A 56,892-nucleotide genomic window follows, 5' to 3' on the forward strand; every position below is an offset into this window, starting at 1 on the left:
GGCGCCAGGCGCAGCTTGAGGCGGCCGTCGACGCATTGGGTCCGAACGCCCGCGCGATCGTCGGGTCCATTACCGATCCCGCCGACCTCGACCGACTATACTCTACGGTGAAGGCCGAACGGGGCGGGCTCGACATCCTGTTCGCCAACGCTGGGACCGGCGCCTTCGCCGCGCTGGGCGAGATCACGCCCGAACACTACGACCAGACCTTCGACGTCAATGTGAAGGGCACGATCTTCACGGTGCAAAAGGCCTTGCCGCTGATGTCGGTCGGCGGCTCGATCATCCTGACCGGGTCCAGCACAGGCGTCATGGGCACCCCCGCCTTCAGCATCTACAGCGCCACGAAGGCGGCGATCCGCAACCTGGCGCGCAGTTGGGCGCTCGACCTGAAGGGGACCGGCATCCGCGTCAACGTCCTGTCCCCCGGACCGACCACGACCGAACTGGCGACAGAGGTCCTGGGCGAGGAGGGCCTCGCCGCCATCGGCGCCTCCACCGTGCTGGGCCGCATGGGCGATCCCTCGGAGACCGGCGCCGTCGCCGCCTTTCTGGCCTCGTCCGACAGCAGCTTCATGACCGGCGGCGAAGTCTTCGTCGACGGCGGCCTGGCCCAGGTCTGACGCCTCAGGTCCAAGCCGACGCATCGAGGGCTTCGATCATCGGATCGAGGCCCTCGATGCCCACCGCGCCGCCATCTGACCCAGCCCCCGATGACGCCCAGGATCTTGGTCATGCGGCTATTCCAGAAGACGCTTCGGCGTTTCGTCGATAGGCAGGCCACATGTCGCGCGCCTAGCGGACAGCTCCAGTCCGCTACGGGTGGGAAGCTGACGCTGATTTCAGGCGGCTTCGAAACCGGTGTGGTAGGTGACGTCGCCGACGGCGGGTTGGCCGCCTAGAACCAGCGACTGAAAATACTCAGGCGGAACGTGGCCATAGCGAAGAGCGTGGTCGCTGGAGAAACCAAAACGACCGTAATAAGGGGGATCGCCGAGGACGACGCAGCCCTTGGCGCCAAGGCTCGTGAGCTTGTCCAAGCCCGCCTTGATCAGGGCCGAACCGACACCGCCCCCTTGAAGGCCAGGAGAGACCGACACAGGCCCGAGGCCAAACCACCCGATGTCCTGCCCATCAATCAGCACAGGCGAGAAGCCGACATGGCCGATGACCGAACCCTCCAGTTCGGCGACGAGGGACACTGTCAGCGCCCATGCGTCTCTTAACGCGTCAACGATAGCGCCCTCGGTCTGGCTGCTGTGCTCGACCCCGACAAAGGCGGAGTCAGTCAGCGTCCTGATATAGGGTATGTCCTTGGAGGCTTCCGGGCGAATGATCATCGGGCTGATGTCGCGCACCCACCGTGATCCGGCAATCGGCAATGGCCGAGAGGAGCCTATTTCAGTCCTGAGCTTTGCCGCCGAAAGCGGACATTGGCCTCCAGGCCGGAAACCGGTCGCGGTCAGCTAAGGGTGGGAAGCCAACGTCAACCGGCGGGCCAAATCCCAACTTTCCCCAAAAGATCAACGAGGTCGTCCGGCCAGATTTGCTCAGTTGAAGCGGTGATCTCGTCCGATGACCACCAGCGATGGTCAGCCATCACCTCACGTTCAAAGTCTGTCCAATGGGCATCGGAGATTTCCGAAGTCGCCGCACGAACAAGGAAGTAGTGCTCGTCGCCCAATACGATCTCTCCATCCGGCATCTCGAATGTCACTTGCCGTCGATGCACTTCGGAACCGGGCTCAATGTCTCTGAGGCCGGTCTCCTCCATGAGCTCTCGTCGAGCGGCATCTTCGAAGGTTTCACCGACCTCCAACCCGCCGCCGGGGGTAGCCCAGAAGACCCGACCTGCGAGTGGTCCATTCTTGTGATCGAACCTGAACAATAGTAGCCGACCACCCGGATCGATGATGAGGAGCCGAGAAGAGGGACGTGTTCGCATGTCGCGGCTTTGCCAGAGTTCTGGCGGATGAGGAATGTCCGCAATGGGTCGATTTCAGTCCTAGGCTTCGCCGCCGAAAGCGGACATTGGTTTCCAGGCCGGGAAGCGGACGCGGTCGATGTAAGCTAAGGGTGGCTAGCGGACGCGGGCTTAACCAGACTAAGCGTTGCTAGTGGCGTCGCTGAAGATTCTTACGAAGTTTCCGCCCACGATCTTGTCGATGTCCAAAGCGACGTAACCTCTTCGGTCCAGAGCCTGGGCCAGCACCGTCATCCGATCCGGGCCATCCATGTCTGCGCAGGTCACGTGGCCGTTGAGGGGCTCGGCTCCGGGCCGCCCCATATTCCTGGCCTGATACTCGGCCAACCGGGCGACCTTGCTGGCTTGAGGGCTGTCGTCGCCCATTGCCGGTTGATCGCTGCCGAAGCCTGCAACTTCAACGCCGCCGATGTTCACCACGTGGTCGATGTGATCCACGACATCTTCGACGGAGGAGGTATCGCGGTCCGTGAGCCAGCGGCTCATCATGAAGACGCCGAAGAAGCCTCCTTTGTCCGCAAGAGCCCGGATCGCTTCGTCGGTCTTATTGCGCATACTGGAGTTCAGCGCGCGGCAACCCGCATGGGTGATGGCGATCGGTCCGTTGGATAGGCCAATTGCCTCGATGGTCGTTCGGTCGCTGCAGTGGGATAGGTCGATCAGCCCACCCAGACGACCCATCTCTTCCACGACCCGGGCACCGAGCAGTGACAAGCCGCCGTCGTGAGGCTCTATGAAACCGTCGCCCGCAGCGGTTCTCTCGTTGTGGGTCAACTGGAGAATTCTAAGCCCGGAAGCATGCATCGTCCTCAAATTTTCGAGGTTTTGATCGGAATATGAGATCACCGATGGCCCCAGGACCGATGCGTCTTGGCAGGCAATCACAACGCCCAACTTGTTGTCCGCACGAGCCTTTTGAAAGTCTTGGCCGTTGCGAATAAGGTGTAGAGCCGTACCCGCCTCGCCCACGCGAGCAGTCCACGCCGCCAGAGCTTCCGTAGCTTGGGGCAGCGCGCGGGGAAAAATTGTTAGATCCAGAACGAGAGCATCCATCTTGGCGGCTAGGACTTCAGGACCATCAACCGATCCTGCTCCTCCAATCGCCAACGCATCCACGACATACCGTCCTGAGAGCGAGGTCTGCGCAACCGCAGTGCCGAAGTTGAGCATCGCCGCGCCTCCGACAAGAGAGTACATCATTTCACGTCGGTTCATGCGGGAAGCCCTCCAAAGCCGAAGCTTTGAGATGGTTGTCCAGGGAACACGAGTTAAATTGCCGTAACGCGGACAGTTGAGAACGCCCTTGGTGGGACGGCCGCCAAACCTTCTGAATCGCCAAAAGCGCAGGCCCGAACATGTGCTATGGGTCGGTTTGCGAAGTTAGCGCTTGGCCCAAAAAGGGGACCCCACGCCTCTGCATCATCTGATGGGGCTCATTGGCGATCCTTTCCCCGCCGGGCGCGGCGCCTTTCGACAAGGACAGTGACCACCACGACGACCAGCCCGGATACGAGAAACAGAACGCCGACCCACGTGGAGTAGGACAGGACCTGAAGCCAGTCGGTTCCGGTCACAGGGTCTCTCCTATCCGCCGCGACCGATCCGATACGGCCCCGCCCGCGTCGCCAAGCTGCGACCTTTCCAGCTCAGGCGCACCAGCCCGTCGCTCACCATCTGATCGACCGCCGCGTGAACCTCCGGCATCGCCTCCCGCCAGTCCCCGTCCGGGCCAGCCAAAGCCCGCGCCACCTCGCTGGGGCAGACGGTCGCGCCCTCCGCACGGGCGGCCAACAACGCCAGCGTCGCCTCGCGCGCATCCACCCCGCTCGCCGCCGCCTACAGCGCCCCCTCGATCTCGCTCTGATAGCCGAACAAGCCCTGCGCCCCACCGGTGTGCAGGAACACGACCGTCTCGCCCCGGAACTGTCCCGCCCGCGCCAGGGCGATCAGCCCCTTCATCGCCTTGCCGGAATAGACCGGGTCCAGCACGATCCCGTCCAGACGCGCGGCCAGGGTCAGGGCGTCGATCACCCCCTGGTCGATCAGGCCGTAACCGTCGCCGACATAGTCGCAATCGGCGACCACCTGCTCGCGTTTCACCCGCCCCGGCTGGCCCAGCAGGGCGGCCGTTTCCTCGGCCAGTTTGAAGACGTTCGCCTCTTGCTTCTCCCTGGGCGCGCGCACCCCGATGCCCAGCACCGGAATGTCCGCCCCCATGACCGCCAGCCCGGCGACCAGGCCGGCATGGGTGCCCGCGCTGCCCGTCGCCGTCACGATCCGGTGGACCTCCAGGTCCATCTCGTCGGCCTGGACCACGATCTCGCGCGCGCAATCGACATAGCCCAAGGCTCCAATCGGGTTCGAACCGCCGCCGGGGATGACATAGGGTTTGCCGCCCCGCGCCCGCACGGCCTCCGCCGTCGTCTCCAACTCGGCGACCATGTCCGTCCCGCCCGGCACGGTGCGCAGGGTCGCCCCGAACAGTCGGTCCAGCAGCACGTTTCCGTTGCCGACATAGTCCGTCGCCTTGGACCCCGTTCGCTCTTCCAGAATGATCTCGCAGGCCAGGCCGTGCGCGGCCGCCGCCGCTGCGGTTTGCCGCACATGGTTCGACTGCACCGCCCCTTGCGTCACCAGCGTATCGGCGTCCTGCCCGAACGCCGCGCCCAGCAGGAACTCCAGCTTGCGCGTCTTGTTGCCCCCGCCCGCCAACCCCGTGCAGTCGTCGCGCTTGATCCACAGGTCCACGCCCAGCTCCTCGGACAGCCGAGGCAGCGGTTCCAGCGGCGTCGGCAGATGGGCCAGACGGATGCGGGCGAAACGGGCGAGATGCATGGGGGACGGCTCCTGTTCGCCCATTCAATACCCGCTTCCCTCTCCCGTCGGGAGAGGGCTTGAGCGCACGAGAGCGTCAGCGATCGTCCTGGCGCGAAAGGGTGAGGGGCACGGTGTATCCGACATGCGGAGCCAAAGCCGAACGCCAGGCGTTGCCGCCGCATGACCGCCGCCGCACCGCTTCTGGATCTGGGACGAGAGCGCGCCTACGTCCGCGACCTCGGCCGCGCCTTCGCGGGCGCTCTGGTCTTCAACATCCCGCTCCTGATGACGATGGAGATGTGGGAGCAGGGTGTGGTCATGGACCGCTGGCGCCTGCTGACCTTCATCGTCGCCGGCCTGCCCCTGCTCTATGGCCTGTCCTATTACGCGGGCTTTTCAAAGCGGCGCGGGCTAATCAACGACGCGCTGGACACCGCCGTCGCGCTGGCGGTCGGCTTCGTCACCGCCTCGGTCCTGCTGATCCTGTTCGGCGTGGTCGAGTGGGACGCCCCGCCGCGCGAGGCCCTGGGCATGGTCGCGCTTCAGGCCATCCCCGGCGCCATGGGCGCGCTCCTGGCCCGCCGTCAGCTCAGCGGAGAGGGCGGCGGCGACACCGACGAAGATCAGGCCTCCTATTTCGGTGAACTGTTCCTGATGACCGTCGGCGCCCTGTTCTTTGCGTTGAACATCGCCCCGACGGAGGAGATGATCCTGATCGCCTACAAGGCGACGCCCGTCCACATCCTGGCCCTGATCGCCGTGTCGATCCTGCTGCTGCACCTGATCGTCTTCAAGGCCGGCTTCGCTGGCCAGGAAGAGGCCGACCACCCGCTCAAGGCCTTCTTCCACTTCACCGTGCCGGGCTACGCCATCGCCCTGGCGGTCAGCCTGTTCGCCCTGTTCCTGTTCGGCCGGATCGAGGGCCATTCCGTTGCGGGAGTGGTCCAGACCATGATCGTCCTGGGCTTTCCCGCCTCGATCGGCGCCGCCGCCGCCCGCCTGTTGGTCTGAGGTCCATGCCGAGAAAACCCGCCTCGAAAGCCCCGCCGTCCGGTCATCCGTTGCTGCAATGGGCCATGGCCGCCCTGGGCGCCGTCATCACCTTGACCGCCATCGCCATCGTCGTGTGGGAGGCTGTGCAACCGACGGCCCCGCCCGCCCTCAGCGCCCGCATCGTCGCCGTCCAGTCCACGGCCGCCGGTCACGTCGCGACTGTCCGTGTACAGAACGATGGCGACGAAACCGCCGCCGCCGTCGATATCGAGGGCGTGCTGGGCGACCAGACGACGACCGCCAGCCTCGACTATGTGCCGGGCCACGGCCACGCCAAGGCCTACCTGCGTTTCGACGCCGATCCGCGCGCGGCGTCGGTTTCGGTCAAGGGCTGGTCGGCGCCCTAGGCCTGGGTTATGGTCCCTCGTTCTCCGGGGGGTCGCAAGCGAGCGGCTGAGATAGAGGTTTCTCCTCTGACCCGTCGAACCTGATCCGGGTCATGCCGGCGAAGGGATGGGAAACGCTTACGGGTCCGCGCGACAGGACCGTTCCGCCCGACGTCGGCAGACCTCAACCGTTTGAGGCCGCCATGAACATCCAAGTCACCCCGCCCGCCCTGCCCGAAGAGCCCAATGTCGAGCTGGCTCTGAAAGACGCGCGCGACGAAGTCATGCGCGAGACCGGAACCATCCCCACCGGCGAACGGGCCGGCAGCCGCAAGGTCTATGTCGCCGGCGAGCTCTATCCCGACATCCGCGTCCCCTTCCGCGAGGTCGCCGTCCACCCCAGCGCCAACGAGCCGCCGGTGACCATCTATGACAGTTCCGGCCCCTACACAGACCCGACCGTGACCATCGACATCAAGCGCGGCCTGCCCCTGGTCAAGTCTAGCTGGCAGCTGGATCGCGGCGACATCGCCCCTGTCGCCAATCCCCGCGAGGTCAAGCCCGAGGACAACGGCCACGCCAGCGGCAAGAACCTCGCCCCCCGCTTCGACGTCTCGAACCACAAGGTGTTCAAGGGCGTCGAGGGCCGCCCGACGACCCAGTACGAATACGCCAAGGCCGGGATCACCACCCCCGAGATGGAATATGTCGCCATCCGCGAGAACCTGCGCCGCGAACAGTCCGCGCCCTGCATCCGTGATGGCGAAGACTTCGGCGCCTCGATCCCCGACTTCGTGACGCCCGAGTTCGTCCGGCAAGAGATCGCCCGCGGCCGCGCCATCATCCCGCACAACATCAACCACCCCGAGGTCGAGCCGATGATCATCGGCCGCAACTTCCTGGTGAAGATCAATGCGAACATCGGCAACTCCGCCGTCCTGTCCAGCGTGGACGACGAGGTCGACAAACTGGTCTGGGCCACCCGCTGGGGCGCCGACAACGTCATGGACCTGTCGACCGGCCGCAACATCCACAACATCCGCGACTGGATCATCCGCAACTCGTCCGTCCCCATCGGCACCGTCCCCATCTATCAGGCGTTGGAGAAGGTGAACGGCATAGCCGAGGACCTGACGTGGGAGGTGTTCCGCGACACCCTGATCGAACAGGCGGAACAGGGCGTGGACTATTTCACCATCCACGCGGGCGTGCGCCTGCCCTTCGTGCCGATGACGGCCAAACGCGTCACCGGCATCGTCTCGCGCGGCGGCTCCATCATGGCCAAATGGTGCCTGTCCCACCACAAGGAGAGCTTCCTCTACGAGCATTTCGAGGACATCTGCGACATCATGCGCGCCTATGACGTCAGCTTCTCATTGGGCGACGGCCTGCGCCCCGGCTCCATCGCCGACGCCAATGACGAGGCCCAGTTCGCCGAGCTGCGCACCCTGGGCGAACTGACCAAGATCGCCTGGGCCAAGGGCTGCCAGGTCATGATCGAAGGCCCCGGCCATGTGCCGATGCACAAGATCAAGGCCAATATGGATGAGCAGCTGAAACACTGCCACGAGGCGCCCTTCTATACGCTTGGCCCGCTGACCACCGACATCGCCCCCGGCTATGACCACATCACATCGGCCATCGGCGCGGCCATGATCGGCTGGTTCGGCACGGCCATGCTCTGCTACGTCACGCCCAAGGAGCATCTGGGCCTGCCCGACCGTCAGGACGTCAAGGACGGCGTCATCACCTACAAGATCGCCGCCCACGCCGCCGACCTGGCCAAGGGCCACCCCGCCGCCCGCCTGCACGACGACGCCCTGTCGCGCGCCCGGTTCGAGTTCCGCTGGGAAGACCAGTTCAACTTAGGCCTCGACCCCGAAACCGCCCGCAAATACCACGACGCCACCCTGCCCAAGGAAGCCCACAAGACCGCCCACTTCTGCTCCATGTGCGGCCCCAAGTTCTGCAGCATGAAGATCAGCCAGGACATCCGCCGCGACGCCCAGGCCCAGAACGATGCGGGCGGTTCGCTGACGGAGGCGGAGGCCGGCATGGCCGAGATGAGCGCGAAGTTCCGGGCCGGGGGCGGGGTGGTGGAGGTGAAGGTGAAGGTGTGACTACTTATCTCCAACGTCGACCTTTTTGACCGAAGAGGCCTTCCGCAAGTGCGAATCCACATCTACGGTTGCAATCAAGCTGGATTGTTCAGATTTGTATTTTGGTTGCGAAACTGCGACCGCCTTCATTCTACGGTAGAAAGAGGCGCAGCCGCGATGGTCCGTATTTGCCGATCCCGGTTCGCCATGGGTTGATGCCCACGAGGTTGAATTCTGAACTCTCCAGCCCAAACTTTTTTGTTTCCGGCTCTGTCGCTGGCAAATATATCGAGTGTGCGGCAGCTAGCGCTGCTTCTTAATGTCGATTACGGCAAGACACTTTCATTTGCTCTGTACAGAGCAAATCAAACTTCTGCATACCGCGCTTTCTCAATTCCTAAGAGGGATGGAAGCGAGCGAATAATCACGGCTCCAAAACGGGCCAGAAAGTCTTTGCAGCAATCGTTATTACCACTCTTGGAGCAACTTTATGATCCCGCTCCATGCGTTCACGGGGCGGTAAAGGGAAGGTCAGTAAAAACAAATGCTGCGCCGCATGTTGCTCGACGCTATATATTGAACGTAGATATCGACGATTTTTTTCCAACTATACACTTCAAACGAGTAGTAGGAATTCTTTCATCTTCTCGTTATGGCGTTCACCCTACGGTCGCTACCGCAGTTGCCCAAATTTGTTGCCATCAAGGCCGGCTACCCACTGGAGCGCCTACGTCTCCGATTCTTGCCAACATGGTCTGTGGCAAGCTGGATTCGGCGTTACTGCGCTTAGCGAAAAAAAATAAGCTTCGATACACCAGATATTATGACGATATTACTTTATCGTCGTCCACATCAGGACATCTAACGGCAGCGACCGGCATTGACTTGAGCAGCGACCATATTGCACACGGCGCGGATAGACTGTCAGATGAATTCAAAGATATATTTACGAACAACGGATTTTCTATAAATTCGAAAAAGGTGTGGGGGACGACTCGGAAAGTTCGGCAGCAGGTTACAGGGTTAGTTGTAAATAAAAAGCATAACGTCCCTATTGCTTTTGTACGAAGCACTAGAGCTATGATTCATTCGATAGAGAAAATGGGGATCAAGTCGGCTCAAGAAAAATTTCTTAGGTCTAGAAAAGATAACGACTCTCTTGATTTAGAATCTCATATTTCGGGTCGATTAGCGTACATTGGCTATATCACGGACTACGGACTTAGATACACGACATTAGCCAAACGGTTTATGGCAGTGAGTCAAGGCACAAAACTACCCTTGCCTCTCTTAGAAAGAGAAAGGTCGGTCTATGTCGCCGTTAGTAAACCAGGAAATGAACAAGCTACCGCTTTTCATGTTGGGCATGGATTTTTTGTTACGGCCGCACACCTTGTGGATCCGAATAAAAAGCCTATTTTCATATTGGTACACTCGCCCGATTATTACGAGTCACCGATTGCCACTAAAATTGTTCACATAAATTATGCTACGGATGTGGCCCTGCTAAAAAATGTGGGAGCTGTCGCTGTAAACGACCGACCTGCAATCAAGCTTACTAGCCGCCAGTCATCCCGTGGCGATCAAGTTGAAGCATATGGCTTTGAAAATTATATACCCGGTAACAAGCTGGGTGTTGTAAAAACTGAAATCTCTTCAGTGCGCCAACTCGATGGTCAAACTCGCCATTCTGTTAGCGCTCCTTGGCCGCACGGCATGAGCGGAGGCCCTGTCTTTGATACCCAAGGCGTTTTTCTAGGAATCGTTTTCAGCGGACCTTTGTATGGTGAAAAAATTTCGCCATACGGCACTGCATTTACGCCTTCAAATCTCTTCGCTGCCGAGCTTGAGCAGTGGCTAATAGATCAAGCGAGTTGATAAGCGTACTGCGTCCGAAATGAACACGCTCTTCGACCGAGAAACCGTTCTGAAGGCCGGACGCGACGCCGCCCGGATCGCGCGCGAAGGCACGCGCGAGGAGCAGTCCGGCAAGTTCCTGCCGCCGCCCGGCTGGAAGGGGCATCTGGTCACCGCCGCCGACGCCCCGGCTGCGCCGAAGAAGAAGCGGGCCTGACTAATCCTCCCCCATCGGGGGAGGAGTAGTCAGGCCCGCTTCTTCTTCGGCGCAGCCGGGGCGTCGGCGGCGGTGACCAGATGCCCCTTCCAGCCGGGCGGCGGCAGGAACTTGCCGGACTGCTCCTCGCGCGTGCCTTCGCGCGCGATCCGGGCGGCGTCNGGCAGGGGGCATGTTGTATAGGAAGGACGCCTTTTCCCTCCCCCACCGGGAGAGGGAAAAGGCGTCCTTCCTATACAACATGCCCCCTGCCGCCCCGTTGAAATCCCTCGGCTTTCGGGAAATCGACGGCCTCTACCCTATCACGGTTCGGGACGGCCTTAGACTGGGGGCGCGTCCTGGGATCGGGCGTGGGCGACAGCCGGGGGACGGGATGGACGACGATCAGGCCTATGACGACGGCGAGGGCGGCGGGTTCGATGGGCCGCGAGACCCGCTTTACGATGCGGCCACGCAGCAGGGGCTGGATCAGATCCGCGTCCTGCGCGCGGCGGGTCTGGAACAGGCGTATCGCGACGCGCTTCACCTGGACTGCTCGGCCGAGGCCGAGGTGCGGTTCTGGCGCACGCACGGCCTACCGATGCATCTGTTGCGGCTGCCGGCGCTCGCTGCCTCCGACGCCGTCGCGCGCGACGCCGACCGGGTCCGCAATCGCGGTTATCGCCGCCTGTCGAAAGAGGCCTGGCAGGCGGCAGGCGAGGCCTATCTGGAGGGCGCCACGGCCGAGGAGGTCAGCGCACGTTACGGCATGGGGGTCAGCACCTTTCGCGCCCGCGCCAGGGACGAAGGCTGGCGGCGCGAGGATCAGGACGATCCCACGCCCCTGCCTATGGATGGGCCGTTCGACCTGCCGTTCGAGACGGCGCAGGGCCTGCCCGACTTTGCAGAGATGGCGGCCCACGCCCTGGTGCGGATGGGCCGGGCGGTCCAGGCCGGGCGCGCGATGGAGGCGGCGCGTTGGGTGCGGCTGCACGCCCATCTGACCCGCCTGGCGCGCGAGGCGGAGCCGCCTGCTCCCCCGTCCGCTGCAAGGCCCGAGCCCAAACCGAAAGAACCCGACATGGCCGAGCGCGCCACGGCCGTCGCCCAGGAGATCGGCGTCATCGCCCTGGAGGCCGCCGCCCTGACGCCCGGCGACTATGCCGGCCGCGACGCCCTGATGGCCCGGATGGACGCGCTGGACGACCTGAAACCGCCCCCGATTTCAGACGAATTGCACCATTCAGACGGTGTTTTTTCGCAAGGGGCGTCTGAAACCGACCCGCCGTGATTTTCTTTCGTCATCCTCCGGGCCGCGCAGCGGAACCGGGGGACCCAGCGGCGCCGTCAGGCGAAATCCATCCGCCTAACCGACCTCGGAACACCTGTTCCGCGACAGGTTCGCGCTCCCGCGCGCCTCCCCCGTTCCCGCTTGCGGGCCGGAGGATGACGAAGCGTCCCCCGGTCTGCGCCGCTGCGCGGCTTGCCGGAGGATGACGAAAGGGAGGCCTAAACCTCCGACGCCATCTTCCTCAGCGCCTCTTCGAACACCGACGCCGGCTGGCCGCCGCTGATCAGGTATTTGCCCTCCACCACCACGGCGGGGACCGAAGTGATGCCGCGCGAGCGCCACAGCTCCTCTGACGCCCGCACCGCCTGGGCGTAGCGGCCCGAGGCCAGCACCTCGCCCGCCTCGGCCCGGTCCAGCCCGGCGGCTTCGGCGGCGGTGGTCAGGACCCCGGCGTCGGTCAGGTTGCGGTTCTCGGTGAAGTGGGCGGTGAACAGCGCCTGTTTCAGGGCCTTCTGCTTGTCGGGCGCCGTCTCGTGCGCCCAGTGCAGCAGGCGGTGGGCGTCGAAGGTGTTCCAGATGCGGCTGTCGTCGGTCATCCGCATGTCGAAGCCGGCCTCGGCGGCCCGCTCGCGGATCATGGCGCGGTTGGCGGCGGACTGCTCGGGGCTCGCGCCGTATTTGCGGCCGATATGCTCGACGATGTTTTCGCCCTCGGGCGCGATCTGGGGGTTCAGCTCGAACGGCTGAAACGCGATGTCGGCGGCGATCCCCTCGCTCTTGAGGGCGTCCAGCGCCGTCTCCAGCCCGCCCAGGCCCACGACGCACCAGGGACAGACCACGTCGGAAACGAAGTCGATCTTCAGGGTCTTTGTCGGAACGGCTTGGGTCATGGCGGCGGCCTTCTGGAACAGCGTGTGTTGCGAAGGATATGGGAAGCATGACCACGAACGCCAGACCGTCTCCTCCCCACTTTGTGGGGAGGGGGACCCCGAAGGGGTGGTGGGGCTCTTTGACGTCCCATCGACACCGGGGATGCGGTGAGAACCCCTCCGTCACGGCGCGAAGACGCGCCGCGCCACCTCCCCGCTACGCAGGGAGGAGACAGCTATCCCATCAGATCCCTCGGCGGCCGTATCCGGCGCCAGCGCGCCTCCACGAAGGCGAAGGCGCCGAAGGCCATCAGCCCCGCCGCCGTCAGCCCCAGTATCCACGATCCGCCGGGCTGGGCCTCCAGCGCGTCCAGCGCCGCCGCCGTCGTCGTCACCTCGCCCGAGCGCGCATGCAGCCCCGCCAGCACCACGAACACGCCCAGCGGCAAATAGGCGAACCCCCGCGCCCCATACCCCGCCCGCGCCAGGGCCGTCGCGGTCCCGCAGAAGGCCTTGGGACAGGCCAGGGCGTCGTCGAAGTCGTCCCTGAAGGCTCTGACGATATTGCCGATCCCGACGCCCAGCACCACCAGCCCCGCCCCGATCAGCAGCGCCTCTCCGAACGGCAGGCCCAGCAGGATGGCCGCCTTCTCCTGGTTCTCGGCCACGCTCTCCGCCTGGGCCGAGGATGCGCTGGTCGCCTCGCCGAACTCGTCCAGATACTCGAACACCCCGGACGCCAGCACGCCGTAGAACAGGCCGCTGGCCGCCTGGCCCGCCCGCGTGGCCCAGCCCTTCAGGTCGGTCCCCTCATGGTCGGCGTCGAACACCGCCTGCAGCACCCGCCAGCCGACGAAGGCCCACAGGCCCAGGCCCAGCAGCACCAACCACACCTTGCCGAACGGCTGGGCCGCCAGCCAGCCCGCCGCGCCACTGGTCCCCACCGCCTCGCCGATCCGGTCGGTCGCCGCCAGCAGGGTCAGCGCCCCCGCCGACAGATAGACGAAGCCCCGGGCGCCATATCCGACCCGCGCCGCCCACTCGACCAGCGTCGCCAGAGGCGGCAGGCGCCGCAGGACCGGGGCGCGTCTAAGAAGGGTCTTGGCGGCGGTCATCGCATCCCCGGCGGCGAGAAGCTGCCTAACGCCTCTGCCACGGCAAAGGCTCCCGACACTGCGCTGTGTCGACATCCGACAGACAGGCCGGCGGCCTCAAGGCTAAGGTTCGTGGCCTGGGAGCCGTTCGCTTGCGCATCTACGAGTTTCATTTTTTCGACGAGGCCGACCGCCGCCCCCTGCTCGACTTCTTCGACGGGGCCGACGACGACATCGCCGTGGCCGCCGCTCGTAAACGCTTGGCCGACCACGCCTCCTGCATCGGGGTCGAGGTTCATGAGGCAGAGCGTCTCGTCGCTCGATTGGAACGCTCCGCAACCGACGCCGGCTGATCGGTTTCGTACATATCTCGGTAAAATCAGGGCTTTTCCCCAGAAACCGGAGGCGGATACAGCTACGCTGTGTCGGGTTTCGACAGACGCGCGAAGCAGATCGCCTTATGCGCGAACCCATGCGCAGCCTCCCGCCGGGCAACCGGTTGATCCACGACCTGAATGCCGAAGACCGCGACGCCCTGCTGGCGATCGCCGTCCCCGTCGAATTCGCCTTGGGGCATGTGTTCAACGAGCCGGACGACGCCATCGAACACCTGCATTTCATCGACAGCGGCTTCTGCTCGTCGGTGGCGGTTCTGGAGGACGGCCGCACGGTGGAGACGGTCATGATCGGGCGCGAGGGGGTGCTGGGCGTCGTCGCCTCGGTCGTGCCGCATCACGCCCACACCCGCAGCGTGGCCCAGGTCGCCGGCACGGCGCGGCGGGTGGACTCCGCCCGCTTTCGCGCTCTGTCGGCCCAGCGGGCGGGCGTGCGCGACGCCGTCGGCGACTATATGGCCCGGCTTCAGGGCGAGCTGGAACAGTCCACCGCCTGCAACGCCCTGCACCACGCGGGCCAGCGGTTCGCCAAATGGCTGCTGCGCTGTCACGACCGGGTCGAAGGCGACACGCTGAACCTGACGCAGGAGTATCTGGCCTCGATGCTGGGGTCGCAGCGCACGACCGTGAACGAGGCGGCCCAGGGGCTTCAGAAGGCCGGCGCCATCGCCTATTCGCGCGGCCGCATCACGGTGCTGGATCGCGCAGCGCTCGAACGCGCCGCCTGCGAATGCTACCGCCGGGGCGGCGACCCGCTTTAGTCCGCCTGGGCGGCCGGCAGTTCCAGCACCGCCTTCAGCCCGCCCATGTCGCTGTCCGCCAGGTTCAGCCGCCCGCCATAGGCGCGGGTCAGGTCGTCCACGATTGACAGGCCCAGGCCCGAGCCCGGCGCGCTCTCGTCCAGCCGCGCGCCACGCTGCATGACCGTGTCGCGTTGGTCGGCGGGCAGGCCCGGCCCGTCGTCCTCGACCACCAGGATCATCTGGCCCAGGCCGCTGCCGCCCGCCGAGACGCGGACGCGGCGCTTGGAGAATTTGGCCGCGTTCTCGATCAGATTGCCCAGGATCTCCTGCAGGTCCTGACGCTCGCCCAGGAAGGACAGGCTGTCGGGCGCGCGCCAGTCGATTTCGACGTTCTTGTCGCGGAACACCTGTTCGATCATGACCGCCAGCTCGTCCAGCACCTCGGCGACGGGCGTGGTCTCGCCCAGGCCGTGGGCGGCGCGGGCGGCGGCGCGGGCGCGGCGCAGGTGGTGATCGACCTGGCCCTGCATCACCTTCGTCTGGCGCCGCACCAGTTCGGGCAGGTCGCCCTGGGTCGTCCCCGCCTCGGCCAGCATGACCGAGATCGGCGTCTTCAGCGCATGGGCCAGGTTGCCGACGTGGGTGCGCTGGCGCTCCACCACCTCCTGGTTATGATCCAGCAGGCGGTTGACCTGTTCGGCCAAGGGCTGAATCTCCAGCGGATAGGACCGCCCGATCCGGGCCGACTTGCCCTTGCGCACGTCTGCGATCTCGTCGCGCAGGTCGAACAGGGGACGCAGGCCGATCCGAACCTGGATGAAGACCGCCGACACCAGGCCCAGGCCCAGGATCAGCATCGCTGTCCAGGTGACGCGGGCGAACTGGCGCGTGTCGGCGTCCACCTCGGACCGGTCGATGGCGGCGATGAAGATGACCGGATGTTCGTGGCGGGGAATGGACTTCATGCTGGCGGCGACGCGCAACGGCTCGCGCGTCTGGGCGTCGTCCTTGGGGCCGGTGGTGTTGAAGGTGATGACGTCGCCGAACGCCGCATCCAGCCGGTCGGGCAGGTCGGGCGGCAGCGCCAGGTCATAGCTCCACAGCGAGTTGGAGCGGGCCAGGCTGACCAGCCGCCCATCAGGCCGCACCTCCATGATCTGCCAGTATTTCCCCGACAGCAGCCGCAGGGTGCGGGCGTCCTGAATCTGGGGCACGACCTCGCCGGGCGGCGTGCGGCTGGCGGCGACCACGATCTCTTCCGTAGTCTCGTTCAGCATGGTGCCCAAGCGGCGCAGCGCCGATTCCTGGAAGGCCTGGGTCAGGACCAGGGCGGCGATCACCAGGGCGACCAGAATCCAGGCCGAGGCCAGCCAGATCAGCCGTCGGGTCAGCGAGCGGCCGGGCCGCCCGAACCAGCGTCCCCAATCTTTTCGGCTCGAAACCGCCTGCCCGGTCACGCCGCTTCGGATTCGCCCGCCAGAGGCGTCAGCCGGTATCCCAGGCCGCGCACGGTCTCGATCCGGTCGGAGCCGACCTTCTTGCGCACCCGCCCGATGAAGACTTCGATGGTGTTCGAATCCCGGTCGAAGTCCTGATCGTACAGGTGCTCGACCAGCTCCGTGCGGCTGATGACCCGGCCTTGGTGCATCATCATGTAATGCAGCAGCCGGTATTCCAGCGAGGTCAGGCGCAGGGGTTCGCCGTTGACGCTGGCCCGCGCCGCGCGTGGATCCAGCCGCAGGCCGCCACAGGCCAGGGTCGCCGAAGCGATGCCGGCCGAGCGGCGCAGCAGGGCCCGCAGGCGCGCCAGCAGCTCCTCGGTATGGAAGGGCTTGGTCAGATAGTCGTCGGCGCCGGCGTCGAAGCCCGCCACCTTGTCCGACCACGAGCCGCGCGCCGTCAGGATCAGGACCGGCGTCGCCTTGCCCTCGCGCCGCCAGCGCTCCAGCACCGACACCCCGTCGATCTTGGGCAGGCCCAGGTCCAGGACGATGACGTCATAGGGTTCGTTCTCGCCCAGATAATGGGCCTCCTCGCCGTCCGGGGCGTGGTCCACGGCATAGCCCGCGTCGCCCAGCGCCGCCTTCAGCTGACGCGACAGGTCGGCGTCGTCCTCGACCAGAAGCACGCGCATCAGTTCGGCCTGCGACGTTGATTGTTGTTGTCGTCCGATCCGCCCTGACGGGCCTGGCCGGTGCGGCCGTCGACCACGACCTCGCGCACGCGACCGTCGCGTTCGACCAGGACGGAGTAGTTGCCGTCGCGGCGCGGCTGGGTGTCGATGGGGCGGCCGCCGCCGGCCTCACCGCCGCGACGACGCGCCTCGTCCGGGCTGACGCGCGGGCCGCGATCCTGAGAGCGTGGATCCGGGTCGCGCGACTGGGCGACCGCTTGCGTCGTCATGACGGGAGCGAAGGCCAGGGTCAAAGCCAAGGCCAGGGCCGGTGGAGCGAGGATAAGACTGGCGGGTTTACGGGACATGGCGACCGATCTAGGCCCAATCATCTGAACGGGCGCTGAATACGTCGTATAGTTTAAAGCGACCTTCGCGCCAAACCGACGAACGCCGATCCTGTCATCCTTGTCATGCCGATGAACCGAACCTGATCGTCGCTGTTCAGAACCGGCTCAGTCGCCAGATGGTCAACTCTCCTCATCGCTGGTCACCCCGACCGGCAGAACATTTGAGGAGATCGCCATGCGCAAGCTCATCGTCCCCGCCCTCGTCCTGGCCGCCGCCTCGGTCGCCGCCCCGTCCTTCGCCCAATCCTATAACCGCCCTGCCCCGCCGCATCAGGGCACCCAGCACGCCGGCTATGGCGCGTGGCAGTCGATCAACGCTCGCCAGGCCAACCTGGACCGCCGCATCGACCAGGGCGTCCGCAACGGCCAGCTCAGCCGTCGCGAAGCCACCCGCCTGCGCGGCGAGTTCAACAGCCTGCTGCGCCTGGAAGCCAACTATCGCCGTGGCGGCCTGACCGCCTGGGAGCGGACCGATCTGGACCGTCGCTTCGACCGCCTGTCGGCCCAGGTCAGAAACGAGCGCCGCGATTACGACAACCGTCGCGGCTGAGGCGGCGGCCCATCGACGCCATGAGGGCGCGGCCGAAAGGCCGCGCTCTTTGCGTTTTCCGCCATGCTCTTCGTCCACCCGCAGGAAGATCAGGACGTCTGGGGCCCGCGCCAGTATCCGCGCGGCGGCATCAGGCACATATACGGCCTTCTGAATGACCGCCTGGACGCTTCAAACCGCAGCTTGAAAACAAGCGCCACAGTAGCATTCATAACAGATGTTATTTACCTGGAGTTGTTATTGAGTAATCATATATCCAGACCTTAGAGGAGCGTCTCGTGATCAACGCGCTGTCAGAGGGGCTTGGGCGAGCAGATCAGTCGGGAAGCCCAGCAGGCGCCAATAATCGCGACTGGATAATCCAGTCCGTAGAATCGATGCTCCGGCAGGCGCTGCCGACGCTTATTGTCGTTGGTCGTCAGACATCAACCTACTTCAATGAGGCATGCCGTCAGCTGGTCATGCCAAATTCCGCATTACAAGGCGGCGGCCTTGCGACTGTAGCGCCCTCTCTAGCGACCCAACTTTCCTCGGCGATGGAGGCGGCATGGGCCGGTTGCGCCGGCGTTACGGAAGACATCCAACTCCATGTCGATCGCTCAGAAGGCTCGCGTGAAACCTGGGTGACTGCAGCGGTGACGCCGGTCGGCAGGGACGACCAGATTCACGCAGTCCTTTGCGTGTTTCGCGACATCACGGAAGAGAAACGCCTAAGACAGCGCCTGGCAACCGCAGAGACGACCCTCGACGCGCTCACCACCTTGGCTCCGCTCTTCCTGTGGCGACTGGATACGCGAGGCGTCGTGCGCTGGATGAACGAACGATGCCAGACCTATTTTGGCGTCACTCTGGCGCAAGCCCGCGAAGAAGGCTGGATCGGCTGGCTTCACCCGTCCGAGCGTAGCCGGATCGTCGCCGACTGGGGCCGGGCTGTCACCTTGGCTACACCATTTGAAAGTCGCCATCGGCTGCTTGGCTCCGATGGGGTGTACAGATGGTTCGCCCTGCGCGCTCTGCCCCAGTTCAATGCGCAGGGCGACCTGGTGGAGTGGCACTCGGCAGCGCTTGAAGTCGTCGATGCCGCGCCGGAGGTAGAGCGCCATCGGCTGCTATGGACAGCGGATGCGGCCTCTTTCAGTCGCCACTTCTTGAACGTCGGTCCATCCTGTGGGTGGCCCGATAATTTGAGAGCGCCCCTATCTTGGGATGCTCAACTCGCAAGCGTTTCCGCAGATCAGCGATCGGCTTACCGCGATGCGATGGAAGGTTTGGCAGCTGGGCGATCAGTCGAAGTTCGCTACGAAATCCGCAATGCCGAAGGACAGCGCTTCGACGTTGAGGACACCGCCTTTCCTTTGGTGGAGACGGATGGATCAATCAATCGGTTCATCGGCGAATCGCGCGTGCGAAGGCAAGCCGCCGCCAAAGTTGTCATGATCGACCCGGCCCGCCGAGGTTGCAACCTGAGGAAGGTTCTTGAATCTCACGGACTGGAGGTCGAGGTCTGCGACAAGGCAAAGCGACGTGTGAGAGGCCGCAGCGACATCGGTCTAGTGATCTATTGTTCCAACTCGACGGTCGTGGACATCCTAGGCATGGCGGAGGCGGTGAGATCGGAACTCCCGGATATACCCATGGTCGTTCTTGGAGATCCATTGGCCTCTCCGCATGACATCATCACGCTTCACGAGGCGGGCGTTTTAGACGTTCTGTCTTATGCCTCGAACGACCAGGCTCAAGCTCTATCCGTCATGCCACACATAGATTTATTCCTTAATAACAACATATTAGAACTACCTAGTAGACCTACCAAGCAGGCCCTAAGCCGGCTTTCTCCGCGAGAGCTGGAAATCTTGGAACAGGCGGTCATCGGCGGTACGTCTAAGACGATCGGTCGTATGTTGGGCATCAGTCCTCGGACGGTCGATTACCATCGCGGAAAGGCGTTAGACAAACTGGGAGTGAAGGCGGTCACCCAGGCGGTAGACCTTTTCACCCCCCCTCCGGCCCTACTTCACCGTCGCTACTAAGCGTCAAAAGTAGGTCCCCTGCGCGAACGCCAAGGATTCGCAAACACGTCACGATTGTGTCCAAGCCCACATTAGCTTCCCTGATCGGGAGCCGCGTTCACGCCTCTCGATGCTGGGAGGATAAGAATGCATACTCGTTCGACCGCTGACCTTCTGCTGCCCTTCAGGGGCGCAACTTTGGCCACGCGTCTGCTTGTCGCCGCCGTCTACGCCTTGGGAGCCGTCCTGCCCCTTGGACTGTTTACGGTCCCCGCGCCGGCCCGCGCCCAGACAAGTATTGTGGATGTCTGCACGGGCGTCTCACTCCCACGATCTGCGGTGACGGACATTATACGCCCGGTGATCACGGGGATCGCCACCCCATTAGAGTCGTCGATCAACAGTCTGCTGAACATCTTGGTGCCGCGCCTCAATCTGAACGCCACCACGCTGCTCAATAATGCGGCTAGCGGCCAGGATATTCGCCTGGGCGTCCTCGATGTGAACGGCAATGTCGTCGATGCTCCGGACGCCTGCATCAACCAAGCCGATGCCTTCACCCTGGAGAATGAGCAGGGAATTTCGATCGGCGGCAACCGCATTACGGGTCTGGGATCGGGCGGCGCTGTCGCCATAGCCGGCGAACTGAATTCCATCGCCTTCGGCAACGGCGCCCTGACGGCCGCCACGGCAGTCGATGCGATCGCGCTCGGCCGCGAAGCAGAGATTCTTGGAGGGGCCTCGGGCTCCATCGCCTTGGGCGCCGACGCTTCGGTGTCGGTCGCCAACAGCCTGGCCCTCGGCGCCGACAGCGCAGCCCTGCGGGGCGCCTTGGCCAACTACGCCGCTGTTGGCCTTTCGACGCCGCAGACCTCCGTCGGCGAGGTGTCCTTCGGGGCGATCGGGGCAGAGCGGCAGTTGACGAACGTCGCCGCCGGCTCAGCCCTGACCGACGCGGTCAATGTTGGCCAACTCCAGGGCGTATCCACGAGCCTACAGGCTCTCGCCGATCTCGCCGTCACCTATGACGACGCGACGGCCGCCACCCTGACCCTGGGCGGAACCGGGGGCACAAGGATCACCAACCTGACGCCGGGCTTGCTGGCTCTTGGTTCCGCCGACGCCGTCAACGGCGCTCAGCTCTTCGGTCTGGGTTCCAGTCTTGCGGCGGAGATCGGTGGCAGCACCGCCTTCGATCCCGCCACCAGCACGATCGACATCGGCCTGACCTATGACGGCGTCATTTACGGCAGCGTTCAGGAAGCTTTGGACGCCATCTTCACCACGCCTGGCGGCGGGACGCCCTTCCTGTCCGTGAACTCCGCCCTTGGCGGCGCCTTGGCGGGCGGACTGAACTCGACCGCCGTGGGACCCGCCGCCTCGGCCAGCGCAGACAACAGCGTCGCCCTGGGCGCTTCGAGCACGGCTGACCGCGGCGCCTTGATCGGCTACGCCGCCTTGGGGCTGGACGCGGCCCAGACCTCGTCGGGCGAAGTTTCGATCGGCCTCGCGGGCGCTGAGCGTCAGTTGACGAACGTCGCCGCCGGCTCGGCGCTGACTGACGCCGTCAACGTCGGCCAGTTGCTCGGCGTCTCAGATGACCTTCAGGCCTTGGCCGACATCGCCGTCGCCTATGACGATCCGACAGCGGCCAACCTGACGCTCGCAGGCATCGGAGGCACAGTCATTTCCAATGTGGCGGCAGGCGACCTCAGCGCCGGATCCACCCAGGCCGTCAACGGCGACCAACTGTTCGCCACCAACACACAGGTCGGGATCAACACGACGGCCATCACCAACCTCGGCGCTGACCTTGGCGCCCTGTCGGATACGGCCGTCATGTACGACGACTTGCTGGCCGGCCGCGTCACCCTGGCGGGCGTTGACGGCACAGTCATCGGCAATGTCGCCGCCGGCGCCCTGACCGCGACCTCCACCGAGGCGATCAATGGTTCGCAGCTGTTCGCCACCAACACCCAGGTCGGCATCAACACGACCGCCATCACCAACCTCGGCGCTGACCTTGGCGCCCTGTCGGATACGGCCGTCATGTACGACGATCTGCTGGCCGGCCGTGTCACCCTGGCGGGCGTTGACGGCACAGTCATTGGCAATGTCGCCGCTGGCGCCCTGACCGCGACCTCGACCGAGGCCGTCAACGGATCGCAGCTGTTCGCCACCAACACCCAGGTCGGCGTCAACACGACCGCCATCACCAACCTCACCACCAACCTCGGCGCGCTTTCCGACACGGCCGTCATGTACGACGACCTGCTGGCTGGCCGCGTCACCCTGGCGGGCGTCGACGGCACGGTGATCGGCAATGTCGCCGCCGGCGCCCTGTCCTCCACCTCGACCGAGGCGATCAACGGCGCCCAACTGTTCGCGACCAACACCCAGGTCGGACTGAATACGGATGCCATCGCGGATATCGCCGCCGTCTCCGCACTGGCGGTCGTCTATGATGACCCGACCTTCGACACCCTGACCCTTGCCGGCGCCGCCGGCACCACGATCAGCAATGTCGCGGCGGGCGAGCTCAGCGCTGCCTCCACCGAGGCGGTCAACGGCGCCCAGCTGTTCGCGACCAATACCCAGGTCGCAGAGAACACCGCCGATATCGTCACCAACACCACCGCCATCACCACCATCACGAACAACCTGAACAATGGCGCAGTGGGCGTGGTGCAGTATTCGAACGCCGCCGATCCGACGACGCCGAACGGCGGGGTCGCCACCAATGACGTGACCCTGGTGGGCGCGCTGGCCGGTCCGGTGGGTCTGCACAATGTCGCCGCCGGCCTGATCGCTTCCGGGTCGAGCGACGCCGTCAACGGCGGCCAGGCCTTCGCCTTCGGACAAAGTGCAGCGGCCGGGTTCGGCGGCGGCACCGCGTTCAACCCTCTGACCAACACCCTGGATGTCGCCATCACCTATCAGGGCGTCCAGTACGCCAGCATCCAGGCCTTCCTGGACGCCCTGTCGGGCGCGCCGACGGGCGGGGGCTCCAGCGTCTATCTGGCCGTCAACTCCAACCTCGCCCCCGCGAACGCCCAAGGTCAGGACGCCGTCGCCGTCGGTCCCGAATCCCAGGCTGTCGCCGACAACAGCGTCGCCCTGGGCGCCGGCAGCGTCGCCGATCGCGCCGCCCAGACCGACTATGCGGCGCTGGGCGTCACGGGCCTTCAATCCTCGGCCGGTTCGGTCTCGTTCGGTTCCGCCGGCGCCGAACGCCAGCTCACCCATGTTGCAGCGGGCACGGCGGCGACCGACGCGGTCAACGTCGCCCAACTGCAGGGCGTGTCCGACCGGGTCGAAGCCATCGCGGGGACCGCTGTCTCCTACGACACGACGACCCGCGACACCCTGACCCTGGCCGGCGCCGGCGGCACCACCATCACCAATGTCGCGGCGGGCCAGGTCAACGCGACCTCGTCCGACGCCGTCAACGGGTCGCAACTGTTCGCCACCAACACCCAGGTCTCCCAGAACACGACGGCGATCACCAATCTGACCAACAACATCGCCAACGGCAGCCTCGGCCCCGTGCAATACAGCGACGGCGATGACCCCGAGACCCCGAACGGCGGCGTGCGCTCCGACGACCTCACCCTGGTCGGCGCCAGCGGCGGCGCGGTGGGCCTGCACAATGTCGCCAACGGCCGTATCGCCGCCGGGTCGACCGACGCCGTCAACGGCGGCCAGATCTACGAACTGGCCTTCGCCGCGACCAATGCAGTCCAGTACGACACAGACGCCAATGGCGGACGCACCAACAGCATCACCTTCCAGGGCGGCGACACCTCGGCCCCTGTGACGCTAAACAATGTCGCGGCGGGCACGGTCAGCGCCACTTCCACCGAGGCGGTCAATGGCTCGCAGCTGTTCCAGACCAATCAGGCCGTCGCGACGGCCCAGACCACGGCCGACAGCGCCCTGGCCCTGGGTCAGAACTCGCTTCAGTACGCCGACCAGGGCCAGACCCGCGTGGTCCTGGGCCGCAGCAGCGGACCGGCGGTCACCGTCAGCAATGTCGCCGCCGGGGTCGCAGACACCGACGCCGTCAACGTCCTGCAACTGCGCGAGAGCATGAACGAGGCGATCCAGCAGTCGAACACCTATACCGACATGCGGCTGGCGGCGGTCAACTACAATGTCCAGGAAGTGCGCAAGCTGGCCTTCGCTGGCACAGCGGGCGCCCTGGCGGCGGCCGGGATGCCCCAGATCGCCGAGCGCGGCAAATCGATGTTCGCGGTGGGCTATGGCACCTACGAGGGCCAGTCGGCCATGGCGATGGGCTTCTCCCGCGCCTTGGGCGACGGCTCTATGGTCTTCCGGGCCGGCGCGACCTTCGACACCCAGAACCACGTCGGCGCCAATGCCGGCGTCGGCTGGCGCTTCTGAAACGGTTGGATTGGAGGGCCACCCCCTCCAATCCAATTTTTCAAGACGACGGATCAACACCGCCATACCAAAAAGCAGCCTTGTTGGCCGCTAACCTGACGAGGCCCTGTTCGTCCTGACCGGCCGATATGCCGCAATACGGCGACCTGCGACACTGGTGGCGGACATCCATGCCGCCATGTCGAAAGACGACATTGACGGCTACTCAAAGCTAAGGCCTCGACACGCCAAGACCGTCCCGGCATTGAGGCTTATGCCCGTCTCTCCAACGACCAGCCGCGCCATCGACGGCCAGCAGATCGTCGAGGCGGCGATCGCGCATGCGACCGCCGAAGGGCTGAACAGCCTGACCTTGCGCGATCTCGCCCAAGCCGTCGGCAAGAGCACGACCGTCATCGTCAATCTGTTCGGGGCCAAGTCCGGTCTGATCCAGGCGGTGGGCGAAGAGGCCCTGCGGCGGGACGCGGCGTTCCATGACCGGTTTTTTCAGGCTGTCGCCGGCCTGCCCGTCGAGCGCGACAACCTGCTGGCCTTGATCCAGCACTATCTTAACCTGCGCGCCGGGCCCGACGCGGGCTTCGTGCGGATATGGGAAGGCCTGTCGCTGGACGCCGAGGTCGGACCTGAGCGTCGCGACCTGATGGTGCGGTGGGACGCGATGCGGCGCGAGGCCTGGCGCGATCATCTGGCCGCCGATGACAGGCTGGTCGAGTTCGCTGGGCCGCTCGTCGCCTGGCTGACCATGGAGCAGTTCTATGCCGGCGCGCTTTCCGGGCGCTCCGACTATGCACTCATCGTCGCCGAAGGCTTGGGCGGTTTGGTCGATCACGCCTTCGGGCGTCCAGACGGCCCGGCGACCGCGACCTTGTGGCGGCGTGAAAACCTGGTCCTGCCCAAGGCGCCCGCCGAAGGCCTGGAGCCGGAGTCCATGCGGCGCAAACTGCTCGACATCGCCGCAGACCAGATGCTGGCCGGCGGGGTGACGGCGGTCACCAATCGGTCGGTCAGCGTGGTGGCCGGCACCTCGACCTCGACCATCGCCTATCACTGGCCCGACATGCGGCGGTTCGTGCTGGATGCGGTGTGGCATAGCGTGTTCCGCGACATGCCGCGCTATCTGGCCGGTCAGCGGCCCGAGGGCGATCCGGCCGCAGCCGATCTGGACAGCTGGGCGCGTATCATGGCGCCGACCGTGTCGATCCAGCCTGAGGTCGAGGGATTCTACGTCCGCTACGCCCGCCTGATCGCCAGCGCCTGTATCGAGGCGCGGCGAGACCCTTCCTTGCAGGATCTCGTCATGCTGTTGCGCGGCCCGGAAGGCGGCGGGACCTATTACAACAGCGCGGGCGTCTGGCCCGCCGAGTTCGACCTGACCCGCTTGGCGGCCACGCGCTTCGCCCTGTGGATCAAGGGCGCCGCCCTGACGGCGCGCGCCACCGGCGCAGACATCACGGCGACGGACCTCCAGGCGGCGGCGTTGCGATTGGTTACGCGTCGCGCGTGACAGAACACGCGTTATCGGCGAACTGCACCCCGAATAGCCACGCCTGACAGAAACACTTCAGCGAAGCGTCACAAAAGCATCGTCCCTGCGGCCTATTGGCGCATCGTTGTCGAACAGTTGTTTTTCTGGCGCGGCGAAGGCGGCTTTGGCCTCCTCCCCTGCGCTTGTCGTCGCCCCGCCTGACCGCCGGATCGCGACTGTTCGACGACACCCCGAAACGCTTCGGCGCGCGAGGGAGGGGGTCTCCCCGCGCGTCGCCCGAAGGATGGTCAAAATGCAACGTCTTCTCCTCGGCGCCTCCGGCGTCGTCCTCGCCCTTGCGGCCATGCCCGCAGCGGCCCAAACCGCGCCCGAATCCCACACCGCGACGGTGCAGGACATCATCGTCACCGCCCAGCGTCGCGAACAGTCCAGCCAGGACGTCGGCATCGCGCTGAGCGTGATCGGCGGTCAAAACCTCGACGAAAAAGGCGTCAACGTCATCAACGACATCGAAAACGTTGTCCCGAACATGGAGGTCGACAGCCAGTTCGGCAGCGGCCAGCCCAGCTTCCGCATCCGCGGCATCGGCACCCGCGAATACTCCTCGAACAACGCCTCCACCGTCGGCATCTATGTCGACGAAGTCGCCCATCCCTATACGATCACCACCCAGGGTGCGATGTTCGACATCGCGCGACTGGAAGTGCTGCGTGGGCCGCAGGGCACCCTGTACGGCCGCAACACGACCGGCGGTGCGGTGAACATCATCACCAACGCGCCGACTGTCGATCAACGCGCCGGCTTCTCGGCCGAATACGGCTCCTATGACCGCTACAAGGTCGAAGGCTATGTTTCGGGCCAGATCGCGCCCGGCCTGCTGGGTCGCCTGGCCGCCGTCACCGAACAGGGCGGCGCCTGGCAATACCATCGCACGACCGGCGAAAAGCTGGGTGATCGCGACAAGACCGCCCTGCGCGCCCGACTGACCTGGGACGCCTCGCAGGACGTCACGGTCGATCTGTCCGCCACCTACAGTATCGACAAGTCGGATGGCCTGGGCTTCCGCCTGCGCGCGCCCTATCCCGTCTTCGACGGCAGCGTCACCTATCCCGCCGACACCGCCCGCCGGATCACAGGCTGGCAGATCTCGCCGGCTCTGGCGGCTGTGTCCGGTCGCAGCCTGAACGCCAAGCCGGGTCGTGACAACGACGGCCTGGACCTCAGCGCCCGCGTCCGCGCCGACCTGGGCTGGGCCACGCTGAACACCATCACCGCCTATCAGACCTTCAGCCGCTCGGAATACAACGACTGGGACGGCACGCCGGCGGCGGAATCCGACGTCTATTTCTACAACGACATCAAGGCCTTCTCGCAGGAGGCCCGCCTGTCCAACGAGGCGGGTCGCCTGAACTGGATGGTCGGCGCCCACTATGCCGACGAAAGCGTCGACGGCGGCTTCTACACCGAGTTCCGCGGCGCCAACCGCAACCTGATCAACACGCCCTATGATCAGTCGGTCCAGGCCATCGGCGTCTTCACCCACAACAGCTTCGCCCTGACGGATCGCCTGAGCCTGATCGCCGGCCTGCGTTACGAGAACGAAGACCGCAGCCTGACCACGACCGGCACGCGCCGCCTGAACGTCGCCGTCGGCCCGGAGATGACGTACAAAACCTCCCTGTCGGAATGGACCGGCCGCTTCGGCCTGGAATACGACCTAGCCGACAACGCCCTGCTCTACGCCAGCGTGGCGCGCGGGGTGAAATCCGGCGGCTTCACCACCTACAACGGCCAGTCGCAGACACCCTTCAAGCCCGAAGTCGTCATCGCCTATGAGGCAGGGATCAAGTCGGACCTGTTCGACAACCGCTTGCGCGTCAACGGCGCCGTCTTCTACTACGACTACGAAAACCAGCAGATCCAGGGCAACGAATACAGCCGCGAAACGGGCCAGCTGGGCAAGATCACCAATGTGCCCAAGTCCGAAATCTATGGCGGCGAGATCGAGCTGACCTGGACGCCGTTCTCGGGCCTGACAATCAGCCAGAACTTCGGCTACAAGGAAGGCAAGTATAACGAATACTTCGCCATCGACCCCACCGCGACCAACGCCGCCAACCCCGTCAACGGCCCGTGGGACATCATCATCTCGAACGACCGTTCGGGCGAACCACTGCAGTTTCCCAAGTTCAACTATGGCGGCTCCATCGCCTATGACTGGTCGATGGCCGGCGTCGCCCTGCGCGCCGAGACCAACTACAATCAGCGCGACGGCATCTACAACGCGTCCTCGGCCTCGGTCCTGCCGGGCTACTGGCTGTGGAACGCCAACCTGAGCGCAGGGCCCGAGAACGCCAACTGGCGCGTCGGCCTGTGGGCGCGCAACCTCTTCAACACCGAATATGAAGAGACCCGCAACAACTTCAACGGCGGCGCCCGTCCGACCAGTTCGCCGAACGAAGGCCGCACCGTCGGCGTGCGCCTGACGATGGACTTCTAAGCCAAGTCGCTATCGGCGGGTCGGTTTGTCCGGCCCGCCGCCCTCTTGCCTTCGCCTGCCGGGACCGTCGCCGATGCTTATGCTCAAACCTTCGCTGCCGCTGAGCCGCCGCGCCCTGATCGCCGGCCTGGTCGCCGCCCCGGTCGTGCTGCGTTTCGGCCAGGCGCAGGCCGGCGGCGCCTATCTGTTTCCGCTCGGCGTCGCCAGCGGCGATCCCTGGCCCGACGGTTTCGTCCTGTGGACGCGTCTGGTCGCCGATCCCGTCGCGCCCGATGGCCTGGGCGGCCTGTCGGCGCCGATCGAGGTCGTGTGGGAGATCGCGACGGACGAAGGCTTTGGCCGCATCGCCGCCTCGGGCCGAGCGACGGCCGACGTCTCCGCCGCCCATGCCGTTCACGTCGAGGTTCAGGGTCTGCGTCCCGGCCGTCCCTACTGGTATCGCTTCACCGCCGCCGGCCAGCAAAGTCCGGTCGGCCTGGCGCGCACCGCGCCCGCACCGAACGCCGCCGTCGACCGGCTGCGTTTAGCCGTCGCCTCCTGCTCGAACTGGGAGTCGGGCTATTTCAGCGCCTATGGCCACATGGCCGACGAGGCGCCGGACCTGACCCTGTTCCTGGGCGATTATATCTACGAATACAGCCGAACCGGCGCCCAGGCGACCAACGTCGTTCGCCCCTATGGGCTGGAAGAGGCCACGACTCTGGCCGGCTATCGCAACCGCTACGCCCTGCATCGCACCGACGCCGATTTGCAGCGCCTGCATGCCGCCGCGCCCTGCCTGGCCGTGTGGGACGACCACGAAATCCAGGACGACTATTCCGGCATCTGGTCCAAGACGCCCGGCGTCGCGCCGAACGATTTCCTGCGGCGCCGCGCCGCCGGATACCAAGCCTTCTATGAAGCCATGCCGATCCGCCGCACGCGGCTCGATTCCCGACTTCAGATGCCGATCCATCGCCGCATCCGATACGGAAACCTGGCCGAGTTCTTCATGCTGGACGGCCGGCAATATCGGTCCAAACAGGCCTGCAGCGACGGCCCGAACGGCGGCAAGGGACAGGTCGTCACCGACGCCGCCTGTCCCGATCGCCTGGACCCCTCGCGCACCTTCCTGGGCTTCGAACAGGAAAACTGGCTCTACGACGGCTTGGCCCGGTCGCAGGCGCGCTGGAACATCCTGGGCCAGGACCTGGTGATGGCGGGACTGCGGTTCGGCAACGGCGATGCGGAGACGCGCTACTGGACCGACACCTGGGACGGCTATCCCGTCGCCCGCGACCGCATGACCGAGGCTCTGGCCACCCTGAAGCCGCGCAATCCCGTCGTGCTCAGCGGCGACTACCACTCGTTCTGGACCAACGACGTGAAGCGCGTCAGCGCCGATCCGTCGTCGGCGACCGTCGCCACCGAGTTCGTCGGCACCTCCATCTCGTCCTCGGGCCCGCCCTACGAGTCCCTGATGGCGAACATGCCGAACAACCCGCAGATCAAATTCTTCGACAGTCGCGTCCGGGGCTACATGTCGATGGACATCACGCCGCGCCTGATGACCACGCGATACCAGGCCATCAGCGACGTCCGCGACCCCAGGGCGACCCTGTCCACCCTGAACACCTGGGTCGTCGAGGACGGCCGTCCCGGCGCCCAGCTCGCCTAAAATCCAACAGTTCCAGAGTTCCCAATGAGCCCCTTCCCTCACGCGCGTCGCCTGACGGCGACGGCCCTGGCGTTCGCCCTCGCCGGCTGCGCCGGCGCGCCTGCATCCGTCCCCACCTTCTGGACCGGCTTCCGCGACCATCCGCACGGCTATCTGGCAAAGGACGACGCGCCCAACGCCGCCGCCTTCCTGCCGCCTCCACCACAAGCCGGCTCGCTGCGTGAACAGGACGACATCGCCGTCTATCGCGCCACCCGCGCCTTGAAGGACACACCTCGCTGGGCCCAGGCCCGCGCCGACAACGAGATCGAGACACCAAGTGCGCCCCGCGTCTTCGACGAGGCCCTGGGCATCCGCTTCACCCCGGAACGCATGCCCGTCCTGACCCGTCTGCTGGGCCGGATGCTGGGCGATCTGGAGACCGTCCAGACCCCCGCCAAGCGCGGCTTCATCCGTCCGCGTCCCTTCGTCACCGAACCCGCCGAGACCTGCATCACGCCCGAACCCTGGCTGGCCGCCAGCGGCTCCTACCCCTCGGGCCATTCCGCCCTGGGCTGGGCCTGGGCGCTGGTCCTGTCGGAGATGGCGCCCGACCGCGCCGACGAAATCCTCGTGCGCGGCCTGGCCTATGGCGAAAGCCGCATGATCTGCGGCGTCCACTACGCCAGCGATGTCGAGGCGGGCCGCATCGTCGGCGCCGCCCTGTTCGCCAGCCTCAAGGCCGACCCGGCCTTTCAGGCGGATTTCGAGGTGGCGCGTCGCGAGCTGGTCGAGGCCAGACAGGCGAGCCGCTAGCAGAACCTGTCACGTCCCTGTTGAGGAAGCGTGGTTCACGGTCGTTGTCTGAGGGACGCGCGATTTCCAGCGGCGTCCCTCCCGGAGATCGATCATGAGCGCTCTTGTCCTCGCCCTGCTTCTGGGTGCGTCGTCCTGCGAGCCAGCCGCCGCCGATGTGGGCGCAGCGGGCGGGGATGGCTGTGCGCGGGTCTGGATGGATCGGTCGTTGCGGATGAACGACATCGCCGCAGTCGGCACCCACAACAGCTACAAGCTGGCCATTCCAGAGGCCGAGCTGGCCGCAATGACGGCGGTCGACCCGCGCGCGACGGGGTTGGATTATGCGCATCGTCCGTTGACGGAACAACTGGACGCCGGCGCACGTCAGCTGGAGATCGACGTGCTGAACGACCCCCTGGGCGGCCGATATGCGCGCCCGGCCTCGGCACTGGGTCGAGCAGGCCAGGGCGCGCCGACGAGCCCGAGCTTCCGGGACGCCATGGCGCGGCCGGGGATGAAGGTGCTGCATATGCCCGACGTGGATTTTCGCAGTTCCTGCCTGACCTTCGTCGCCTGTCTGACCCAGGTCCGCGACTGGTCGGCCGCCCATCCCGATCACGCGCCCATCCTGATCATGCTGAACGCCAAGACGGGCGCCGCCTCTATGCCGGGCGGCGCAGCGCCGATGGATTTCGACGCGGCGGCCTGGGACGCGCTGGACGCCGAGATCCGCGCCGTGTTCGACGCCGGTCGCCTGATCACGCCGCACCAGGTGCGCGGCGACCACGCCACCCTGCGTGAGGGCGTGCTGGCGGGCGGCTGGCCGACGGTTGGCGAGGCGCGCGGCAAGGTCTTCTTTGCTTTGGACGAGGGGCCGGAAAAGGTCGCGGCCTATGCGGCGGGACGGCCGTCGCTTCAGGGCCGGGCGATGTTCGTCAACACCGACGAGGCCAGCCCCGCCGCCGCCTATCTGACGCTCAACGATCCGGTGGCCCAGCAGGATCGCATCCGGGCGGCCGTGCGCCAGGGCTTCATCGTGCGCACCCGCGCCGACGCCGACACGGTCGAGGCCAGGGCCGCCGACGTGACGCGCCGCACCTCCGCCTTCGCCAGCGGGGCGCAATATGTCTCGACCGACTACTATTGGGCCGATCCGCGCTTTGCGGCCTATGAGGTGCGTCTGCCGGGGGCCCAGGCGGCGGCGTGCAATCCGGTGCGGGCGGCGGCGCGGTGCGACGGACTGGCGGTCGAGATGGTTTCTGGCGCGCCCGTGCGCGGCTATCTGGCGCCAGGGGATCGACCGGACCTGACGACGGTGCTGGCCCCGCCGCCCGAGCCGGGCTCGCCCCGCGACCGCGCCAACGCCGAGGTGTTCCGCGAGACCCGCGCGCTTCAGGGCACGGCGCGCTGGGACGTGGCGACCGCCGATGTCACGGGCGACAAATACGACCATTTCGCCCAGGCGCTGGGCGTGCGCCTGACGCCGGAACAGGCGCCGGTGCTGACGGCCCTGCTGGACCGGTCGGGCAATGACCGCTCGGTCGTGGGTGTGGCCAAGGAACACTGGGGGACCAAGCGGCCCTATATCGGCACGGACCTGCCGATCTGCGAGGCCAAAAGCGACCATCTGGCGGGCAATCCCGACTATCCATCCGGCCATTCGGCGCATGGGATGCACATCGCCATGATCCTGGCCGAACTGGCGCCCCAGCGGGCCGACGCCCTGTATGCGCGCGGTCGCGAGTTCGCCGAGAGCCGCTTCGTCTGCGGCTCGCACAGCTACAGCGCCGCCGAGGCCGGCATTCTGTCGGGCGCGGTCATCTATGGCGCCGAACAGCGCTCTGAGACCTTCCGTCGCGACATGGAGGCGGCGCGCGCGGAGGTGCAGGCGGCGCTGGCCAAGGCCCGTCTTGAGCCGGTTGCGAGGTCGAACGCGACAGCGCCGTGAACATTGGATGAAATCGGCTGTCACACGCTGAGGGGCGGGGTGACGCCGTCGTTGAGGGCGGTAGATCGGCCGGCGTGACGCCATGGGCCGGTCGACGTGTTTCGCGGGTGAAACGCGTCAAGCTCTCTGGGGGTAGTCCAAATGAAGAACCGAATTCTCGGCACGACGGCGCTGGTCGTCGCGGCCGTCTCGCCGTTCGCCGCCTTCGCGCAAACGGCCGACCAAGTCTCGGCGCAGGCTAACGTGTCCCAGGTCGACGAGATCATCGTCACCGGCAGCTATCGCCGGAGCCTGGAAGAGGCCGTCGACATCAAGCGCAAGACGGTCGGCTTCTCCGATTCGATCGTGGCGACCGACGTGGCCAACTTCCCCGAGCAGAACCTGGCGGAGGCGCTGCAACGCATCCCCGGCGTGACCATCGAACGCAACAGGGGCCTGGGCCAGCGCGTGTCGGTGCGCGGCCTGCCCAGCGAGTTCACCTTCGTCACCATCAACGGCCTGGCGACCGCCTCGGGCAGCGGCGGGCGCGACGTCGAGTTCGACATCTTCGCCTCGGAAATCATCCAGCAGGTCACGGTACAGAAGTCCCCGCGCGCGGCGGACGAGGAAGGCGGCATCGCCGGTTCGGTCAACATCTCGACCGCGCGTCCGTTCGACTATGAGGGGCGTCGCATCGTGGCCTCGGCCGAGGGCGCCTACAACTCCATCTCGGAAAAGACCGATCCGAAACTGTCCTTCCTGGCCAGCGACACCTGGGGCGACTGGGGTGCGCTGGTGTCCTTCTCGAGCGCACGCCGGACCAACCGCACGGACTCGGAATCGGGCATCAACTTCCGTCCCCTGACGCGTTTCCTGGCGACCTCGACCGGCGTGCGCGGCACGCAGGCCGCCGCCGTCCTGGCGCGCGACGCCGGCGTCATCGTCCAGAACCGCGCCAATACGGCCGAGACCGACCGGATCATCTTCCAGGACAAGGTGGGCGACCGCGCCTATCTGAACACCCAGGACCAGTGGGGCGGAGCCCTGTCGCTGCAGTATCGTCCGTCGGCCAACTTCAGCCTGGCGTTCGACGCCCTGATCGGCCGCTATGAGACCACCGAAGACCAGTATGATGCGGCGGCCTATTCGGCCTCCAGCCGTTCGACGCTTGAGACGATCCACGAGTTCGACAAGACCACCTTGGCCGACTACGGCATGGTGGTGCTGCGCGACGTCTCCTACACGCTCACCCAGCACGAGATGCTCAGCAAGGAGCAGATCAACGAGACCGACTATCGCCAGTTCGGGACCGAGCTGAACTGGAGCGGCGACAGCTGGAAGTTGCACGCCCTGGCCGGCTATTCCGGCGCCGAGAAGACGCTGGACTACGCCAATCTGAAGCACGTCGCCTATGCGCCGTCGCGGACGCGCTGGACCGCCGACGGCGGCGAGACGATCAAGAGCGCCAACCCCGCCTCGATCGACATGTACAACTCGCCTCAGAGCTATCTGTTCGAAGCGTATGAGACGACGCTGGAACAGATCACCGACGACAAATACGCCGCCCAGATCGACTTCACCAAATACCTGGGCCTGGACTTTTTCCCGGCCCTGACCAGCGTCCAGTTCGGCGCGCGCTATACCGACAAGTCCAAGGAGCGGCAGTACGGCGCCCTGAACATCCAGGGGACCGGGCCGGGCCGCGTCGACTATCTGAACCGTCCGATGTCGCAAAGCGAACTGACGCCGATCGGCGACCTGGTTCCCGGCGGCGCCTTCAGCATTCGCGATCTGAACTGGAGCCAGGTGTGGAACGACTACGCCCGTCGCACCTTCCGCTACGACGGCTTCTCCACGCCGTTCACGCCCGGCGACTACTACGAAGTGTCGGAAAAGGTCCTGTCGCTCTACGCCATGGCGGATCTGAACTTCGACATCGGCCCGGTGCCGGTCTCGGTCAACGGCGGCGCGCGTTATGTCGATACCTCGATCACCTCGTCGGGCTATCACCAGATCCAGAACCCGAACGGTTCGACCGGCTTCACGCCTGCGCCGATTTCGAGCGACGGCGGCTATGACAAGCTCCTGCCCAGCCTGAACCTCACGGCCGAACTGACCGACAGCCTGATGTTCCGCGCGGCGGCGTCGGAAACCCTGATCCGCCCGGCCCTGACCGACCTGGCCTACAAGCGCACGGCCAGCTTCAACTCGTTCCGCTTCACAGACGGCAACCCCAACCTGAAGCCGACTTACGCCAAGCAATGGGAAGTCGGGCTGGAGCAGTATCTGGGCGACGGCGGTCTGCTGGCGGTCTCGTATTTCTGGAAGGAGATTGAGGGCGTGGTGCGTCAGGCCCTGACGGGCACCGTGCCGAACGTGACCAAGTACAACGCCAACGGCACCATCGACGGCGTCTATACCTTCGACGTCTATCAGCCGATCAACGAGCCGGGCTCCTATGAGGTCAGCGGGGTCGAGCTCGTCGCCGTGGTGCCGTTCGGCCAGTTCTACGCGCCGCTGGAAGGGTTCGGGATCAACGCCAACTATACCGTTCTGGACAGCTCGCTGACCGGCACGTCGAAACTGGGCATTCCCACCCCGCCGGTCGGCCTGGCCGACAACACCTACAACGTCACCCTGTTCTACGAAAACGCCAGGTTCCAGGCTCGGGCGTCCTACAACTTCAAGGACAAGTACGTCGAAGCCATCGGCTACGAAATGTATCCGATCTGGCGTGAGGGTTATGGCCAGGTCGATCTGTCGGCCAGCTACCGCGTGACCGACGCCATCCAGATCAACCTGGAAGGCATCAACGTCACCGACGAGGCGACCAAGGGCTACACGATGGATCCGTCCTTCCCCACGATGTACGAAATGTCGGGACGCCGGATCAATCTGGGCCTGCGGATGGAGTTCTGATCCGTTCGTGGACCTGAACCCCTGCCCTGACTGTCAGGCGAGCGCGTGATCCCCGCGCGTTCACCTCGCCGTGACGCCTCCTCCTGTTCGGGAGGGGGCGTCTTTGCGCCTTCGGGCGACACCGGCGTCGAGGCCGAGGTCAACCGTCTGCGGACCGATCTGGTCGCCTATCTGCTGCGCAAGACCCGCGGCGCCGGCGACGCCGAGGACGTGGTTCAGGAGGCCTTCGTGCGCTTCCACCGCGCCGGCCACGATCTGAACAGCGCCGACGCTCGGCCCCTGTTGTTCGTCATCGCGCGCAACATCCAGCTGGACCGCTGGAAGGCCGACGGACGCGAGAGCGCGCGACGCAGCGCCCATGACATCCACGACCTGGACAACGGACCGCGCGCGATCGCCAGCGAGACGCCCGACGCCGAGACCGGGCTGATCCGCCGACAGGACCTGGCCGCCGCCGCCGCCGTGATCCGGGCCCTGCCGCCCAAGACCCGCGACGCCTTTCTGCTGCACCGGTTCGAGGCCCTGACCTATCGCCAGATCGCCGGACGACTGGGCGTCTCGGTCAGCATGGTCGAAAAACATATCGCCGAAGCCCTCCGTCAACTGAAGAAATCGCGGGGCGACTGAGGTGTCTCGCATCTGGATCGTTGTGCTTTTTGAGGCGGGCTGCAAAGGCGACCCGCGCCGCGCGTTTAAGAGGAAATCGCCACGCTGATGCTGGAGCGCCTGAACATCCTGATCGCCGCTCGTCCCAGGACGGCCGAGGCGTGGCTGGCCCGCATGGCGCGGCCGGGCGCGGGCGCGCGCGAACAGGCCGGCCTGATAGCGTGGCTGGAGGCCGATCCCGACCATCTACGTCAGTACGAACAGGCCAAGGCCGACCAGGCGGCGCTGGAACCCTTGCGCAGCGCCTTCGCCGGCGATCTGGCGGCCCTGCGTCGCAGCGAGCGCAAGTCGATGACGCGCCGTCCACTGCTGGCGTCGGGTCTTGCCATGGCGGCCGTCGCCGCCGCCGTCGTCCTGGTCCCGATGCTGAAGGGCGCCGAACAGGGTCGGCTTTACGAGGCCGCGCCCGGCCGGATCACCGACATCGCCCTGGACGATGGGTCGCGGGTGACACTGGACGCCGGATCCGCCATCCGCGTGAACCTGGGCGACGACGCGCGCCGTGCGACGCTGGAACGGGGCGCGGCCTATTTCGAGGTGGCCCACAACACCGCCCGTCCCTTCCAGGTCGCAGTCGGGGATCGTCGGGTGATCGTGACCGGAACGCGCTTCGTCACCGCCCTGACCGGCGACGGCGCGCAGATCTCGCTGTTGCAGGGGCGGGTCGCGGTCGGGACGCGCGACGCGACGGCCAAAGATGCGCTGGACGGCGCCCTGATGCTGTCGCCGGGCGAACGTGCGGACTTCCAGCCGGGCAAGCCGGGCATCCGCAAGATGGCCGCCGACGTCGAGATGGCGACGGCCTGGCGCAAGCGTCGCCTGGTGTTCCAGGATGCGCCCCTGTCGGCCGTGGTCGCCGCCGTCGCCCGTTATTCGGACCATCCCCTGGTCCTGGCCGATCCTGCGCTCGGACGCACCCGCGTGACGGTGGTCCTGCCGCTTGAGGGCGAGGATGCGTTGGAAGACCGGATGGCGGCCCTGCTGCCGATCCGCATCGTACCGGACCGGGACGGCCGGCGGCTGATCCGCGCGGAGTGAGGCGGCCGTATCGCAGACCTGTCATGGGACTGCGCTAAGGGCTTCACGGAACATCTCCCCGAGGCTCGCTGTTTGAAACCGCCCGCTGCATCGCTGCCCGCCGGCGTGCGACGCAAGCCTCGGCGCGTCGTCTGCGGGGTTGCGACCGTCGCCGTGATGGCTGCCCTTGCCCAGCCGGCGCTGGCCCAGTCCGGGTCGCGCGTTCAGGCCTTCGACATCGCCGGCCAGGACGCCTCGTCCGCCCTGTTGCGCCTGTGCCTGGAGGCCGGGTGCGAACTGGCCTTCGTGCAACGTCCCGGCCGGGACGTGCGCACGCGCGCAGTCAACGGACGGATGAGCTGGCGCGCCGCTCTGGCGCGGATGCTGGAAGGAACCGACCTGCGGTATCGCTTCGTCGGGTCGCGGGGCGTGCGCATCTGGGCCGTCGCTCCGCCAATCCGACCGGCCGCGCCGCCCCCGCCCGAAACGACCGAACTGGAAGCGGTCGAGGTCGTCGGCCGCCTGTCGGACCGGATCGACGAGGCCTTGCGGCGCAAGCGTGACGCCGACGTCATCTCCGACGGCCTGTCGTCCGAGCGGATCGGCGACCTGCCGTCCGCCAATCTGGCCGAGGCGCTGCAAAGGGTGCCGGGCGTCGCCATCGAGCGCGAGGTCGGCGAGGGCCAGTTCGTCAGCGTGCGGGGTCTGGGGCCGCTGTTCCAGTCCGTGACCCTGAACGGCGCGCCCGTGGCCTTCAACGAGAACATCCGCAACTCGACGCAAAGCGGACGGCAGTTCCGGTTTCGCGCCCTGTCCGTCGATCTGCTGGCGGGCGCGCGCCTGACCAAGTCCGCGACGGCGGACCTGACCGAGGGCGGCATCGGCTCTAACATCGACATCGAAACGGCCGGCGGGCTGGACGGCGATCCGTTCCTGACGGTGCGGCTTGGCGGCGAGACCACGACGCGCGACGGACGCATCAGCCCCGATCTGTCCATGGGCGGACGGTGGGTCTTATCGAGCGGTTCCGCCGGTCTTGTCGCGGGTCTGTCGCAGGAGCAGAGATCGGTCCGCTATGATCGGTTTCAGGTCATGCGCTATGGGGACATCGTCGTGGACGGCCGCACTCTGGCGGCGCCCAACGACCTGCGCACCACGGTCGAAAGCGAGGATCGCCGCCGCCGCAGCGGTTTCGTCGGGGGGGACTGGCAGGTCTCGCCGGACCTTAGGCTCGATCTCGACGCCCTGGTCTCGACCTTCGACAACGCCATCCGCGAGGACCGGCTGGTCTTCGGCCTGGGCGAGCGGTTGGCGACGCCGGGCGCGATCCAGCGGGTTCAGGACGGGGTCGTCACGGCGGGCCGGATCGCCGCCGGACGGATCGACAACAACACCGAGTTCTCGGACCAGTCGCACCTGAACGTCGCTGCCTCGCTGGGCGCCGAACTACGGCTCGGGAACTGGCGACTGACCCCACGCCTCAGCGTCTCCAGCGCGCACTCCGTGCTCGACACGCCGCTGGAGCGACTGTCGGCCCAGTCGCCGGAGGGCGTCGCCTACGTTTTCGATCTGAAGGGCGCCGCCGACGCGCGTCGGGCAGACCGGCTGACGACCGACTTCGATCTGTTGGATCCCTCCCGGCTGGTTCTGGCTCAGTTGAATATCAGGGCGGTCGAATCCCGCGACGAGGACGTGACCGCCGTCCTGGACGCCCGCCGGACCCTGGACCGAACCTTGGGCGGCCTTCGGCTTTCGTCCGTTCAGATGGGGGGGCAGTTCAGCACGCGCAGCCGTGACTATCAGCGCCGCGACCGACGCGCGGCCCTGCGCCCCGGCCAGGGCGACATCGCCGGCCTCTATGACGGCGTCACGCCGGGGGATGTGTTTTCCGACCTGATCGCTGCGCGCCCCGGGCCCTGGATCACGCCGGCGTTCGACCGGCTACGCGCCGCCTTCGTCCTGCCCGACGAACGCGACGACGTGGTCTTTCGGCCGGACGACCTGACGCCGACAGGCTCGGACCTGCAGAACTCCTACGGGGTCGAGGAGCGGGTTGCGTCGGCCTATGTCCGGGCGGACTTCGACGGGCGCGGGGGCGGCCTGTCCTATTTCGGCAACGCCGGGCTGCGGCTGGTCGGGACCCGCACCCATGTGGACGGCGCGCGCATGGCCGGCGTCGGCGGCGTAGCGCAGGTCACGCCCCTGACCCACGACGGCGACAATGCCATCCTGCTGCCCAGCCTGAACCTGGCGTTCGACATCGCGGACGACGCCGTCGTGCGCCTGGCGGCGTCGCGCACGATCACCCGCCCGTCCCTGGCCGACCTGCGCGCCTCGACGGTGCCCGCCAGCGTCCTGGTCTCGGCCATCTACCAATACGGACAGGCGGCCGTCGACAGCCCCGAGCCGGGCGTGATCTTCAGCGGAATCGGCGGCAACCCCGAACTGACCCCCTATGTCTCGACCAATCTGGACCTGTCCTATGAGGTCACCGGCCGCCGGACCAGTTTCAGCCTGGCCCTGTTCCATAAGACGATCCGCGACTTCATCCAGGCGACCTGGGCCGTCGAGACCCTGACGTTCGAGACCCGAACCGGCGCGGCGGTCCAGGCGCCGGTGCTGATGTCGCGTCCACGCAATGTCGGCCGGGCCCGGATCGACGGGCTGGAGGCGGGCCTGCACCACCGGCTGGGCGGCGGACTAGGCGTCTGGGCCAGCGCCACCTGGACCGACAGCCGCCTGGCGGACGGCGAGCGCCTGACCGGCGTGTCGGACCTCGCCTGGTCGATCAATCCCTACCTGGAACGCGGTCCCTTCGCGCTGAACCTGTCCTGGTCGTGGCGGTCCGCCTTCCGCTCCGAGGCCGACCTGCAGGGCGGCGGGGTGTCCGCCTTCATCGTCGGATCCGCAGGCTATCTGGACGCCCAGGCCACCTACCGGATCGACGCCCGCACCCGACTCTCCATCGCCGCCACCAACCTGACCGACACCCGCGACCTGGCCTACGAACGCACCCCCGCCCGCCTGCTCCAGATCGGCTCCGCCGGCCGACAGTTGTCCTTTGGGTTGGAGCTGAACTGGTAGGATTTGGCGACCCCGGAGGGACTCCAACCCCCGACCTCGGCTTTAGGAAAGCCTTGCTCTATGCAGCTGAGCTACGGGGCCACGGGGGTGACCTAGCGTCTTGGGGGGATTTGAAAAAGGGGGCAGCGCCGTTGGGGGCTAAAAAGTCTGCGGTTTGCGGTCGTGGGGAGTTGGAACGGGCTTGTGGTTAAGCCCCCTTAACCTACCAGATGTCGCGGTGAACAAAGGACGAATGGGGCGGTGTCGGCGATTCGGTCCTGATTCGTTTCACCCTTGTTCCGCAGCGCCAGGCTTGGCCGTTAACTCGCGGGCGGGACGTGGGCGGTCAGGGCGCGCAGGCCTTCCAACAGGCGTTCGGAATCGGCGGTGGCCTGGCCCTGATCGGCCAGGGTCAGGCGCAGGACGCGGACGTGGATCTCGATCGACGGCCAGGACCAGACGCCGGCGGCGCGCATCCTGTCGGCGATCTCGCACAGGCTGAAGGCGGCCTCGAAGAAGGCGGGGACATCCAGATAGCCGGCCATGTCGACCATGGCGGAGGCAAAGGCGTAGATCTGGGTCGGGGCGTCCGCTGGGCGGCTGGCGCACAGGGCGTCGATGGCGTCGATATTGGTGGCCAACAGGTCGAAGACATGATCGCGCTGACCCTCCAGCGCCTGATTGGCGCGGGACTCGGCCTCGACCACCAGCCGTCCGCCGGGACGGGCCATCTGACGCTGGAGCGAGGTGTGGACCTTGCGGATGGTGGGCTTGGTCATCGAGCGCGGCTCACAGACTGACCTTCATCGGTTTCATCAGCATATCGATGGCGTCCTGATCCATGTTTTCCTCGACGGCGGCGCCCAGTTCGCCCGACAAGTCGCTCTCGCGACGACCATCTGCGCCGGCCGGGGGGCCATAGTTACGCACGCGGCGGTCGGGTCCGACGTAGCGTTCGGCCTCGACGAAATCGCGATCCTCTGCGCCCAGCCAGATGATGCGTTTCAGCAGCAGCGCCGGCGACAGGGGTTTGGCGACCATGAAGCTGGCGCCGCAGTCGCGACCCTGATGAACCTTGGCTTGGGACGCATGGCCCAGGATCATGATGACGGGCACATATCGGGCCGGCGTCGGGGCATCACGACGCAGCCAGCGCACGAACTCATAGCCGTCCATGTCGGGCATGATGCAGTCGATCAGGATCAGATCGACGGCGCGGCGGGCCAGGAGTTCCGTCGCGGCCTGGGCCGACGGGCACTTGATCTGTTCCTTGCAGCCAAAGCCCTGGACGATGGAGCCCAGCATATCCAGCGACGTGGGCTGGTCGTCGATCAGCAGGACCGTGGTGTGCGCCAGATTGACCCGATCGCCCTTGGCCATGACATCAAAACAGCATCAGGTCGCCGGCGTCGGCGGTGGACGCCGGGCGATGTTCACCGGCGGCGGGTCGCAGGCGGCCGGCCATGTCGGCCAGCGACAGTCGGCTGACGGCCTCGGACGGGCTGGCGCCACCGCCCAGCATGCGCAGGACGCCGGACAGAGCCTCCAGCCGCTGGGTCAGGGCGTCCAGGGCCTGGGCCTGGGTCAGGGCGTTGGGGCGTTCCTCGGGCGGGGCGCGGCGGACCAGGTCACTGACCAGGGCCTCGATCCCGTCGATGCCTTCGCGGACCAGCATCAGCTCGTCGGCGACGGCGGCCAGCAGGTCGGCATGTTCGGGAGGGGCGCTCATGATCAGAACAGTTCCAGCGCACCGGTATCGACCGGGGCGACGACGGGCACGGGCTTGGGCGCGACGACATCCGTCACGGCGCGCTGCAGGGCGCGACCGGAAACGGGCCAGTAATGCAGGCGGCGTCCGCCATCGCCGCGCAGGCTGCCGCCCACGACCGGAATGCCTTCGTCGCGCAGAAACTTCTCGGCGAAGTCGGCGTTGCTGCGGCCCACGTCGCGCAGGCTGTCGAACATGCGGCCGCCGCCGAACAGCTTGGCCTCCATCCGCTCGCGACGCCCGCCCGCCTTGAGCATGTCGTTGATCAGAAGCTCCATCGCATAGGCGCCGTAACGACGCCCGGCGTCGGTCCCCGCCCCCGAGCCTTCCGGCAGCAGGAAATGGTTCATGCCGCCGACGCCCGCCAGCGGATCGCGCAGGCACATGGCGACGCAGGACCCCAGGATGGTGCTGAGCACGACGTTGGGATCGGACGTGATGTGGTGCTCGCCCTGACCGACGTGAACGCGTTTCTCCACGCTGTCCTTCAGGGCGGCGAAACTCATGTCAGGGGACCGAAGACGGCTTCCAGCTTGCCTTTGAGCTGAGCGACCGTGAACGGCTTGACCAGGTAGTTGTTGACGCCGAACTGCACCGCGCGCTGGACCAGTTCGCGGTCGGCGCGGCCGGTCAGCATGATGAAGGCGGTCTTGGACGTGGGCGGGTGGGCGCGCACGGCGCGCAGCAAGCCCAGCCCATCCAGGTTCGGCATGTTGTAGTCCGAGATGATCAGGTGCGCGGGCTTGGAGATGATGTCGCGCAGCGCGATCTCGCCGTCGGCGGCCTCGCGGATCTCGCGGACGCCGAGCTGTTGCAGACTGGTGCGAACCAGCGAGCGCATCGTCATCTGATCGTCGACGACCAGGCAGTGGAGAGAGGCGGCGGCGGGCATAGATTACGCTCCCGGTTAGGCGACTGACCGCGCGGCCGGATCGGCGCACAGTTCTAGGATGGCTGGTGACAGGCGGTGCAGCGGCAACTGCCGCTCCACGGCGCCCAGTTCGAAGGCGGCCTTGGGCATGCCGTAGACGACGCAGGTGGCCTCGTCCTGGCCCAGGGTGCGGCCGCCGGCTTCGCGCATGGCCAGAAGGCCCTTGGCGCCGTCGCGGCCCATACCGGTCAGGATGACGCCGGTCATCGGCCGCTTCAGGCGCACGATGGAATCGAACATCACGTCGACCGACGGGCGGTGACCATTGACCGGATCGCTGGCGACCAGTCGGCAGCGCGGCGACATGCCGGATGCGACCTCCAGATGGGTCGCGCCGCCGGGGGCCAGATAGATGTGGCCCGGCTTCAGCGGCGCGCCGTCCACGGCTTCGGTCACCGTCGGAGCGCAGACGCGGTCCAGACGGGCGGCGAAGCTGGCGGTGAAGGTCGCCGGCATGTGCTGGGTAATGACCGTGGCGGGGCAGTTGGCGGGAAAGCCGCTGAGCACGGTCAGCAGGGCCTCGACCCCGCCGGTAGACGAGCCGATGGCCAGGATGTGATTGGGATCGGGACGATAGGCGCGCGGGGCCTCGGCGGCGGCCGGGGTGTCGCCACGGGCGCGGACGCGCGAGCGGGCGGCCGTCTTCACCTTGCCGATCAGGTCGTGGAAGGCGTCCACGCTGGCGACCGCCGGTTTGGCCACCGCGTCCACGGCGCCGATTTCCAGCGCGGCCAGGGTCACGTCGGTCCCGGCCGCCGTCAGGGTCGAGACCATGACCACCGGCATGGGCCGCAGCCGCATGATCTTTTCCAGGAACTCCAGCCCGTTCATGTTGGGCATCTCTACGTCAAGTGTCAGGACGTCGGGGTTCAGAGCCTTGATCGCGGCGCGCGCCTCGATGGGATCGGCGGCGGTGCCGACGACCTCGATCTCGGGGTCCGACTTCAGCGCGGCCGAGATCAGCCCGCGCATGGTCAGGCTGTCGTCGACGACCAGGACGCGAACGGGGCTCATGCCGGACCGCCCAGGCGATAGGTCGTCAGGCCGGCGGTCTGAAGCTGGCTGGTGGCGCCGCCCGAAACGCGCTCGGAATGGCCGATATAGAGGGTCGCGCCGGGGTTCATCAGCGGGGTGAACCGCTTCCACACCCGCTCCTGGGTCGCGTCGTCGAAATAGATCACGACGTTGCGGCAGAAGATGACGTCGAACTTGCCCTTCATCGGCCAGTCGCCAATCAGGTTCAGTTCCTTGAAGCTGACCAGACGCTTCAGCTGTTGGCCCGCCGTCCAGTTACCGCGGTCGGCGCGGTCGAAATATTTGCGCCACAGGGTGACGGGCGCCGGCTCCAGCGCCTCTTCGGAATAGGTGCCGTCGTGGCCTTGCGCGACCATGTTGGGATCGATGTCGGTGGCCAGGATCCGCACGTCCAGGTCCGCCGCATCGGGCAGGACCGACAGGATCGTCAGGGCCATCGAATAGGGTTCCTGCCCGTTCGAACAGGCGGCCGACCACAGGCGGACCCGGCCCCCGGCGCGCGCACGGGCGACCAGTTCGGGCATGACCCGATCGCGCAGGTCGTCGAAATGGTGGGGCTCGCGATAGAAGCGGGTGACGTTGGTCGTCAGGGCCGCCGTCATCTTCTGACGCTCGTCCACCCCGTCCACGCCCTCGACCAGGGCGCAGTAGTCGCGGAAGCTGGTGAGGCCCAGGGTGCGCAGACGCTTGGCCAGGCGCGAATAAACCAGCGCGGCCTTGCCCTCGTTCAGCGCTATGCCGGCATGGGCGTGCAGCATTTCGGCGATGTGGCGGAAATCATCGGCGGTGAAGACGAACTCGCCCTCGACGATGGATCCCCGACCGGCGGCGGCGGTCATGCGGCTTCGGCTTCGACTTGAGGCAGGATGTAATCCAGTTCGATCAGGCTGATCATGCGGCCGTCGATCGAGAAGATGCCTTTGACGAAAGTCTTCACCTGGTCGCTGGCCACGTCGGGCGTCGCCTGCACCGAGGCCTCGCTCATCTGCAGGATGTCGGACACGGCGTCGACCAGCAGCCCCACCATCCGGCCGCCGATGTGGGCGACCATGATGACGTGCCGGGCCGTCGGTTCCGACGTCGTCAGACCGAAGCGGGCGCCCAGGTCGATGATCGGCAGGACGGTGCCGCGCAGGTTGATGACGCCCTTCATGTAGCCCGGCGAACGCGGCAGAGGCGTCGCGGGCGTCCAGCCGCGGATTTCACGCACCGACATGATGTCGACGCAGAATTCCTGACTGCCGATGCGGAAGGCGATGAGTTCGCGCTGGGGATCTTTGGCTTCGGTCATGGTTCAGCTCGCGAGCTTGAAATCGGGGCGGATGGATTTGCGGCGCATGTCGGTGACGATGACGTCGACGTCGAGGATCAGAGCGACGCGACCGTCGCCAAGGATGGTGGCGGCGGCGACGCCCTCGACCTGCTGGTAGTTGGTCTCGAGGCTCTTGATGACGACTTGGCGCTGGCCCTGGATGGCGTCGAACAGAAGGGCCGCCTGCTGGCCGCTCTCGGTCTCGACGACCACGGCGACGCCTTCGGTCGGGTTCATCGGCTGCTCGCGGAAGCCCATGATCAGGGCCACGTCGATCAGCGGCAGGAAGCGCTCGCGGAAGCGGATCACCGGATCGACCCCCCCGACGAAATGCAGGTCGGCGGCCTGGGGCGTCAGGCTCTCGACGATGGCCGGCAGCGGCGCGATCAGGGTCTGTCCGGCGGCGGCGACGACCATGCCGTCCAGCACCGCCAGCGTCAGCGGCAGGCTGAGGGTGAAGGTCGAGCCCTTGCCGGGGACCGAGCTGATGGAGATTCGGCCGCCCAGGGCCTGGATCGAGCGCTTGACCACGTCCATGCCCACGCCCCGGCCCGAGATGTCGGACACGACGGCGGCGGTGGAGAAGCCGGGCGCGAAGATCAGATTGTCGATCTGCTCGTCCGTTAGGGGCGCGTCGGCGGCGATCAGACCCTTGTCGATGGCGATCTTCTTGACGCGCTCGCGGTTGATGCCGCGTCCATCGTCGGAAATCTCGATGACGATCCGGCCCGAACGGTGCAGAGCCGCCAGACGCACCGTGCCCTCGGCCGACTTGCCGGCGGCGGTGCGCTCGTCCGGCGTTTCCAGACCGTGGTCGATGGCGTTGCGCAGCATATGGGTGATCGGCTCGGCCAGGCGTTCGACCACGGTCTTGTCGACCTCGGTGTCCTCGCCGACGGTGACCAGGCGGACCTGTTTGGAGACCATGTCGGCGACTTCGCGCACCAGACGCGGCATGCGCTGGAACACCGACTTCACCGGCTGGGCGCGGATGGCCATGACACTGTCCTGGATCTCGCGGGTCAGCAGCTCCAGGTCTTCGAGGCCGAGCGCGATGCCGGACGAACGGGCCAGGCCGCTTTCCAGCACGCGCTGCGACAGCATGGCCTGCTGGATGACCAGTTCGCCGACGACGTTGATCAGGCGGTCCACCCGGTCCAGATCGACGCGGATCGTCACCGGCGCAGGCGCGACAGGCGCAGAGGCCGGAGCGGCGGCAGGGGACGGGGTTGGCGCAACAGCCGCAACGGGCGGCGGCGCGACGACGGGCGCCGGCTCGGGCTCGAAGGCCGCAAAGGGGATGGTCTCGGACGGCGCCTCCACGACCGCGCCGCTGGCCTTGGCCAACAGGGCGGCGATGTCCAGATCGTCGCTGGCCGGCAGGATCGCCGCCGGCTCGTCTTCGAACGTCGTGCTCATGTCCGACGCGCCTTCCATGTTGGCGCCAAGTGGCGTGATGGTCAGTTCACAGTCGCTCTCGACGAAGTCGAAGACCTCGCGCACGGCGGCCTCATCGACGGCGGCGTCCAGATCGATGGTCCAGGTCAGGCAGCCGTCCTCGACCGACAGGGCGTCCAAGAGGGGCACGTCGCCGTCGTCCAGAACCACCGTGGTCGGGCCGAGGCGGCCCAGTTCGCGCAGCAACAGGCCGGTCTCGTTCGCGTTGGCGTACATCCGGCCCAGCGGCTTGAACACGACGCGCCAGCCGACGGCCGGAGCTTCGGGCATGGCCGCGGCGGGTTCGTCCAGCGGCATGTCGAAGGCCATCGGCATGAAGCCGAAATCGTCGTCTTCGTCCTCGACCACGGGCGGCGCCTCACCGCCGTGGGTCAGCATTTCCAGCTCGACGACCAAGGCGGCGGAACGGCCCTCGTCCACTTGCGGGATCAGGCCCTGCGCCGCCTGAATATGATCGGCCAGCACGTCCGACGCCCGCAGCAGGGTTTTGATGGTGACCGTGTCGCAGGGTTTGCGGCCCGCGCGCAGTTCGTCCATCAGCGTCTCGAAGACGTGGGCGAACCGTACCAGCGCTTCCAGCCCGAACGCCCCTGCCCCGCCCTTGACGGAGTGGACGGCGCGGAAGACGGCGTTGATCGTCTCCAGGTCGGTCTGACCCTGCTCCAGCAGCATCAGCTTCGCCTCCAGGTCGGCGAGCAGTTCGTCGCATTCCTGGAAGAAGGTGACTTTGATGGCTTCGAAGGCGTCCATTAGGTGCGGGTCCGGCAGGCTTTGGCGATCAGACTGGGGGCGATCAGGCGGCGACGCGGCGAACGGCGTCCACCAGTTTTGCGGGGTCGAAGGGTTTGACGATCCAGCCGGTGGCGCCGGCGGCGCGGGCGCGCGCCTTCTTCTCGACGTCGCTTTCGGTCGTCAGCACCAGAACCGGCGTGGTCCGATGGTTCGGATCGGCGCGCACGCCCTCGATGACGCCGAAACCGTCCATGCGCGGCATGTTGATGTCGGTGATGATGACGTCGGCGCCCCTGGCGGCCAGCGTCTCCAGCCCGTCCACGCCGTCGACGGCCTGGATCACGGTATAACCCGCGTCTTCCAGCGCCATCAGCAGCATGTCGCGCATGGTGCGGGAATCGTCGATCGTCAGAACGGTCTTGGTCATGCCGTCAGCCCCTCGGTATTGAAGTCAGGCGCGCCGAAAGCCGCCCATTGTTCCACCCAAGCTTGCGACACAGAACCTAACCTTAGGTTGACGCCGTCGGCGTCCCAGGTCTTGCGCGCCGACATGAGGATTTGCAGGCACAGTCCGCCCAGCCGCTCGACCGCCGAGGCGTCCAGCGTCAGTTCATGACCGCGCAGAGCCAGCAGCTCGGCCTTCAGCGGCTCGGCCGCGTTCAGGTCCAGCACTTCGGCCAGGGCCAGGGTCTCGCTCATCAGAACTCCTCCCAGCCGTCTTCGACGGCGGCGGCTTGGGGTTTGAGGGCCGCGCCGCCGCGTCCGATGGTCTTCAGCGCGGCGACCATGTGGTTGGCGGGCTTGCGCGCAGGCGGGGCCGAATGCGTGCGAGCCGTCGCAGGCGAGGCGGCCTGGTGGTTCGAGCCCACGCGGAACTGAGCGACCGAGGCTTGAAGGCTTTCCGCCTCCTGGGCCAGCGAGTGGCTGGCGGCGGTCGATTGCTCGACCATGGCGGCGTTCTGTTGCGTGACTTGGTCCATCTGGTTCACGGCCGTGTTGACCTGGGCCAGGCCGACGGCCTGTTCCTGGGCCGAGGCGGCGATCTCGGTGACCAGGCTGTCGATTTCGGCGACCCGGTCCACGATCCGTTGCAGGGCCTCGCCGGTCTCGCCGACCAGTTTGACGCCCGCGCCGACCTGGCCGGTGGAGGCCGAGATCAGGGTCTTGATCTCCTTCGCCGCTTCGGCCGAACGCTGGGCCAGGGCCCGGACTTCCGAGGCCACCACCGCGAAGCCGCGACCCGCGTCGCCGGCCCGCGCCGCCTCGACGCCTGCGTTGAGGGCCAGGAGGTTGGTCTGGAAAGCGATCTCGTCGATGACGCCGATGATCTGGTTGATCTGGTTGGACGAGCCTTCGATGGCCTGCATGGCGGACACGGCGTCGCGAACGACCACGCCGCTCTTCTCCGCATCGCCACGTGCGGCCTGAACCACGTCCGAGGCCTGACGGGCGCCCGAGGCGGTCTTGTTCACCGTGGCGGTGATCTCGTCCAGGGCGGCGGCGGTTTCCTCAAGCGAGGCGGCCTGCTGCTCGGTGCGGCGCGACAAATCGTCGGCGGCTTGAGAGATTTCGCCGGCGCCCGAGCGGATGCCCGAAATATTGGCGACCACGACCGATACGGCCTGCTGCAGCTGGGCGATGGCGGCGTTGAAGTCGGACTTCAGCGATTCCGAACGCGGTGCGACCTCGACCGTGAACCGGTGCGTCAGGTCGCCGTTGGCCATGGCCGACAGGCCGTCGGCCAGAGCGTCCAGGGCGACCTTGTCTTCGGCTGCGGCGCGGGCCTTGTCCGCCTCGTTCGCGGCGCGTTCCTGCTCGCTCATCGAGCGTTGAGCCAAGGCTTCCTTCTCGACGCGCACCTTGTCGATGGCGGCGTCGCGGAAGGCGACGATGGCCTGGCCCATCTTGCCGAACTCGTCCTTGCGGTCAGCGCCGACGATCTGGATCGACGTGTCGCCGGCCATCAGCTTCTGCATATAGCCGATCATCGTGAAGATCGGCCGCGTGATCGCGCGGGTCGCGACGAAGCCGGCGGCCAGGGCAATCACGAGGGCGGCGATCAGGCCAACGACGACGGCCAGCATCGCAGCGCGGCTGGCAGCCGCTTCGGCCTCTTGCGACGCCGTCAGAGCGACATCGTTCGCGGCCTTGATCTCGTCGATCGCCTCTTCGACCGGGGCGACATAGGTGTCTGCGGCGCCCGTGCGGCCGACCATCTGGACAGCCTGCGCGCCGCGACCTTCGCGGACCAGAGCAACTCCACCCTCGACGACGTTCTTGTACCAGACGGCGTTGGCGTCGATCGCCTTTGCGATCGGGGCGGCCCGTTCGGCCGGCAGTTCATTGCGCAGCTGCTCCATCGCCGCCAGGAACTTGGCGCGGTGGGCATCGACACGCTCGATATAATAGGGGTCCTGCGACAGCAGATAGCCGCGAACGGCATTCTCCTGGCGCGTCATGTAGAACTCGGCCGTGGCGGCGGTGCTGTTTGCCTGGTTTTCCTGCCGGCTATGCTCGCCCGCTGCGTCCAACTTGAGCAGGCTGGTCACTACGACCGCGCCCATGATGGCGATCGCCGCCAGCACCAGACCGAAGGCCATGAGCAGCTTACGGCCGACCGGCATATTCTCGATGATCTTCAACTCAACATCCCCCGATGAATCTCGGTTACTCAGAACGAATAGGTGGCGGCGGCGACGAGACGGCCCTCATAGGGCTCGCCCACGCTGTGATGGTCGGTGTCGTACCAGCGCAGATCGACGGCGAAGGCGTCGGTCAGCTTGTGCTTGGCCCCGACGTTCCAGGCGTTGTAGTCGACCCCGCTGTCCGCCATGCGGTTGGCGACGGCGGCCGAAACCTTGGTTTTGGCGGCGACGGCGACCGTGCCCTGAAGCTCCAGCCACCAGGCCTCTTTCGTGGCGGCGAAACCGTCGGGCGAATAGTTGACGCGCAGGCGCGTGGCGACCGCACCCAGCTTGCGCGAGGCGTCCGCCTGATATTCGAAATAGTTGTCGTCGACGCCGGCGCGCGAGCCCGGCAGGTCGCGGTTCATGACGCCCAGGTCGAAGGCGAAGCCCGCCGCCTTGGGGCGCCAGCCGGCCATGCTGACGATTTCCATGTCATAGCCCTGCGATCCGGCCGCGTCGGTGACGAAGACGCTGGCGTAACCTTCGCCGAAACCGACCTCGGCCTTGGCGAAGGGCGCGATGTTCTCGTTGCTCTTGCCCAACCCCTTGCCGACGTACTGGCTAGCGAGACCGACATCGAGGCCGACCGATTGAGCCTGGGCGGCGATGGGCGTTGCGAGGCCTACTGCCGCGACAACGAAGAAGGGAAACGAACGAAACATGGTGATCCTTGAGGCCTCTGCATTCTGCATGACCAAGGATGAGGCGATGATTAATATTAAATCTGAACCACGCCGTAGGTAAGATTGCGTAAGAACGGCAACGCTTGTCGATGGATCGGATCTAGAGGCCGTCGAAACCGTGATTCCGGCTGTCGGACGCCGCCGATTACGTATTTCCCCTGATAGCCAAACAGCCTATAGGAAAATGAGTCCAAAAAACGGCACAGGAAGACGTCGTTGGTTTTTGTGTATCGAGATACTGCGTAGTGATAATTAATAACGCGGCATCCCCGCGATTTGGCCCACCCGGCATTGTGTTGCGACGCACAAAAACTTGGTGGGGAGGCCTGATCGTCGCCTGCGTTGCAGTATTGTTCGCCTTGACCATAAGACTGGCCTTCGAACCGTTCGGACATTTTTACTATTTGCCGATGGTGCCGGCTGTGATGATCACAGCCCTGTTTGCGCGTCGGGCGGCTGTGGTGCTGTCCATCGGCCTGGCCATCTCGGCCAACCTCTGGCTTGTGCCGCGTGTCAGCACATTGGACGCCGCCGCGAATGCTCTGCTTTTCGCTATCGTGGCCTGGGTCATCGCCGAAGTTTGTCGGCGGCTGACCGGTTCGCTCAGAACGTCGCGCGCTTTGACGCGTGATCTGGCGCTGCGAGAGATGTTGCTGGACACCATCCTGACGTCCACCCCCATCGTGACCCTGGATCGTGACGGGCGGACACGGCGCATTACACCGGCTGCGGCGGCGCTGCTGGGGGTCAGCCGGGCCGAAGCGATGGATGCGCCATTCCACACCCTCGTGCCGGGCTTCGATGAAGCGGCTCTGATGGTCGCGCAACAGGGCGGAGAAGTGCTCGCGTCCTCATCCTCATTCTGGACGATTTCTCATCCTGATGGCGGTCGCGTGCCGCTGACGATCCATGCCCATGTGCTGCCTGACGACATCACGCCCGAACATATCGTCCTGGCTTTGGCGGATCAGAGCCAGTCCGAGACGATACGGCAACGCGAGCGCGACCTGGCCGAAAAACTCAACAGCGTCTGGCGCCTGAACTCCATGGGCGAGATGGCCGCGACCCTGGCGCACGAGATGAACCAGCCCCTGACCGCGGCCGCCGTCTACCTGCATGCCGGCCAGGCCGATCTGGTCAAGGTTGGACCGGCCGCCGACGACGCCGGTCGCGCACTGGACCTGGCTAAGGCTCAGTTGCTGCGGGCGGGCGACATCATCCGGCGGATGCGCGAACTCCTCTCGACCGGATCGCGCACCTTCACCGAGGAGCGCGCGTCACAGATGATCCAGGACCTTGGCCCAGTCTTCACTTTGATCGGGCGTGACACCGATGTCGTCATCGAGATCGACGCCAATGCCGAGGACGATCATGTGGTCGTAGATAGAATTCAGTTGCAGCAGGCCCTCGCCAACCTGGTCCGCAACGCCGTAGACGCCGTCGTCGGAAGCGAAGCAGGCCGCGTATCCATCGTCGGCCGGTCGTTCGGCCCCGAGGGTTACGAGATTGCCGTAGAGGACAACGGACGCGGCATTCCGACCGATCAACGCGAGAGCATTTTCCAGCCCATGATCACGACCAAGGCCGGCGGCATGGGCCTGGGCCTCTCCGTCACGCGTTCCATCGTCGAAAGCCATGGCGCGGCCCTGACCGTCGGCCGCAGCAAACTTGGCGGCGCCGCCTTCACATTCCGCCTGCCCCCCAGCCAGGAGCTAGACGCCGCATGAACGCCCATTCCGTCTTCATCGTGGACGACGACCCGGCCATGCGGGACTCGCTCGTCCTCATGTTGCGAGGGGCCGGCTTTCGGGCGCGCGCCTTCGTCAGCGCCGACGACTTTCTGGAGAACCTGCCGACCGACAAGAGCGCCTGCGTCGTCAGCGACGTGCGCATGCCGGGCGTCGAGGGGCCGGAACTGGTGCGCAGGCTGAAGACGCTGAGGGGCGACCGCTGGCCGGTCATCGTCATCACCGGCCATGCCGACGTGCCGCTGGCGGTTCAACTGATGAAGGCCGGGGTCGTCGACTTCATCGAAAAGCCCTTCGACCCCGAACAGATCCTGGACTGCGTCGGCCGCTGCATCGCCTCGCTGACCAGTCTGGAGGCCGATCGGACGGCGCGCGACGAGGCCAGGAGCCGTCTGGCCACCCTGACCCCCCGCGAGCGTCAGGTGTTCGACGCCCTGATCGACGGCTGTTCGAACAAGGAAATCGCGCTTCGCCTCGAGATCAGTCCCCGCACGGTGGAGATTTTCCGCGCCAAGGTGATGACCAAGATGCAGGCGTCGAACCTGTCCACCCTGGTTCGTATGGGAATGCGCGCCGGCGACGCTTGAGCCGGACGAGAATCGTCTCCACCTTAGGGCGGACATGAGCGACCGGTCCGCAGGCCTCGCCCCGTCCCGCGTCACCGCGGTTCTGGGGCCCACCAACACCGGCAAGACCCATCTGGCGGTCGAGCGGATGCTGGGTCACGCCTCGGGCATGATCGGCCTGCCTTTGCGCCTGCTGGCTCGCGAAATCTACGAGCGCATCGTCAGGCAGCGCGGGGCCGCCGCCGTCGCCCTGATCACCGGCGAGGAAAAGATCGTCCCGCCGCGCCCCCACTATTTCGTCTGCACCGTCGAGGCCATGCCGCTGGAGCGGTCGGTCGAGTTCCTGGCCATCGACGAGATCCAGCTGGTCGCCGATCCCGAGCGCGGCCACGTCTTCACCCAGCGGCTGTTGCACGCGCGTGGCCGGTTCGAGACCATGTTCCTGGGCGCCGGCACGATGGAGCCGCTGATCCGCCGCCTGGTCCCGGACGTGGAGATCGTGACGCGGGATCGCCTGTCGACCCTGTCCTACGCCGGGTCCAAGAAACTGACCCGCCTGCCCCGCCGCAGCGCCATCGTCGCATTCAGCACCGAGCGGGTCTACGCCATCGCCGAACTGATCCGACGTCAGAGGGGCGGCGCGGCCGTCGTCATGGGCAGTCTATCGCCCCGCACCCGCAACGCCCAGGTCGCGCTTTATCAGTCGGGCGAGGTCGATTTCCTGGTCGCCACCGACGCCATCGGCATGGGGCTGAACATGGACGTGGACCATGTCGCCTTTGCGGGCCTGCGCAAGTTCGACGGTCGGCGGACCCGTTGGCTGCATGCGCACGAGATCGGCCAGATCGCGGGCCGAGCCGGGCGCCACCTGCGCGACGGCACCTTCGGCGTCACGGCCGAGGCCGAGGATCTGGATGCCGATCTGGTCGAACAGGTGGTCGAGCATCGTTTCGATCCAGTGGAGGGTGCGGAGTGGCGCAACGCCAAACTCGATTTCGACACCCTGCCCGACCTGCTGCGATCCCTGACCGTCACGCCCCAGCGCATCGGTCTGAATCTGACCGGTGAGGCTCTGGACGAAACCCTGTTGCGTCGTCTGATCAAGGACGAGGAGATCGCCCGCATCGGCCGATCGCGCGGCGCCATCATGCGGCTGTGGGAAGCCTGCCAGTTGCCGGACTTTCAGAAGACGACGCTGGACGAGCACGCGCGGCTGGCCAAGGACGTCTTCCATGCCCTGACCGGCAAGCGGGGTCGGCTGACCGACGACTGGATGGCGCCGCGCTTCGCCTTCGTTGACCGCGACGACGGCCAGATCGACCAGCTGTCGGCGCGTCTGTCGGCCGTCCGCACCCTGTCCTACATCGCCAACCGCCCCGACTGGGTTCATGACGCGCAGGGCTGGCGCGACAAGACCCGCGCGCTGGAAGACCGACTGTCGGACGTGTTGCACGAGCGGCTGACGGCCCGGTTCGTGGATCGGCGCACCACCGCCTTGATGCGCGCCCTGAACGTGCGGGACGATGCGTTCGCCGGGGTCGCCGATGACGGCGAGGTCACCGTCGAGGGGCAGGTGGTGGGTCAGTTGGAAGGCGTCCGCTTCCAGATGGAGAAGGGCGCCTCGGCGCTGGAGGACCGCACCCTGCGTCAGGCGGCGGTCCGTGCCGTGACGCCCGAGATCAACCGCCGTCTGGGTCGGCTGGCGGCCGAGACCGACGAAGCCTTTTCCATCACGCCGGATGGCGCGGTGCTGTGGCGCGGCGTGCTGACGGCGCAGATCGTGGCGACGCCACAAGGGGCCGATCCGTTCTCGCCTCAGGTGCGGCTGCTGGGCGAACTGGGGCCGACGCCGGCGCGAGAACGGGCGCGTCGCCGGATCGAGGCCTGGCTGGCGTCCGAGGCGGGCCGCGCGCTGCGCGATCTTCGCCGCCTTCGCCAAGCGGTGGAATCGGGGGCGCTGAAAGGCCTGCCGCGCGGCATCGCCTTCCGCCTGATCGAAGCGGGCGGCCTGATCGACCGGCGCGACGTGGAGCGCGATCTGGCGGCGCTGAGCCAGGTGGAGCGGCGCACGATCAAAAGCTTCGCCATCCGCGTCGGCGTCAACTCCGTCTGGCTGCCCGGTTTGCAGAAGCCGCGCGCCCGCCATTTCGCCCAGGCCTTCCTGGACGCGCCGCTGATCCCCGCGACGCCCGACCTGATCCCGACGCCGGCCGAGACGCCCTCCCCGCGCCTGCTCTCGGCCCACGGCCTGCGCCAGGCCGGCCGCTGGCTGGTCCCGGTCGAGACGCTGGAGAAGATGGCCGACCTGCGCGCCGCCAACCACGGCAGGCTGTCTGACGAGGCCCTGACCGACCTGGGCTGGAGCGCCGATCAGGCGAAACAGGTCATCGCCGCGCTGAAGACCGAACGCGCCCGCCTGCCCGACAAGCCGGGCGCCGCGCCCAAACCGGTGAAGGATTCGCCGTTCGCTGCGCTGGCGGTTCTGACGGAAGCCCCACCTGCACGACCCAAGCGCCGTCGCCCGCGTCGAAAGGCGACGGCTTGACCGAGGAGGCCTGTCGCATCGATCTGTGGCTGTGGCGCGCGCGGTTCGTGAAGACGCGGGGGCTGGCCGCCGATCTGGTCGAGCGGGGCGCGGTGCGGCTGACCCATCACGGGCGGGAGGCGCGGCTAGACAAGCCCAGCCGCTGCGTCCACGTCGGCGACTTGCTAACCTTCGCCGAGGACGGGCGCGTCACCAGCCTGAGGGTGGAGGCGCTGGGCGAAAGGCGCGGACCTGCCGAAGAGGCCCGCGCCCTTTACTCATTTATTGCTTGAGGGCTCAAGCAGCGCGAAGCGCGATAGCCCTACTTACTGCTTGAGAACGAACTCGCCCTCGATGTGCAGCTTCACTTCGTCGGAGACGGCCGGCAGGGCGTAGTTGATGCCGAAGTCCGAACGCTTGAACGTGGCCTCGCCGTCGAAGCCTGACTTGTAGGCGCCCATGACGGCGCCGGCGCCATTGAACTCGACCTCGATGGTGACGGACTTGGTCACGCCCTTGAGGGTCAGGTCGCCGACCACGGTCGCCTCGTTGGCGTCATCGGCGTCCACCGTCACCGAGCGCGAGACGAAGGTCGCCGTCGGGTGGTTGGCGGTGTCGAAGAAGTCGGCGGTCTGCAGGTGCGCCTTCAGCCGGTCGTCGTTCGGCGCCACGTCGCTCAGCGGAATGGTGGCGGTCAGGGTCGAGGCCGAGGGATTGGCCGGGTCCAGCTTCAGCTCGGCCTTCACGTTCACGAACTGGCCCGTGTAGGTCGACAGGCCGAAGTGGTTCACCGACCAGGTGATCTTGCCGTGGCCGGAATCGAGATCGTAGTCGCCGGCGGTGACTTCGGCCGGGGTCTTGGTCAGGGCGGCCTGGGCCACGACCGCGCCGCCAGCGGCGAGGCTGAGCGCCAGAGCGCCGGCTAGGGCGTATTTTGTGAAAGGCGTGCGCATGGAAGAGTTCCTGTCGATGGGACGGTGAATATGCAATCAATACAGTTGCGATTAAGCCTGACTGTTGTCAAGGCGCGTCTATGCGGCTTGCGAACGTCTCTCGCCTTAAGCCCTGCTGTTGACAGTTGGTTGCGTGGCCGCCATGTCGCAGGCCTCCCGCTCACAGCTTGCCCCCCGTTCTTCGCCCAATGACCTACATAGTCACCGACGCCTGCGTGAAATGTAAGTTCATGGACTGCGTCGAGGTGTGTCCGGTGGACTGCTTCTACGAGG

At 66.3% G+C, this 56,892-nt stretch carries 50 protein-coding genes, 1 tRNA gene and 1 riboswitch (2 of these 52 only partly in view); of the genes, 26 read left to right on the top strand and 25 right to left on the bottom strand.

The window, feature by feature from the left end:
* Positions 1 to 623, top strand: the 3' portion of a protein-coding gene (locus CHRYSEO8AT_RS03825; RefSeq protein WP_201304351.1) for an SDR family NAD(P)-dependent oxidoreductase. 112 nt of this gene lie to the left of the window's left edge; only the last 623 of its 735 coding nucleotides appear in the window; its start codon lies beyond the left edge, outside the window; its stop codon occupies positions 621 to 623.
* Between the two features lie 219 nt (positions 624 to 842).
* Here the strand turns inward: CHRYSEO8AT_RS03825 and CHRYSEO8AT_RS03830 are convergent, their stop codons facing one another.
* From CHRYSEO8AT_RS03830 to CHRYSEO8AT_RS03850, 5 genes are all read right to left on the bottom strand, one after another.
* On the bottom strand, positions 843 to 1,358 hold the full coding sequence (locus CHRYSEO8AT_RS03830) for a GNAT family N-acetyltransferase (protein WP_236547413.1): 516 nt from the start codon (positions 1,356 to 1,358) through the stop codon (positions 843 to 845).
* 128 nt (positions 1,359 to 1,486) lie between these two features.
* Entirely contained in the window at positions 1,487 to 1,945 is a 459-nt protein-coding gene (locus CHRYSEO8AT_RS03835; protein WP_159846489.1) for an NUDIX hydrolase, read from the bottom strand.
* 159 nt (positions 1,946 to 2,104) lie between these two features.
* Entirely contained in the window at positions 2,105 to 3,199 is a 1,095-nt protein-coding gene (locus CHRYSEO8AT_RS03840; RefSeq protein ID WP_159846492.1) for a dipeptidase, read from the bottom strand.
* Between the two features lie 369 nt (positions 3,200 to 3,568).
* Positions 3,569 to 3,805: a DUF3253 domain-containing protein gene (locus CHRYSEO8AT_RS03845; RefSeq protein ID WP_159846495.1), complete on the bottom strand. Its 237-nt coding sequence runs from the start codon at positions 3,803 to 3,805 to the stop codon at positions 3,569 to 3,571.
* A gap of 15 nt (positions 3,806 to 3,820) precedes the next feature.
* Positions 3,821 to 4,819: a D-cysteine desulfhydrase gene (locus CHRYSEO8AT_RS03850; RefSeq protein WP_159846498.1), complete on the bottom strand. Its 999-nt coding sequence runs from the start codon at positions 4,817 to 4,819 to the stop codon at positions 3,821 to 3,823.
* A gap of 162 nt (positions 4,820 to 4,981) precedes the next feature.
* Between CHRYSEO8AT_RS03850 and CHRYSEO8AT_RS03855 the strand changes: the two genes are divergently transcribed.
* The 6 genes from CHRYSEO8AT_RS03855 (at position 4,982) to CHRYSEO8AT_RS03880 (ending at position 11,623) form a co-directional block, all read left to right on the top strand.
* Positions 4,982 to 5,812, top strand: coding sequence for a TIGR02587 family membrane protein (locus CHRYSEO8AT_RS03855; RefSeq protein WP_159846501.1), 831 nt, complete (start codon positions 4,982 to 4,984; stop codon positions 5,810 to 5,812).
* 5 nt (positions 5,813 to 5,817) lie between these two features.
* Positions 5,818 to 6,201: a hypothetical protein gene (locus CHRYSEO8AT_RS03860; protein ID WP_236547415.1), complete on the top strand. Its 384-nt coding sequence runs from the start codon at positions 5,818 to 5,820 to the stop codon at positions 6,199 to 6,201.
* Between the two features lie 15 nt (positions 6,202 to 6,216).
* A riboswitch (TPP riboswitch) is annotated at positions 6,217 to 6,326 on the top strand.
* Between the two features lie 138 nt (positions 6,327 to 6,464).
* Positions 6,465 to 8,300: a phosphomethylpyrimidine synthase ThiC gene (gene thiC / locus CHRYSEO8AT_RS03865; RefSeq protein WP_370514248.1), complete on the top strand. Its 1,836-nt coding sequence runs from the start codon at positions 6,465 to 6,467 to the stop codon at positions 8,298 to 8,300.
* 273 nt (positions 8,301 to 8,573) lie between these two features.
* Positions 8,574 to 10,157, top strand: coding sequence for a reverse transcriptase domain-containing protein (locus CHRYSEO8AT_RS03870; RefSeq protein ID WP_159846507.1), 1,584 nt, complete (start codon positions 8,574 to 8,576; stop codon positions 10,155 to 10,157).
* A 19-nt stretch (positions 10,158 to 10,176) separates the two neighbouring features.
* The gene (locus CHRYSEO8AT_RS03875) at positions 10,177 to 10,353 is read left to right on the top strand and encodes a hypothetical protein (protein WP_159846510.1); all 177 of its coding nucleotides are present in this window, start codon (positions 10,177 to 10,179) and stop codon (positions 10,351 to 10,353) included.
* A gap of 373 nt (positions 10,354 to 10,726) precedes the next feature.
* The gene (locus CHRYSEO8AT_RS03880) at positions 10,727 to 11,623 is read left to right on the top strand and encodes a hypothetical protein (RefSeq protein ID WP_159846513.1); all 897 of its coding nucleotides are present in this window, start codon (positions 10,727 to 10,729) and stop codon (positions 11,621 to 11,623) included.
* Positions 11,624 to 11,841: 218 nt separating this feature from the next.
* Here CHRYSEO8AT_RS03880 and CHRYSEO8AT_RS03885 read toward each other — a convergent pair whose 3' ends face one another.
* Positions 11,842 to 12,513, bottom strand: coding sequence for a DsbA family oxidoreductase (locus CHRYSEO8AT_RS03885; RefSeq protein ID WP_159846516.1), 672 nt, complete (start codon positions 12,511 to 12,513; stop codon positions 11,842 to 11,844).
* A 215-nt stretch (positions 12,514 to 12,728) separates the two neighbouring features.
* Complete coding sequence (locus tag CHRYSEO8AT_RS03890) at positions 12,729 to 13,607, bottom strand: DUF1206 domain-containing protein (RefSeq protein ID WP_159846519.1); 879 nt, start codon at positions 13,605 to 13,607, stop codon at positions 12,729 to 12,731.
* A gap of 131 nt (positions 13,608 to 13,738) precedes the next feature.
* Between CHRYSEO8AT_RS03890 and CHRYSEO8AT_RS03895 the strand changes: the two genes are divergently transcribed.
* Both CHRYSEO8AT_RS03895 and CHRYSEO8AT_RS03900 read left to right on the top strand, forming a co-directional pair.
* Positions 13,739 to 13,939 (top strand): hypothetical protein, encoded by a 201-nt coding sequence (locus CHRYSEO8AT_RS03895; RefSeq protein WP_159846522.1) that lies wholly within the window; start codon positions 13,739 to 13,741, stop codon positions 13,937 to 13,939.
* 107 nt (positions 13,940 to 14,046) lie between these two features.
* Positions 14,047 to 14,742 carry a Crp/Fnr family transcriptional regulator gene (locus CHRYSEO8AT_RS03900; RefSeq protein ID WP_159846525.1) on the top strand — a complete coding sequence of 232 codons (696 nt, stop codon included), beginning with the start codon at positions 14,047 to 14,049 and terminating at the stop codon, positions 14,740 to 14,742.
* Here CHRYSEO8AT_RS03900 and CHRYSEO8AT_RS03905 read toward each other — a convergent pair.
* Genes CHRYSEO8AT_RS03905 through CHRYSEO8AT_RS03915 form a run of 3 tightly spaced genes read right to left on the bottom strand, consistent with a single transcriptional unit; the run spans position 14,739 to position 17,205 of the window.
* Positions 14,739 to 16,181, bottom strand: a complete 1,443-nt coding sequence (locus CHRYSEO8AT_RS03905) for a sensor histidine kinase (RefSeq protein ID WP_159846528.1) — start codon at positions 16,179 to 16,181, stop codon at positions 14,739 to 14,741. The genes CHRYSEO8AT_RS03900 and CHRYSEO8AT_RS03905 overlap by 4 nt on opposite strands.
* Positions 16,178 to 16,858 carry a response regulator transcription factor gene (locus CHRYSEO8AT_RS03910; protein ID WP_159846531.1) on the bottom strand — a complete coding sequence of 227 codons (681 nt, stop codon included), beginning with the start codon at positions 16,856 to 16,858 and terminating at the stop codon, positions 16,178 to 16,180. Before CHRYSEO8AT_RS03910 ends, CHRYSEO8AT_RS03905 begins: the two co-directional genes overlap by 4 nt.
* Entirely contained in the window at positions 16,858 to 17,205 is a 348-nt protein-coding gene (locus tag CHRYSEO8AT_RS03915; protein ID WP_159846534.1) for a hypothetical protein, read from the bottom strand. Before CHRYSEO8AT_RS03915 ends, CHRYSEO8AT_RS03910 begins: the two co-directional genes overlap by 1 nt.
* 217 nt (positions 17,206 to 17,422) lie before the next feature.
* Here CHRYSEO8AT_RS03915 and CHRYSEO8AT_RS03920 point away from each other — a divergent pair, with 217 nt between their 5' ends.
* The 12 genes from CHRYSEO8AT_RS03920 to CHRYSEO8AT_RS03975 all read left to right on the top strand — a co-directional run bounded on the left by CHRYSEO8AT_RS03920 (position 17,423) and on the right by CHRYSEO8AT_RS03975 (position 40,243).
* Entirely contained in the window at positions 17,423 to 17,797 is a 375-nt protein-coding gene (locus CHRYSEO8AT_RS03920; protein WP_159846537.1) for a hypothetical protein, read from the top strand.
* A 278-nt stretch (positions 17,798 to 18,075) separates the two neighbouring features.
* Complete coding sequence (locus CHRYSEO8AT_RS03925; RefSeq protein ID WP_159846540.1) at positions 18,076 to 19,827, top strand: PAS domain-containing protein; 1,752 nt, start codon at positions 18,076 to 18,078, stop codon at positions 19,825 to 19,827.
* 177 nt (positions 19,828 to 20,004) lie between these two features.
* The gene (locus tag CHRYSEO8AT_RS03930) at positions 20,005 to 24,210 is read left to right on the top strand and encodes a YadA-like family protein (protein ID WP_159846543.1); all 4,206 of its coding nucleotides are present in this window, start codon (positions 20,005 to 20,007) and stop codon (positions 24,208 to 24,210) included.
* A 253-nt stretch (positions 24,211 to 24,463) separates the two neighbouring features.
* Positions 24,464 to 25,714, top strand: coding sequence for a TetR/AcrR family transcriptional regulator (locus tag CHRYSEO8AT_RS03935; protein ID WP_201304352.1), 1,251 nt, complete (start codon positions 24,464 to 24,466; stop codon positions 25,712 to 25,714).
* Positions 25,715 to 25,988: 274 nt separating this feature from the next.
* Positions 25,989 to 28,196, top strand: a complete 2,208-nt coding sequence (locus tag CHRYSEO8AT_RS03940) for a TonB-dependent receptor (RefSeq protein ID WP_159846546.1) — start codon at positions 25,989 to 25,991, stop codon at positions 28,194 to 28,196.
* Between the two features lie 73 nt (positions 28,197 to 28,269).
* Positions 28,270 to 29,853 (top strand): alkaline phosphatase, encoded by a 1,584-nt coding sequence (locus CHRYSEO8AT_RS03945; RefSeq protein ID WP_159846549.1) that lies wholly within the window; start codon positions 28,270 to 28,272, stop codon positions 29,851 to 29,853.
* Between the two features lie 24 nt (positions 29,854 to 29,877).
* Positions 29,878 to 30,648, top strand: a complete 771-nt coding sequence (locus tag CHRYSEO8AT_RS03950; protein WP_159846552.1) for a phosphatase PAP2 family protein — start codon at positions 29,878 to 29,880, stop codon at positions 30,646 to 30,648.
* A 94-nt stretch (positions 30,649 to 30,742) separates the two neighbouring features.
* Positions 30,743 to 32,578, top strand: a complete 1,836-nt coding sequence (locus CHRYSEO8AT_RS03955; RefSeq protein WP_159846555.1) for a Ca2+-dependent phosphoinositide-specific phospholipase C — start codon at positions 30,743 to 30,745, stop codon at positions 32,576 to 32,578.
* A gap of 141 nt (positions 32,579 to 32,719) precedes the next feature.
* A complete protein-coding gene (locus tag CHRYSEO8AT_RS03960) occupies positions 32,720 to 35,476 on the top strand; it encodes a TonB-dependent receptor (protein ID WP_159846558.1) in 2,757 nt (918 codons plus the stop codon).
* Between the two features lie 45 nt (positions 35,477 to 35,521).
* Entirely contained in the window at positions 35,522 to 36,103 is a 582-nt protein-coding gene (locus CHRYSEO8AT_RS03965; protein ID WP_236547416.1) for an RNA polymerase sigma factor, read from the top strand.
* Between the two features lie 87 nt (positions 36,104 to 36,190).
* Positions 36,191 to 37,180, top strand: coding sequence for a FecR domain-containing protein (locus CHRYSEO8AT_RS03970; protein ID WP_159846561.1), 990 nt, complete (start codon positions 36,191 to 36,193; stop codon positions 37,178 to 37,180).
* Positions 37,181 to 37,336: 156 nt separating this feature from the next.
* Positions 37,337 to 40,243, top strand: a complete 2,907-nt coding sequence (locus CHRYSEO8AT_RS03975) for a TonB-dependent receptor (RefSeq protein ID WP_159851607.1) — start codon at positions 37,337 to 37,339, stop codon at positions 40,241 to 40,243.
* A 4-nt stretch (positions 40,244 to 40,247) separates the two neighbouring features.
* On the opposite strand, the gene CHRYSEO8AT_RS03980 is transcribed toward CHRYSEO8AT_RS03975, so the two are convergent.
* From CHRYSEO8AT_RS03980 to CHRYSEO8AT_RS04045, 14 genes are all read right to left on the bottom strand, one after another.
* Positions 40,248 to 40,324, bottom strand: a tRNA-Arg gene (locus CHRYSEO8AT_RS03980).
* Positions 40,325 to 40,542: 218 nt separating this feature from the next.
* The gene (locus tag CHRYSEO8AT_RS03985) at positions 40,543 to 41,001 is read right to left on the bottom strand and encodes a hypothetical protein (protein ID WP_159846564.1); all 459 of its coding nucleotides are present in this window, start codon (positions 40,999 to 41,001) and stop codon (positions 40,543 to 40,545) included.
* A 10-nt stretch (positions 41,002 to 41,011) separates the two neighbouring features.
* Complete coding sequence (locus tag CHRYSEO8AT_RS03990; RefSeq protein ID WP_159846567.1) at positions 41,012 to 41,602, bottom strand: response regulator; 591 nt, start codon at positions 41,600 to 41,602, stop codon at positions 41,012 to 41,014.
* 4 nt (positions 41,603 to 41,606) lie between these two features.
* Positions 41,607 to 41,951, bottom strand: coding sequence for a hypothetical protein (locus tag CHRYSEO8AT_RS03995; protein ID WP_135194676.1), 345 nt, complete (start codon positions 41,949 to 41,951; stop codon positions 41,607 to 41,609).
* A 2-nt stretch (positions 41,952 to 41,953) separates the two neighbouring features.
* Positions 41,954 to 42,496, bottom strand: a complete 543-nt coding sequence (locus tag CHRYSEO8AT_RS04000; RefSeq protein WP_159846570.1) for a chemotaxis protein CheD — start codon at positions 42,494 to 42,496, stop codon at positions 41,954 to 41,956.
* The gene (locus CHRYSEO8AT_RS04005; protein ID WP_008262387.1) at positions 42,493 to 42,882 is read right to left on the bottom strand and encodes a response regulator; all 390 of its coding nucleotides are present in this window, start codon (positions 42,880 to 42,882) and stop codon (positions 42,493 to 42,495) included. Before CHRYSEO8AT_RS04005 ends, CHRYSEO8AT_RS04000 begins: the two co-directional genes overlap by 4 nt.
* A 15-nt stretch (positions 42,883 to 42,897) precedes the next feature.
* Entirely contained in the window at positions 42,898 to 43,935 is a 1,038-nt protein-coding gene (locus CHRYSEO8AT_RS04010; protein WP_159846573.1) for a chemotaxis response regulator protein-glutamate methylesterase, read from the bottom strand.
* A complete protein-coding gene (locus CHRYSEO8AT_RS04015; protein ID WP_159846576.1) occupies positions 43,932 to 44,795 on the bottom strand; it encodes a protein-glutamate O-methyltransferase CheR in 864 nt (287 codons plus the stop codon). The genes CHRYSEO8AT_RS04010 and CHRYSEO8AT_RS04015 overlap by 4 nt, the downstream gene beginning before the upstream one ends.
* Positions 44,792 to 45,247: a chemotaxis protein CheW gene (locus CHRYSEO8AT_RS04020; protein ID WP_159846579.1), complete on the bottom strand. Its 456-nt coding sequence runs from the start codon at positions 45,245 to 45,247 to the stop codon at positions 44,792 to 44,794. Before CHRYSEO8AT_RS04020 ends, CHRYSEO8AT_RS04015 begins: the two co-directional genes overlap by 4 nt.
* A gap of 3 nt (positions 45,248 to 45,250) precedes the next feature.
* Positions 45,251 to 47,476 carry a chemotaxis protein CheA gene (locus CHRYSEO8AT_RS04025; RefSeq protein WP_159846582.1) on the bottom strand — a complete coding sequence of 742 codons (2,226 nt, stop codon included), beginning with the start codon at positions 47,474 to 47,476 and terminating at the stop codon, positions 45,251 to 45,253.
* A 43-nt stretch (positions 47,477 to 47,519) separates the two neighbouring features.
* Positions 47,520 to 47,885 (bottom strand): response regulator, encoded by a 366-nt coding sequence (locus tag CHRYSEO8AT_RS04030; protein ID WP_135194671.1) that lies wholly within the window; start codon positions 47,883 to 47,885, stop codon positions 47,520 to 47,522.
* Positions 47,882 to 48,157, bottom strand: coding sequence for an STAS domain-containing protein (locus CHRYSEO8AT_RS04035; RefSeq protein ID WP_159846585.1), 276 nt, complete (start codon positions 48,155 to 48,157; stop codon positions 47,882 to 47,884). Before CHRYSEO8AT_RS04035 ends, CHRYSEO8AT_RS04030 begins: the two co-directional genes overlap by 4 nt.
* Complete coding sequence (locus tag CHRYSEO8AT_RS04040) at positions 48,157 to 50,082, bottom strand: methyl-accepting chemotaxis protein (protein ID WP_159851608.1); 1,926 nt, start codon at positions 50,080 to 50,082, stop codon at positions 48,157 to 48,159. Before CHRYSEO8AT_RS04040 ends, CHRYSEO8AT_RS04035 begins: the two co-directional genes overlap by 1 nt.
* A 47-nt stretch (positions 50,083 to 50,129) precedes the next feature.
* Complete coding sequence (locus CHRYSEO8AT_RS04045; protein WP_159846588.1) at positions 50,130 to 50,807, bottom strand: TorF family putative porin; 678 nt, start codon at positions 50,805 to 50,807, stop codon at positions 50,130 to 50,132.
* Between the two features lie 446 nt (positions 50,808 to 51,253).
* Here CHRYSEO8AT_RS04045 and CHRYSEO8AT_RS04050 point away from each other — a divergent pair, with 446 nt between their 5' ends.
* From CHRYSEO8AT_RS04050 to CHRYSEO8AT_RS04065, 4 genes are read left to right on the top strand one after another with little or no spacing between them, the layout of a single operon-like run.
* A complete protein-coding gene (locus CHRYSEO8AT_RS04050) occupies positions 51,254 to 52,555 on the top strand; it encodes a nitrogen regulation protein NR(II) (protein ID WP_159846591.1) in 1,302 nt (433 codons plus the stop codon).
* Entirely contained in the window at positions 52,552 to 53,163 is a 612-nt protein-coding gene (gene fixJ, locus CHRYSEO8AT_RS04055) for a response regulator FixJ (RefSeq protein WP_159846594.1), read from the top strand. Before CHRYSEO8AT_RS04050 ends, fixJ begins: the two co-directional genes overlap by 4 nt.
* Before the next feature lie 34 nt (positions 53,164 to 53,197).
* Complete coding sequence (locus CHRYSEO8AT_RS04060) at positions 53,198 to 55,687, top strand: helicase-related protein (RefSeq protein WP_159846597.1); 2,490 nt, start codon at positions 53,198 to 53,200, stop codon at positions 55,685 to 55,687.
* Entirely contained in the window at positions 55,684 to 55,959 is a 276-nt protein-coding gene (locus tag CHRYSEO8AT_RS04065; protein ID WP_159846600.1) for an RNA-binding S4 domain-containing protein, read from the top strand. The genes CHRYSEO8AT_RS04060 and CHRYSEO8AT_RS04065 overlap by 4 nt, the downstream gene beginning before the upstream one ends.
* 33 nt (positions 55,960 to 55,992) lie before the next feature.
* On the opposite strand, the gene CHRYSEO8AT_RS04070 is transcribed toward CHRYSEO8AT_RS04065, so the two are convergent.
* Entirely contained in the window at positions 55,993 to 56,619 is a 627-nt protein-coding gene (locus CHRYSEO8AT_RS04070) for a YceI family protein (RefSeq protein WP_159846603.1), read from the bottom strand.
* A gap of 188 nt (positions 56,620 to 56,807) precedes the next feature.
* On the opposite strand from CHRYSEO8AT_RS04070, the gene fdxA reads away from it, so the two are divergent.
* Positions 56,808 to 56,892, top strand: the beginning of a protein-coding gene (fdxA, locus tag CHRYSEO8AT_RS04075; protein WP_159846606.1) for a ferredoxin FdxA. 257 nt of this gene lie beyond the right edge of the window; 85 of the gene's 342 nt are visible here — the first part of the coding sequence; the start codon lies at positions 56,808 to 56,810; its stop codon lies beyond the right edge, outside the window.

The sequence above is a fragment of the Brevundimonas sp. G8 genome, assembly GCF_902506205.1.
In the GTDB taxonomy this organism is placed as follows: Bacteria; Pseudomonadota; Alphaproteobacteria; order Caulobacterales; family Caulobacteraceae; genus Brevundimonas.

Coding starts and splice junctions, on each gene's coding strand:
- CHRYSEO8AT_RS03835 (WP_159846489.1), bottom strand. CDS start 1,945: ATGCGAACACGTCCCTCTTCTCGGCTCCTCATCATCGATCCGGGTGGT.
- CHRYSEO8AT_RS03840 (WP_159846492.1), bottom strand. CDS start 3,199: ATGAACCGACGTGAAATGATGTACTCTCTTGTCGGAGGCGCGGCGATG.
- CHRYSEO8AT_RS03850 (WP_159846498.1), bottom strand. CDS start 4,819: ATGCATCTCGCCCGTTTCGCCCGCATCCGTCTGGCCCATCTGCCGACG.
- CHRYSEO8AT_RS03855 (WP_159846501.1), top strand. CDS start 4,982: ATGACCGCCGCCGCACCGCTTCTGGATCTGGGACGAGAGCGCGCCTAC.
- CHRYSEO8AT_RS03860 (WP_236547415.1), top strand. CDS start 5,818: ATGCCGAGAAAACCCGCCTCGAAAGCCCCGCCGTCCGGTCATCCGTTG.
- thiC (WP_370514248.1), top strand. CDS start 6,465: ATGCGCGAGACCGGAACCATCCCCACCGGCGAACGGGCCGGCAGCCGC.
- CHRYSEO8AT_RS03875 (WP_159846510.1), top strand. CDS start 10,177: ATGAACACGCTCTTCGACCGAGAAACCGTTCTGAAGGCCGGACGCGAC.
- CHRYSEO8AT_RS03880 (WP_159846513.1), top strand. CDS start 10,727: ATGGACGACGATCAGGCCTATGACGACGGCGAGGGCGGCGGGTTCGAT.
- CHRYSEO8AT_RS03885 (WP_159846516.1), bottom strand. CDS start 12,513: ATGACCCAAGCCGTTCCGACAAAGACCCTGAAGATCGACTTCGTTTCC.
- CHRYSEO8AT_RS03890 (WP_159846519.1), bottom strand. CDS start 13,607: ATGACCGCCGCCAAGACCCTTCTTAGACGCGCCCCGGTCCTGCGGCGC.
- CHRYSEO8AT_RS03900 (WP_159846525.1), top strand. CDS start 14,047: ATGCGCGAACCCATGCGCAGCCTCCCGCCGGGCAACCGGTTGATCCAC.
- CHRYSEO8AT_RS03910 (WP_159846531.1), bottom strand. CDS start 16,858: ATGCGCGTGCTTCTGGTCGAGGACGACGCCGACCTGTCGCGTCAGCTG.
- CHRYSEO8AT_RS03915 (WP_159846534.1), bottom strand. CDS start 17,205: ATGTCCCGTAAACCCGCCAGTCTTATCCTCGCTCCACCGGCCCTGGCC.
- CHRYSEO8AT_RS03920 (WP_159846537.1), top strand. CDS start 17,423: ATGCGCAAGCTCATCGTCCCCGCCCTCGTCCTGGCCGCCGCCTCGGTC.
- CHRYSEO8AT_RS03935 (WP_201304352.1), top strand. CDS start 24,464: ATGCCCGTCTCTCCAACGACCAGCCGCGCCATCGACGGCCAGCAGATC.
- CHRYSEO8AT_RS03940 (WP_159846546.1), top strand. CDS start 25,989: ATGCAACGTCTTCTCCTCGGCGCCTCCGGCGTCGTCCTCGCCCTTGCG.
- CHRYSEO8AT_RS03945 (WP_159846549.1), top strand. CDS start 28,270: ATGCTTATGCTCAAACCTTCGCTGCCGCTGAGCCGCCGCGCCCTGATC.
- CHRYSEO8AT_RS03950 (WP_159846552.1), top strand. CDS start 29,878: ATGAGCCCCTTCCCTCACGCGCGTCGCCTGACGGCGACGGCCCTGGCG.
- CHRYSEO8AT_RS03955 (WP_159846555.1), top strand. CDS start 30,743: ATGAGCGCTCTTGTCCTCGCCCTGCTTCTGGGTGCGTCGTCCTGCGAG.
- CHRYSEO8AT_RS03960 (WP_159846558.1), top strand. CDS start 32,720: ATGAAGAACCGAATTCTCGGCACGACGGCGCTGGTCGTCGCGGCCGTC.
- CHRYSEO8AT_RS03970 (WP_159846561.1), top strand. CDS start 36,191: ATGCTGGAGCGCCTGAACATCCTGATCGCCGCTCGTCCCAGGACGGCC.
- CHRYSEO8AT_RS03975 (WP_159851607.1), top strand. CDS start 37,337: ATGGCTGCCCTTGCCCAGCCGGCGCTGGCCCAGTCCGGGTCGCGCGTT.
- CHRYSEO8AT_RS03985 (WP_159846564.1), bottom strand. CDS start 41,001: ATGACCAAGCCCACCATCCGCAAGGTCCACACCTCGCTCCAGCGTCAG.
- CHRYSEO8AT_RS03990 (WP_159846567.1), bottom strand. CDS start 41,602: ATGGCCAAGGGCGATCGGGTCAATCTGGCGCACACCACGGTCCTGCTG.
- CHRYSEO8AT_RS03995 (WP_135194676.1), bottom strand. CDS start 41,951: ATGAGCGCCCCTCCCGAACATGCCGACCTGCTGGCCGCCGTCGCCGAC.
- CHRYSEO8AT_RS04000 (WP_159846570.1), bottom strand. CDS start 42,496: ATGAGTTTCGCCGCCCTGAAGGACAGCGTGGAGAAACGCGTTCACGTC.
- CHRYSEO8AT_RS04005 (WP_008262387.1), bottom strand. CDS start 42,882: ATGCCCGCCGCCGCCTCTCTCCACTGCCTGGTCGTCGACGATCAGATG.
- CHRYSEO8AT_RS04010 (WP_159846573.1), bottom strand. CDS start 43,935: ATGAGCCCCGTTCGCGTCCTGGTCGTCGACGACAGCCTGACCATGCGC.
- CHRYSEO8AT_RS04015 (WP_159846576.1), bottom strand. CDS start 44,795: ATGACCGCCGCCGCCGGTCGGGGATCCATCGTCGAGGGCGAGTTCGTC.
- CHRYSEO8AT_RS04020 (WP_159846579.1), bottom strand. CDS start 45,247: ATGACCGAAGCCAAAGATCCCCAGCGCGAACTCATCGCCTTCCGCATC.
- CHRYSEO8AT_RS04025 (WP_159846582.1), bottom strand. CDS start 47,476: ATGGACGCCTTCGAAGCCATCAAAGTCACCTTCTTCCAGGAATGCGAC.
- CHRYSEO8AT_RS04030 (WP_135194671.1), bottom strand. CDS start 47,885: ATGACCAAGACCGTTCTGACGATCGACGATTCCCGCACCATGCGCGAC.
- CHRYSEO8AT_RS04035 (WP_159846585.1), bottom strand. CDS start 48,157: ATGAGCGAGACCCTGGCCCTGGCCGAAGTGCTGGACCTGAACGCGGCC.
- CHRYSEO8AT_RS04040 (WP_159851608.1), bottom strand. CDS start 50,082: ATGCCGGTCGGCCGTAAGCTGCTCATGGCCTTCGGTCTGGTGCTGGCG.
- CHRYSEO8AT_RS04045 (WP_159846588.1), bottom strand. CDS start 50,807: ATGTTTCGTTCGTTTCCCTTCTTCGTTGTCGCGGCAGTAGGCCTCGCA.
- CHRYSEO8AT_RS04050 (WP_159846591.1), top strand. CDS start 51,254: ATGATCACAGCCCTGTTTGCGCGTCGGGCGGCTGTGGTGCTGTCCATC.
- fixJ (WP_159846594.1), top strand. CDS start 52,552: ATGAACGCCCATTCCGTCTTCATCGTGGACGACGACCCGGCCATGCGG.
- CHRYSEO8AT_RS04060 (WP_159846597.1), top strand. CDS start 53,198: ATGAGCGACCGGTCCGCAGGCCTCGCCCCGTCCCGCGTCACCGCGGTT.
- CHRYSEO8AT_RS04070 (WP_159846603.1), bottom strand. CDS start 56,619: ATGCGCACGCCTTTCACAAAATACGCCCTAGCCGGCGCTCTGGCGCTC.